This is a genomic window from Schaalia cardiffensis, assembly GCF_016405145.1.
Lineage (GTDB): Bacteria > Actinomycetota > Actinomycetes > Actinomycetales > Actinomycetaceae > Pauljensenia > Pauljensenia cardiffensis.
This window is the reverse complement of record NZ_JAEKIA010000012.1, coordinates 1-57,671: the sequence shown is the minus strand read 5'-3', so window position 1 is coordinate 57,671 and position 57,671 is coordinate 1. Positions and strand designations below refer to the sequence as shown.

The following is a 57,671-nucleotide window of genomic DNA, read 5'->3' as shown; positions in this document are numbered from 1 at the left end:
CGTGCGGAGATCGAGATGAAGATTCTTCGGGCACAGAAGAGCGTTTCTCCTGAGGTGGGTGGACAGGACCACTTGCTCGAGGGCTATACGTTACTCACCCCGATCGCGAACCGCTCAGATCTGGCGATTGAGGTCTGCTTGGTGCCAACTCCGCCGCAGGTACTCCGCTGGGAGTCCTGGACGACGGGGTTCGTTGTCGAATACTCCTTGCGTTGGTTGCAAGCCGGTTCGCTGCAGGCGCCAACTCGGCCTTCACGCACCGCTCGCCTTGAGCGGATCCGCTCCTGTCATGACATCGAAAGAGCTGCGAGCCTGATCGCGAGGGCTGTTTCTGGTTCCGTCATTGACGAGGACGGGTTCCTTGTTGCTCTCGATGATGCTCTGGCCGACTGAACCCCCATTGACGTTTTCACAGCCCTTTGGGGGAGCACATGAATTGGGTGCTGAGGGGGCTCCAGTGCGGAGGAATCGCAAGTCTTCGGCGCGAGACATTCAGGAGAGTCTCGGCGCGCGAGGTTCTGGAGATTTCAGGGGCGCGAGATTCAGGGCTTCCCCAACGCACTCAGGGGCATTGGATTTTCGAGACTTGCGGCGCGCGAGGTTCTGGAGACTCCAGGGGCGGGAGATTCAGGGGCTCCAGTGAAGGAGAAGCATTGGGCCCCAGGGGATCACAACAGCGCCTCGCCTCGAGGGAGCCTGCCTCTCCTCGTTCATGTAGAGGATCATGTTGAGGACGCAAAAGCCGGACAGTGCCTCGCTTCGAGGAGCCCAGGGACGGTATCGAAAGGCGAGCAGCCCTGGAGTCGAGGCTAAGGAAGCCCTCAGGATTATCTCAGAGGCACCCGCTGGGATAGGGGTGACATGAAGGAGAAGCGCATGAGCGAGCAGGACGCCGAGGAGCTGCGGGAAGTCGAGCTCATCTTCGAGGACGAGGCGCCGAGCGATGCAGAGGCGCCGAGCGGCGCAGGAACCCCCGAGGCCCATTCTTATGAGGATTCGAATGCCGAGGCGCAAGCGGAAACTGAAGGGAGCACGTCTTCCCTTCCGCGTTTCACCCAGTTCTCAACAGGGCACGACTACGAGTCTCGGCCCGCAGGAATACGCTCCTATACTCCTTTCGGTTCTGAAGGAGGATCCTCGCGTTCCTATTCGCCTCCCCGAGGGGCTGTCCCGTCCTCGTCTCATGGACTCTTTGACGAGGCTTCGTCTGATTCTTTTGAAGCGACTCAGTCCATTCATTCGCTCTGGACTGGGCCCCTTCCTACGGCGCTTCTTGCAGGCTGCGCCATGGCGATCGGTGTTTTCGGTGTTCTCGCGAAGAATGTCGGAGGCGCTTTCGCCTTTGCAGGGCTGAGCGTTCCTCTTACGGGTGCCGAGGACGCCTCTGTCTTTATTGCGAGGGGGATCGGGTATCTTTTCTCCTTCTTGGGAGCGTTTCTTCTGGTTTTTGTCGCCTGGGTTCTTCTTCGTCGTCGTGGTGAAAAAGCGGCGGCATCCGCTTTTCTCGTCAGCATGTGGACTGCTGGGCTTGTCTCGAGTGCCATGGCACTACTGGCTTTGGGGCCGGTGCCGTATATCGTCTCGGCGATCGCTTTCCCTGCAGCTCTTTCGACTGTGTCGCTCGTGCTTGTGAAGCAAAGGCCGAGTGGTGCTTTCCGTAAAGGTGGCGTGGTTTCGCTTTTCGTGCTTGTCGCGCTGACAACTGTGTTCATCGTCGCTGGTAGGGCGACTCTCGTGGGTTCTATCGCCTCGCTCCTCCTTGGCACTGTGGGGGCATTGCTTGGCGTGCGATTGTGGAATAGGTGGTGGGCACCGATCCTCGAAGCCCGTGAGTACTTCCGTTCGAGGAGACATAGGAGCTTCGATCGATAAGGGGCTGGGCTCTTCTCGCTGAGACACTCGAACTTGTTCGACAATGGTGCGGCGCTTCCTTTGGGTAAGGGAGCGCCCTTTTCGGGTGAAGCCTCCGATTAGCCCCTGTGAGGAGCGGAGGTTATCAAGCTCGGACCCTCCAGGCTGCTGCTCCTCTTCTTCAGGAAGGTCCTATCCTATCGTGTCAGTTCGTGCTATTTTCTTTTGAGTTGTCACATGAGTCTCAGGAGTATCAATGTTGTCCTCGGCGTCACTGATCGGCGCGGTCGTTTCCGCGGTCCTCGCCCTCGGCCCCGTGTCGGCGCCGACGAAGGGAACAGACAGAGCGGATGAACCCTCCCACCCGGTGATGAGGATCGCGCTCACGACATCAACGGGAAGCCCAACTGAGCTTGCCAGCGCGGGTCTCGACAAGCTGCCGCTCTCTTCCGGCCAAGCATCGGGCAGACCACTCAACCCCTTGAATCTGTGGCTCTCTGAGCAAAACGACGCGAAAAAAAGCAGCGCTGCAACACCAAGTGCAAAAGAAGGAAGGAAAGAAAACCTCAGCGCGAAAGAGAGGGCTACTCAATCCTTGAGTACAACACGAGGAGTGGGCGGAGAGTCTTCATCGCACTCGCCCCTCTCGTCCTCGCCAGACGCGCTGATCAAAGACACGAAAGTCTTAACCGAGCCGCTGGAAGTTTCAGACTTCTTCGTCGCAGGTTTCATTTGGGATGACACCGCTGCTTCAACTGATGAACGGACCTTCCTCATTCGCGTCCGAGAGGGTCAGACCTGGTCCGACTGGTACGAGATCGAACGCGATAGCGACACTCGCCCCGATGACGCACAAGAGGCGACCGGCACCGAGCCTTTCGTGACCGCAGGCGCAACAGGAGTGCAGATTCTCGTCGCCGGCGCGGAAGAGATGCCGAAGAATCTTGAACTGGTGCTCGTCCCGGATAATGCCGAGGGCGAGAAGATCCTTGAAAAATCTGAGATAGAGACGACAAACGCTTCGGGGACGCCCCTGAATGAGCCGCTCGACCAGTCGAAGAATGAAAAATTGACTGAAGCCCTGTCCGGCGCTTCTGACGCGTCCTCGTCCTCAGGGCAAACAGCCTTTCCCTTAGAGAATGCATCTGCTCAAGGAACAGGAACGGCCTCCGCTTCTGATCCTGCAACGCCCGTCCTCGAACCCTCATGGGGTGCGCCGAAACCCACGGGCAGGGGAATCGGAGCCAAGAGCTCTGCCTTCGTGCGAAGCCTTTTCCCTGCGACGACGACCGCGAATGGCCTTCCGATTCCCGTCGTGACGCGCAGCGAATGGGGTGGGAGCGCATCCGAACCTTACGACTGGGGGGCCGAATACTCGTATGCGCCTTTCGTGGTCGTCCACCACACGGCGGGGACGAACAATTACACATGTTCTCAGTCGCACTCGATCGTCCGGGGCATCTACCAGTACCACGCCTATTCGATGGATTGGGGGGACATCGGCTACAACTTCCTCGTCGACAAATGTGGTCAGGCCTTCGAGGGCCGCTGGGGGAGCTTGAACTCCTCGGGCGGCAACATGGTGGCCGCAGGTCATTCTCTGGGCTTCAACACCGGAACAATGGGCATTTCAATGCTCGGGAACTACACCTCGGTCGCTCCGAGTAATGAGACTCTTTCAAGCGTCGGCGCTCTCGCAGGCTGGCACCTTGATAAGGCGGGGGTGTCTCCCTCCTCATCGGGAGTGTACGTTTCACGGGGGAATGGGAAGTACCCCAAGGGCACGGCGGTAACACTTCCCCGCATCTCCGGTCACCGCGATAACGGCTACACCGCATGTCCGGGCGATGCCGCCTACCCGTTGCTGTGGAGGGTTCGTCAGGCCGCCTTGGAGGTTTCCTCGAGCGCTATCGAAGGTACTCCCGCCGCGCCCATCGCTGTGACGGGCCAGTGGGTTTCCGACGGCGGAACCTGGTATTTCCGCACGAGCTCTTCGAACTCTTACGTGTCGAATACCTGGGCCTTGATCGACAACGAGGTCTACTTCTTCGATTGGTCCGGCAGGATGCTCACCGGCTGGTATGCCTTCAGAGGGAACTGGTACTACCTTGACCCGTCTGGGGCGCTGCACAAAGGTGAGCTGTCCATTCAGTCCGGCACGTACATGCTCGACGAGAGTACGGGTGCCATGTTCACCGGCTGGAAACTGGAAGGAGCGGGCTGGCGCTACTATAAGCCCGACGGTGCACGCGCTTATGGTTGGGCCGCCGTGGGAAGCAATTGGTACTACCTCGACCCTGCGAGCGGGATCATGCAAACCGGGCGCCTAACAATCGCGGGCAAGACCTACCTGCTCTATTCGAGTGGCGAGATGGCGAGCGGATGGGTCAAGGACGAGTCCGGCTGGCGGTATTATGGGGCTGACGGTGCCCAAGTCGGAGGCTGGGCGAAAGTCGAGGGCGAGTGGTACTACCTCGATCCGCAGACCGGCGTGATGCAGAGCGGACGCCTGAGCATCAATGGGGTCACGTACTTCCTCGCTGCAAGCGGGCACGTTCAGTACGGTTGGTACGCGCACAACGGAAATTGGTTCTACCTGCATCCCAGCGACGGGGCAATGCTCACCACCTGGGTGGCCGTGAATGGAACCTGGTATTACATGGAGCCGGACAGCGGCCAGATGCGTACCGGCTGGCTGCAGCTCGGGGATGTCTGGTACTACTTGGACGGCTCGGGTGCGATGCGCACCGGTTGGTTGCAGCTTGGGAACAGGTGGTATTACCTGGATGCTTCGGGTGCGATGCGCACCGGGTGGCTGCTGCTTGGCAACACCTGGTATTACCTGGATTCTTCGGGTGCAATGGTGACCGGAACACAGAGCATCGACGGAGTGTCGTACTTTTTCACAGCTTCAGGGGCGCTTCGGTAGTTCGTAGGCCACGAGGCGGACGAGGTCGTGGGTGTCGACTGATTCGACGGAGGATCGACCGCCACATGGGACAGGCCCGGGGCTGTCGATCAACTCAAGGGAAGCGTGCACACTCCTGGCAGTGGCCGGGGCACTCACTCCCCTTCGACAGGGGGCTGCGCTTGTCCACGGCGCACGGATTCGAGCAGCATGATCGCAACATCCTTCACGAGCGGGATTCTCTGTGCGCCCGCGTCGGCACCCGTAGCTGCGCTCGCTCCCGCGCCCGCGCCTGCTGAGGCACCTGCGCTCGCGCTCGCATCCGCGTCCGTGCCGGGAGCCGCTCTCACTGAAGCTTCTACCCTGGCACCGCCAGACTCGCCTGTGCTCGCGTCAGGAGCAAGGCCAGCCGAATCTGAATCCCCCACGCCAGCGGAGGCAGAAGAAGCGGAAGGAAGCACGGGAAACAGCCCGGCGGATGCGCCAGAAGCAGAGCCGAGCATTTGAGAGCAGAAGGGGCACGCGGTCGCGACAACATCCGCGCCGGTGGACGCGGCCTCGGCGATCCGAGCATCCGCAATGCGGGTGCCGCGTGACTCCTCGAACCAGGCGTGGGCACCACCCGCGCCGCAGCACATGGCGCGATCTGCATGACGGGGCATCTCCACGAGTTCCACTCCGGGAAGGGAAGCAACGAGCTCGCGGGGAGGAGCGAAGATCTTATTGTGACGTCCGAGATAGCAAGCGTCATGGTAGGTGACGTGCAGGGGAGTTCTGAGCGTCTTGCCTTGCTCCCCGGGCTCGGCAGCGGCGGAGGGGGCTGCTGCGCCGGGCTCGGCAGCAACGGGCTTCGCGGCACCGGGGGTGCCAGCACTGCGCTTGGCTACGCCGGGGGCAGCGACAGGGGTGAGGCGTCCCTCCCGGACCAAGCGGTTGAGGAGCTGAGTGTGGTGAATGACCTCGAAATGGCCGCCGAGTTCGGGGAACTCGCCTGCGATCGTGTTGAAACAGTGCGCGCAGGAGACGACGATCTTCTGTGGCTTCGCTTCGTTGAGAGTCTCAATGGCTTGGGCGGCAAGCATCTGGAACAACACTTCGTTCCCGGCTCGGCGCGCAGGATCGCCCGTGCAGGATTCACCAGAACCGAGGACCGCGAAGGACACTCCCGCAGTGTGGAGGAGCTCGGCGATCGCGGCGCTCGTCTTCTTCGCCGAGTCGTCAAAGGCTCCCGCACACCCGACCCAGAACAGGTAATCGACTTCAGAGGCGTCCTCGAGGTCCTCGCCGACGACGGGAACATCGAAGTCAAGATCCTTCGCCCAGTCGAGGCGCTTGCGCGCGGGCTGATTGTAGGGATTCTGCTTGGACTCCATGCCGCGGAAAGCTCGGGAGAGTTCACGCGGGAAAGCGGACTCCATAAGGACCTGGTGGCGGCGCAGATCGAGGATATGGTCGATGTGCTCGATATCGACAGGGCACTGGTCGACGCAGGCGCCACACATAGTGCAGTCCCACAGGGCTTCCTCGGAAATAACCTCTGGAACGAGGGGAGCATCAACATCGGCGACCCCCATCGGGCCTGTCGCCCCCGAGGCGGCTAAGACCTTCAGCAGGTCAAGGGAGTGGGGACTCGGGTCAACCCCCTTATCGAGCATGATCTCACCCGATGCTGCGAGCTCTTCGGCGCTACGCTCCCCGGGCACTTGAGCGTCTGAAATCTGCTGAGAGACGATCTCCTTCTTCGATGCGGATTCCATGTGGTCGCGCATTGACATGATGAGGAGCTTGGGGGAGAGGGGCTTAGCGGTGTTCCACGCCGGGCACAGCTCCTGACAGCGGCCGCATTCAGTGCAGGCGTACAGGTCAAGACGCGCTTTCCAGGACAGCTCGGCCAGGCTCGCGGTTCCGAGCACTGCGTCCTCGTCCAGGTCATCGAAGACGTCTGGGGAGGTGACGGGCTCGCCCTTGATGAGCATGTGGTCGGCGGCACCCAGGGACTTGCTTCCGTCGGCTTTGCGGCGCGCATACACGTTGATGACGGCGAGGAAACGGTGCCAGGCGACGCCCATGGAGGTCTGAACGCCGACGACGATCATCCACAGCATTGAGGTAATGATCTTCAAAGTTGCGACGAGGACGACGCCGTTCGCGATGTCCGTCTGGTTTGCGCCCGCTCCGATCAGGAGAGTGCCAATCCACGAAGTGAGGGGGAAATGCCAGACCAGTCCTACTCCGAGGGCGGCCCCGGGCGTCACAGATTCGAGGGCGAACTCGAGGCCTCTCAGTGTGATGATGCAGGCGCAGACGATGAGCACGACCCACTCGACGAAAAGCGCCTGCCAGCGGGTTGAACCGAGGAAGCGGGAGGCCGTGCCCTTGGGGGAGCCGTCGCGCGGATGCGGGCGCGACAAATCTGAGGGGAGTTCGCCCTTGCGGGCGCCGAGGGATGCTGCGGCCTGATCGGGCTCGTCATTCGAAAGGGCCGCTTCTGCGGCGGAGCCTCGTCCTGATCTGGCGCGGATGATCATCAGGGCGATGATTCCGAAGAGCCCACCCCATGCGAAGAACTCCGTCAGCCACTCCCAGGGGATGAAATGGCCGATCAGGGGCAGTGTGAAGTGTTGATTGCGCAGCTGCCCGTAGCCCGTGATGAGCGTGAGGAACAGCAGCGGGAAGGAGATCATGACGAACCAGTGCGCGAGCCTCACCCAAGGGCGACCCTTGAATTCGCGGTGGCTAAGTGCAGTCGTGAGCAGCATCCACGTGCGTTTCCCGACGGGGCGCATGCGCCCGGGCTCGGGCGTGCCCTCGCGGACTCGTCGTACCAAGGAGATGACACCGCGCGTCAGAGCGAGAATACCGATCAGGGTCACGAGCAGTGAGAACGCCCAACTCACGACGCTGAGGACGGGCGAGGCCATGGGCTTCCTCCAAGGGGTTTTCGAGTCGGTTCGCGCGGGCGCGCGCCCCCTCAATTATGGCGCTTCGGACTGGTGGGGTGGGTGCCGGCCTGTGCATGAGGTCGAGTTCGCAAAGTTCGAAAGGTGGAGTTCGGCTCCTGGCGTTCTTTCCGTTGTCAACGCCGTCGCCCGCTCCGCGTGAGCGATGAAGTTCGCCATATGGGGCGATGGGCTCCGTCCCGTGCTGTGCCGTCACCTCACCCTCCGCCCCGACCTTGCCTTCGCCCTCGTCCTCGTCTGCCGATTTACTCGTGCATGTCGATTCAATCGCGCTTTTCTCCGCGATCGTGCGTTTCGCTTCACTCGCGCATCGCGGCCAGTCGTGCGTTTCGCTTCAGTCGTGTATCTCGCCTTCTTCCTCCGTGGGCGCCCGTAGCGTCATCTCGCCCTTGTGTGAGACAGTGGTCCCGTGCTCTCTGAATCCGTGAACATGGACCAGACACTGACCGACCGCGAGATCTTCGAGGACGACCGCCCACACGACCACTGCGGAGTGTTCGGCGTGTGGGCGCCGGGCGAGGACGTCTCGCGCCTTACCTACTTCTCCCTCTACGCCCTCCAACATCGTGGACAGCAGTCCGCGGGGATCGCGACCTCGAATGGGGAACAGATCCTCGTCTACAAGGACCAGGGCCTAGTGAATCAGGTGTTCACTGAACAAACCCTGCAGGGCTTGCAGGGGCATCTCGCCCTCGGACACGTGCGCTACGCGACAACGGGCGAGGACACGTGGAGGAACGCGCAGCCGACCCTCGGGCCGACACCGAGCGGCACTCTTGCGCTGTGCCACAACGGGAATCTGACGAATACCGCCGAGCTTCGAGACTTGGCCCGTTCAATCGCGGACGAGGGCGAGGACGTCGAAAGGGGCGCCTCCACCGACACTTCCGTTGTGACGGCCCTGCTCGGTCTTGCCGAACGGATTCCCGGCCCCGTCCCCTTCATCCCTCCTGCTGTCGCCCTCGCCGATCCGATCGGAGAGGGCGATGCGTCGTCTGCAACCCCTGGTGAGCAGCTGGTTTCAGTCAGTGTTGAAGCCGAACCGGCCGCCCTCGTCGCCCCTGCACTGAAAGTCCTGCCCCGTCTGAAGGGCGCTTTCTCCTTGGTTTTCATGGATGAGAACACGCTGTATGGGGCGCGCGACCCGCACGGGTATCGTCCGCTGGTACTCGGGCGCCTCTACTCGGGCTGGGTCCTCGCTTCCGAAACTGCGGCCCTGGACCTGTGTGGTGCGAGCTTCGTCCGTGAGATTGAACCCGGTGAGCTTGTCGCGATTGACTCTACTGGCGTTCATTCGCGTCACTTCGCGGTGAGGCGTTCGAACACGTGCGTTTTCGAGTACGTCTACCTCGCCCGCCCGGATACGGTGATCGGGGATCGCCAGATCGTTGCAGCCAGGCGAGAAATGGGGGCGATCCTCGCCCAGGAGTCGCCGGTCGATGCGGATCTTGTGATCCCAACCCCTGAATCGGGCACTCCCGCCGCCATCGGATACGCCGAAGCTTCAGGGATCCCATTCGCTCAGGGCCTGGTGAAGAACGCCTATGTGGGTCGCACTTTCATCCAGCCGACCCAATCCCTCAGACAGCTCGGCATCCGTCTCAAACTCAATCCTTTGCGTGAAGTGATCGCGGGCAAGCGTCTGATCGTCATTGACGATTCGATCGTTCGTGGGAACACGCAGCGGGCCCTGGTCCGTATGCTCCGCGAAGCCGGGGCCGCCGAGGTCCATGTGAAGATCTCCTCCCCGCCGGTCGCCTGGCCGTGTTTCTTCGGTATTGATTTTCCAACGAGGGCGGAGCTGATCGCCTCTTCAATGGATGTGGAGGGGGTGCGAGCCTCGATTGGCGCAGACTCCTTGTCGTATCTGTCAATGGAGGGGATGGTCCGCGCAACCCGTCAGGGTTCGAGCCTGTGCTTGGGCTGTTTCAACGGCGCATACCCGGAGCAGATCCCCAAAGGCACTCCGATCCCGGGCACGCCCGGCGCCTTCGCCTGTTGAGCCCGAGGCTGATGCCTTTCTGGTCATTGCGTCTTCTGTTCTCCTTATCCTGTCCTTCCGATCCTGCTGGCCGCCGGTTCTGCTGGCTTGACGTTCGCGCTCTTTTTCCTTCGACTCGCACGTGTCTTTCCGATCCTGCTGGCCCACCGGTCACGCTGCCCTTCCGCTCCGTCCCCTCTTGTCCGCTTCTCATTCGTCTTTCCAATCCCCCCTATTTGTCCACCGCAGCGCCCCTCGTCTTTCACCCCACACTTCGTCTTTCCTTTCCTCTTATCCTGAGAATCTCCCCGCCCAATCCGATCAAGGAGCCCCGATGAGCGACGACACCCCCCTCGATTACGCCTCCGCTGGAGTCGACACCTGCGCGGGTGACCGCGCGGTCGAACTCATGAAAGAGGCCGTGTCGCGCACGCATGACGCGAGCGTCCTCGGCGCGACGGGCGGATTCGCTGGATTGGTCGATGCTTCCGCACTGCTGGGAATGGAGCGTCCACTTCTGGCGACCTCGACGGATGGCGTCGGAACGAAGATCGCCATTGCGCAGCAGATGGACATCCATGACACGATCGGCCAGGACTTGGTCGGCATGGTCGTTGACGACATTGTCGTCATCGGTGCGCGTCCCGTCCTCATGACCGACTACATCGCCTGCGGCCACGTGATCCCTGAACGCATCGCGGCAATCGTGACCGGCATCGCCCGAGCCTGCGAAGCAACTGGCACTCCCCTCGTCGGAGGTGAAACCGCGGAGCACCCTGGTGTCATGGACCCTGACGACTACGACATCGCAGGTGCTGCGACCGGCGTCGTTGACGCTTCGAAGCTCCTCGGCCCTGACCGGGTTGCGAACGGCGACGTCCTCATCGCGATGGCCTCCTCGGGCCTGCATTCAAACGGCTACTCCTTGGTGCGCTCAGTGGTCGCGAGGACGGGCCTTCCCCTAGAAGCGAAGGTCGAGGAGTTCGGCCGTACCCTCGGTGAGGAGCTTCTTGAACCGACCCGTCTCTACACGAAGCTCTGTCTCGACATGGTGGACACCTTGGGCGCGGGCGAGGGGGCGAGCGGGATTCACGCCTTCTCGCATGTCACCGGTGGTGGCCTGGGAGCGAATCTTTCGCGAGTCCTGCCTCTTGGTGCCGTCGCCGATGTGGACCGCGCTTCGTGGATCGTCCCGCCGGTGTTCGACTGGGTCCGTCGTGGAGGTTCGGTGACCTGGACGGGCATGGAGGACTCCCTCAACCTCGGTGTCGGCATGGTCGGCGTCGTCGGTGCACAGTCCGCTGAGGAAGTTCTGCGCATTTCCCGTGCAGCGGGGGTCGATGCCTGGGTGCTCGGCGAAGTCTCCTTCCCTTCTGAGCTCCCGGTGGACTCAGGGGCTTTTGAGGGGCGCGTCGTTTCGGGTACGAAGGGAGTCACCGCTGGCGCGGTGCGTTTGAGGGGCGACTACCGGGTGGGCTGAACGCAGGGGTTCGCTGGGCGGCCAGGTTACCCGGGTGGGGGGTTCGCTGGGTGTGTGGAATCGACCGACTGGATGGTTGGCCCGTTTGAGTGCTGGCCGCCCGTACGCCCATCGCTTGTCGCGCGTGTGTCCGTTACTTGCCTCGCCTGCGCCACCATTTGCACCTGTATTCCAGGGTTCCCGTCTGATTCCTGTCGTATTGGCGGTGTTTGCGCAGGGAAACCTGGAATTGGGGTTCGGCTGAGTGGTCGGGTTGACCGAGTGGTCGGGACCCTGAGGTGTCGGGCGGGCTGGACGGTCGGGGTTGCCCGAGCGACGGTGGGGATCGTCTGAGCGCTCAGCGCCCCCGCGCGGCAACTGTCGGACTGTCTGAAGAACCCTGCGCATCGACTGAAGAGCCTTCCGGACTGCCTGAGGGGCGTTTCGGACTGCCTGAGGGGCCTGCCGAGAGTTCTATGCAGAAATACCATCAAGTTTAAATCCTTATCCTTGATGAAAGCTGGCGGGGTGACAAGCTTAAGGCGAATCCTTCACCTGCGGCTGCAGAGGAGTGGGAAGAGGAGGAGCATCTGAGAACTCTTCTATCGAGGGATGACGGGAACCGGAGCGGCAGGTGGACTGATTCTTGTGTCGAAGGCCGTACTCGCAAGCCTTCGCACGGATAGATCGACGAGTTCGAGAACCCGAGGAGCTGAGTAGAAGAACCTTCCTTGAATCTCGCGGCGCTCGAGAATCCCCGCTTCGGTGAGAAGAGTGAGGCCTTGCTGTGCCGCCTGCCGTGACACGGAATGAATGCGACTTGCCGAGGTGATTGTGAGCACGGGGGTTGCAGGCAGATCTGTGAGGATTCGTGCCGATGCAGAATCCGACCTCATTGCACGGGTGTGGCCGCTCGCATTCCAATAGCGAGCCAGTTCTTCGTCCCATTCATCCCGGACGCGCCCGAGCTCTGCCTCGATCGATTGAGCCTGTTCAGTAGCGGTTATGACAGATTGAGCGAAGAAAGAGATCCAGTTGGCGCGTCCTTCGTGGAAGGCCTCTCCTCCAACGGGGCCGCTGTAGCGGTATGCACCGAGGGCAAAGACATAGTCGTCTCTGGTTGTTGAAAGAACCTGGCTTACTGGAAGCACAGCCTTCTCAGTGAGTCCTCTCCTCATGAGGATCGTATGAATGAGGGCGCGCCCGACCCGTCCATTCCCATCCACAAAGGGGTGAATCGTCTCAAGCTGGGCATGAACGAGAGCGGCCTGGATGATGGGAGAGTGCGCTGCTCCGTTCGCGTAGTCAACGAGATCCGCAAGGAGTGCCTTGATGCGTTCTGGTGCTGGAGGAACAAAATCCGCATCGAGAGGCGTGTAGGAGTCCCCTCCGATCCAATTCTGCACTCTTCGAAGACCAGCGACTTCTGGCGTATCAGCGAGGAGGGACTCTTGAAGGTGCACAAGGTCTTCCGCGTCGATTCGAGGCTTAGTGACGAGTGTTCTGCGGGCTTGTTCGACGACCGTCATGTTGTGGACGACAAGACGCGCCTGGTCTGACGCTGTGAGCCTTCCCTCGGACTCTTCGAGCTCGGCGAAGGCGACCTGTCTGGACGAGGGGGCGTATCCCTCAATTCGTGACGAGGCGATTGCCTCGGAGCGAAGGAGGAAACGGGCGATTCCAGCAAGATCATCGCTTGTCGCGACCGCGCGAACTGCGCGTTCGGCGTCGGCGACAAGGGTATCGAGGGGTGGAGTGAGGACAAGAGGGGATCCGACGAGTAGGTCCGGGACATATGAACGGTAGGCGCCTGAGCGGCGTGCACGCCGGGGAAGCCCCGATTCGATTCGAGATTCCCAGAATTGCTCATCCCAGCCCGCCATTGTCCCCCCTCTCTTCATCAAGTTTAAACCTTAATCCTTGATGAAAGTCGCCGAGTCGACAAGCTTAAGGGAGATCCTCACTTGCCTCTTCATACCCGGACCAGCCTCTGCCTGACCCCGCGCAGAGATCTTGCGACTATCGGCGACCGTGTTCGCTTGAGAGCCGTGTCCTCGTAATGAGACAAGGGCTGGGCGCACGCGAGTGCGCCCAGCCCCAGTCAGTCTCAACAGAGCAGTGGCTCTGCGATCAGCGTGTAATCACTTCTTCGGGGAGATCCAGAATTCCTCGTCCAATTCGGGAGAGTCGTCTTCTGGTTCCTCCTGCGCGAAGTCCGCGTACTTCGAGTAGAGGTCTTCGTCCTCTTCGGGGTTCTCGACCTCGTCCTCGTACTCTTCGTACGAGTGAGATTCCGACGACGCGAGTTCTCGCTGCAGCGCATCGAGATCGGTGTCGGGACTGAAGTACTTCAGCTTCCGTGCGACTTTCGTCTGCTTGGCCTTTTGACGGCCGCGCCCCATGGCGTCGACCCCCTCCGCGTCGTTCGGGTCCGCGCGAGGCGGTGCCCTGGATGATTAGAAATGTGTCGTGAGAACATCATAGCCATACCTCGAGCGGCGCTACGTACCCGAAGAGCGTGATCTGCGTATGGCACGGGGTGATGAACCCAGCAAGATCGGCTAAATCCTGGCGATCTGCGAGGCGCAGTGAATGTGAACTCAGTGCCTCGAACGGACGATCTTCACTACGACGAGTCCCACGAATGCGGCAACACCGGCAGCGACGTATCCGACACGTTTGAGCGCTTCGGAGTCGCCGTCCTTCGCGTCATCAACGGTCTGTGCAGCGAAAGACTTGAGTTCGTCGAACTTCGCTCTCGCGTTGTCTTTCGCCTGACCGACGATGTAGTCGGGCTGGACTCGGCCGAAGAGTTCGTCAACGGTTTGGGTCATCTGCTCGCGCACCGCTTCGAGTTCGGCGCGGATCTGGTCTTCTGTGCGTTCGAGGTTGTCAGTGTTCACTTCCCCAGACCTTTCTTGAGAGCGTCAATGTCACGAGTGAGACCGTCCTTCGGATCGGGAACGTCCGCCTGACTCTTCCCCAGGAGGGACGCGCCGACGGCCGCGAGGACAGCCACGATGATGAGAAGCATGCCAGTGGTGATGAGCGAAGCCGCCCAAGCGGGGAGGGCAATGGCGATCGCGAGTTCGATTGTGTGGAACACCCAGGCGAGAAGATAGAGAGAGAAAACGAGTGCGACTGCGAGGAGTGCGCCGCCCGCACCGAATTTCTTCGCAAAGTTCTTCACCTTGAGCTTGTTGAGCTCGATCTCACCATTGACGAGGGTCGTCACCTGCGTCGATAAGGCGGAGAAGAGCTCTCCCATGCTCGCAGGGCGTTGAGGCTCGGCGCTCCAAGTCGCCGCGCGTTGAGCGCGCTGAGTCGTGGAGGGCGGTTCGATCGGTGTCGTCATCGGAGGCACTCGCTTCCTCTTTCGATGGTCGCGGGTGTTCCGCGCTTCGTCTCAGTTTCTCATGTCTCGCATGCATCTGCAGACGACCCGCGAATCACGAGGTCGGGGCGTGGAATCCACAAGTCGAGTGACGGACGAGTCAGCCTGGGGGCGCCGAGTGATGTTGGGGCGGCACTCAAGAGTTGATGCCTCGCAGGCCGTGCATCGCCACTGAATCGTGTTCAAGCTCGCCTGACCGTTCTTTACTATCTTCGTTCCACATACACCACGACACGGTGGATTCCTCCTCACGCTCAGCGAGCATGCTCTCAGAGGATGTTCATGCCGTCATTTCCGGCGGAATCTCGCCGAAAAACGTCAATCTTGTACGCACATTCCTGCCCCTAAGCTGCGAAAAGTTCCTTGGATCCTGAAAACCGCCGATGAGTCGAAGAGTAAAGGATGCTACCCAAATGCCCTCCTTTCGAGGGCTGAAGGTCGAGGCCTCTACGGGGAGTGCCCGTGCGCTCTGCAAACCCGCGCGTTCAGAGGCTGAGTCTTCGCCTTCTGGGTGATCCCGCAGGCTGGAGAGCTGAGTCTACTCCTCCGGCACGATTGGCCCCGGGAGATCTTTGAGGATTCTGCGAGCCTTATCGATGACCGCCGCAGTTTCGGGTGTTGGCGCAAGGGGGACAGGTGCGGATTGCGGAAGATGAGTGGTGCGCGCATCGTTCGCTCTGGGGCGGGCGTGTCGGGCAGAGACATCATCAAGCTCGAGGGTGCGAATCGCTCGCGTAATCGGATCTGATTCATCGTCGAGGACGGGGCATTGATCCGCTGAGGGGCGGTCATTGAGGGATGAGCTGGGCGGGGTGTCTTCCCTTGGCCCTCCAACGTCGTGGGGTGAGCGTGAGGAGGCAAAAGCTTCGTCGGTTTCAAATGGCTGAGCATCTGAGGGGACCGTGGTGGATTGAACGGGGACCTGTGATTCGGCTGGTGCCGTTTCGGATTGCGAGGGACTCTCGTTTTCAGATGTTGAGATGGCCGACTGCGCAGCGTCGGGTGTGACGCTTTCGGTGGGTGTTGCCTTCGGCTGTGCAGCGTCAAAGATCTTGGCACTGGCGTGCATTCCCTGGGGCTGGGAGATTGCGAGAACCTCAGATAGCGATAGGGAGACGAAGGGGGCACTGTCATCCAGCGCCGTGCTCGTATCGGCCGAGTCTTCGTGCGCGGTCTCCAACGCTTGCTCGGCGTCACTCGGGAGCGGTTCTTCCGCTTTCGCGTGAGGGGGCGTCTGCTCAGCAGCTGGAAGTGTTGCTGCGGTCAGTGGATGGAAATTCGGGCGTCGCCGCGGCGGGGTTGCAGAAGAAGGGGGAGTGGGAGGAAGCGCAGTGCTCTCCTCTTCTCGGGGTGGTTCTGTGTTCTGATTGGCGGCGTCGCCCGGTGTTGCGTCGTGAATCGCTGCCTCGCCGGGGGTTGTCTCTGCCTTGGATTCCTGCACCGTTTCCAGGGTTTCCAGGGTTTCCAGGGTTTCCAGGGTTTCCTGGGGCGTGGTTTCGCTCCGCTCAAGAGCTTTAGAGAACGCAAGGTCACGAGTGTGCGTCCCCTGGTCGACCTCGACAATTGAACTCTCGTCGTCGGCGGGGAAAAAAGAGGCGCTCGGTGCCGGAGTGGAGTCTTCGTTCTCGATACGCGCAAGAGCAAGAGGGATGGGGCCGAGCAGAGTTGTCGGATCCTCCACACCATCGCCGAGGGCTTGACGAAGATCCTCCTCCTTGGGGCGCACGAAGTCTGCGCTCAAGTGCCCATTCGTCAAGAGGATCGCGCGTCCTGCCTGAGCGGCAGCTGCAGGATCTGCGGTCGCGAGGACAACAGCCGAACCCTGCGAAGCGAGAATCGGCAGAAGATCAAGCGCCTGACGGCGATCTTGAGCGTTTCGCAGGTGTGTTGGATCCTCAATGAGGATCAGATTACCGCCGCCGACGATCGCACGGGCAATCGTGAGTCGGAAGCGGTCCAGTGCACACAATTCCGAGACCGGAATCGCGGCCTTGTCTTTCAGACTAGTGACGGCCAGAGCGGCGTGAAACTGGCTGTGACTTGCGAAGGTTCCCGTCTCTGCGAGGGGAAGAATGAGAGTCTGGTTGACAGTCATCGTCGGATCCAGTGGGGAATGCTCGTGGATCAGGGAGACGGAAGCGGTCCGACCAGGTTTGCGGGCCGAAGCCGGAAGCTTCACGGTGACGCGGCCAGAATCTGCAAGGGAAAGACCTGCGAGCAGAAGGAACAGTGCGCGCGAGCGCGCAAGGGTTGGGTCAAGGATTGCGCTGTAGGACTTTGTGCGAAATCCCAGCGTCACTGAATCGATGAGGTGGGCGCCCGCATCAGAAACTGAAGTCACTCGATCGCAATATGCGAGGACGACACCTCCGTCTCCTGCGGCAGAGTGCTCTCGACGACTTCTCCACCAGGGCTTTGGGCTGAGACTTCCGTTCGGACCAGACATGATCGCATTGTCTCAGCTCTGAGCGTCTGAGTGTCGAGGACGCGGCCGAGGGCGGGAGTGTTGGCGGATGCAGGGCGTGTTGTGGATACGTGTTCTGGCTGTGGAGATCGGACTGTTGCGCTGTTTCCGAATCGGCGATGTGGGCGGGGATGAGTGAAACGCAGTGGCACCTACCCTGATTATGTTTTCGGTGAGGGTCGACCCGGGCTAGGGGCGGTGAGATCACGTTTGGGGTTGTGTGGGTGGGTGGTGGTTGGTGTTTGTGTGCCCTGATTATGTTTTCGGTGAGGGTTGACCCGGGCTAGGGGCGGTGAGATCACGTTTGGGGTTATGTGGGTGGGTGGTGGTTGGTGTTTGTGTGCCCTGATGATGTTTTCGGTGGGGGTCGACCCGGGCTAGGGGTGGTGAGATTGTGTTTGGGGTTATGTGGGTGAGCGAGTGCCAGGTCGTCTCGAGCGCCACCGCGTCGCCGGGGTCGGGTGTGCCGCAGAAACCAAAAAACCCCCGAAGCTCTCGCTTCGAGGATTTCAGTGGTGGCTCCGACCGGCGTCGATCCGGTGACCTTTCGATTTTCAGTCGAACGCTCTACCAACTGAGCTACAGAGCCATGAACCGGACCGAGCGGTCTGGTCGGCGACCCCGACGGGACTTGAACCCGCGACCTCCGCCGTGACAGGGCGGCGCGCTAACCAACTGCGCTACGGGGCCTCACAACAGGTAAGACCTATTGAATTGTTTTCCACCGCGCGAAGGATTCGCGCTGAGGAGTACCCCCAACGGGATTCGAACCCGTGTCGCTGCCGTGAAAGGGCAGTGTCCTAGGCCGCTAGACGATGGGGGCCAATCTCGGCCACCGAGGTGGCGTCCGAAGACGAAGAGAAGCATATGCAATTCTGATGCCTCTTGGCAAAATGAGATTGGGTGACGCCTCTCACAGTCGAAAGAAGTGGCGGAATCCTGCGGGAAAGTCCTGTGAGAATCGCGTGGGGTCCACAGGAAAAGAGCAGAGTCGCCCTCTAGTCTGGTCGATATGAATCGGATGATGACCGCACTCGACTTTCGTGGGCTCTCCTCAGCCCCTCACTTCTTGAGCCAGGTCCCTCACGGAAGGGCTGGCTTGCTAACCTCCGTGCCGATAGAACCAGCCCTATCCGCCCAGGCAGGACACTTCGCCCCCGAAGATCATTTTTCCCTTGAGCCGCTGCGAGCAGCAGCCGATTCAACTGCGGATGAACTCCAATCTGGCGCGGATGCTGCTGTCGCGGTTGCCGTCGATTTTGTGTCTCCACTGCTGGGAATCGTGGTCGGCCTCGTGCTGGGATTCTTCGCAGCGGCACTAATGTCTTGGTTGCTGCGCCGCACGATGCGCAGATGGGCGGTTGGCGCTGTCCTCACGAAGCGGATCCGTACGCCGCTGTATGTCTCCGGGATGGTGTGGCTCGCCTGGATGGGCGTGCAGTGGCCATTCTTCAACTCGGATGGGGATTCGACGAACGCGACTGTGGTTGCGACCGCTGCGCACGCGCTCCTGATTCTTGCGATCGCCGCGATGACCTGGATCGCCTATTCGGCCGCGTGGGTGTTCGAGGACGCGGCCCGCTTGCGGCAGGGGGCGGACCAGGGGCGGGCGCGCCGTTTCGAGACTCAGGCGCAGGTCATTCGCCGCCTCATCCAGGTGATCGTCGTGATCGTTGGGATCGTGTCGGTTCTGGGCACTTTCGCGGCTGCGCGACAAGTGATGACGACCCTATTGGCGTCTGCGGGCCTGATTTCGGTGATTGCGGGTCTTGCCGCACAGCAGACCCTTGGGAATGTGTTCGCCGGTGTTCTCCTCGCTTTCACAGACGCGATCCGAGTGGGTGATGTGGTCGTCGCGAATCAGAAGGGTGAATCGGGTGCGATTGAGGAGATCACCCTTTCCTATGTGGTTGTGCGCTTGTGGGATGAGCGCCGCCTCATCGTTCCCTCGACCTACTTCACGTCGAACTCTTTCGAGAACTGGACTCGTCGCGCAGCCGCCCAGCTTGGCACGGTGGAACTCCAACTCGATTGGGCGGCGCCGATGGCTCTGCTGCGTCAGAAGGTCGAGGCGATCCTCGCCTCTACGGACCTGTGGGATGGGCGCACGTGGAATGTTCAAATGACCGCTTCGGACATGTCCACGGTCACGGTCCGAGTCCTTGTTTCTGCTCAGAACTCTGGGAATTTGTCGGATCTGCGCTGCTACATTCGCGAGCATCTCATCGATTGGATCGTCTCCGAAGAACCGTGGCTCCGGCCCGCTTCGCGTATTCAGCCTCAGGAGAGCATCACTGTCGAGGTCGATCCCACGCGCGCCAGAGTCGCGGCCCTCGCTTCCGAGCTCGCTTCGATCGCGGGCGACCCGACGCAGACCGCTTCGCACGAGGGCGCAGCTTCGGCTCTCGCCTCCGGTCCTGGACTTGCGGACCAGGATGAGGCGATCCATGCGGCGCGAATGGTCGCTGCACGCCGGAAGGCGAAGAGGGCCCGTAGGCGCGCGATGTCTGATCGGATGCGTGAACTGGCCGAGAAGGGCGACACGGATGTTACTGCGACTTCGCAGATGCCGTCCTCTGCGCGTACACAGGTCATGACCCAGGGGACTCTTGCGCGGATCCTTGCTACGCCGAAGAGTGCGGTGAGTGGAGGGGAACGCCTCTACTCGGGCTCGCCTGATGCTGAGGAGCGTTCGGGGATCTTCGCTGGCCCTGGCGAAGAGGCCCTTGCCGAACGTGAAGCGGTGGCCAAGCGCCGCGAGGCGGAGGCTCGAGGTAGAGAACACAGTTGAACCTCAGCCTAAGTGGCATCTGGCTTGAGTGCGCGTCCTTGCGGCGTCGTCAGCCCACTTGCTGAAGACGAAGCGTGCCATGAAGACCTGGGCCATGAAGCCCCTCTCTATGAAGACCATGCCATGAAGAGCCCTGGGAGTGGCCGAACGGCCAGGCCCTGCGGCCCTCGATTATGCCCTCACCACATTCGGCAGCCTGTGAGGACCCCGCGATGAGGTGGGGACCCCCGTCCTCGTCAATGTTCCCGATGTCCGCATCGAGGGAGATATCGCGAACGCTCAAAATGTGGAGGAAGATTGGGGCATGAGTGAGTTTCCGAGTCTTGACTTCAAGGAGCTGAGCGAGGCGCAGTGGCGCCGTATGCTCACGCCCATGCAATACCACGTCCTTCGCGAGGGCGGAACAGAGCGCCCCTTCACCGGGGAACTCCTGAACGAGGAGCGAGCAGGCTCTTACCACTGCGCCGCATGCGGAGCCGAGCTTTTCGATGCGACGACCAAATTCGAGTCGCACTGCGGATGGCCGTCCTTCTACGAGTCGAAGGGTTCGTCCACGACCGAACTTGAGGACACCTCTCATGGGATGATCCGCACCGAGGTCCGCTGTACACAGTGCGGTTCGCATCTCGGACACGTGTTCCCTGATGCGCCGGACCAGCCGAGTGGTCGACGCTACTGCATGAACTCTGCGGCACTGAGCTTCGTTCCTCGGAGCGAATGAGTTCTCGGGCGGCGGATGAACTGACTGTCAGGACGCTTTGGGACGCGCGATCAGGAAGAAGGATACCCAGGCGCCGAGTGTGCCGAGGATCATGACGAGGATCATCGGGACTGCCGAAGTACCCCCGCCCGAGGTCGCCAGCGGGGAGGCGGTCGCCATCGCCGTCGCCTGCACAAGCCCTTGAACGGCCGAGGCTGTGCCCGCGTGCTCGCGGCTCTCAGCCAGGGCGCGAGCCCCCGCATTGCCAAAGATGAATGCTGTCGCCGCCATGATGAGCGCGAATCCGATGAGCACAGGGATAGTCGTCACATTGAAGACGAAGACCGACAGGCTCAGGATCACGACGCCCAGGAGGGACAGAGCAAGACCGAAGGTAATGAGGGGCCGGGGCTCGAAACGCCCGATCAAACGAACGTTCACCAGGGCGAGCACAGTGGACAGCAGAGCGTTGGATGCGAAGACGATCGAGAAGCGTAACGGCGACATTCCGAGCATCTGCTGGAGGATGTAGGACGAATCCGCGATATAGGCGAACATGCAGAATCCGGAGAAGGCGGAGGTGAGCATGAAGCCGAGGAAGGCGCGGATCTTCAGAACCGAACCCATGTCGACCAGGAAACGCGAGAAGCCGCCGCCGTGTCGCCGCTCCTCGGGCAATGACTCGGGTGCCCACGCCCATGCCGCCAGGGTCATGAGGATCGTGAAGGCCGTGAGGAACCAGAACACCCAGCGCCACGGCATGTACGTGACGATCACGCCACCGAGCACCGGCGCGATCATGGGGGCCAGCCCGCCGATCGCCTGCAGAAGAGACATTGCCCTCGCGAGGATGTGCCCGTGCGCAAGGTCGACGAGAATGGCGCGTGCGACTGCTGCTGCGGCTCCACCTCCGAGCCCCTGGAGAACTCGTCCGAAAAAGAGGAAGAGGATCGAGGGCGAGAAAGCGCATGCGAGGGATCCGAGGATCGAGAGGAGACCGCCGATGATGAGGGGGCCGCGGCGTCCTCGCTGATCGGAAAGTGTTCCACCGCCGATTTGCCCGGCGCCGAAGCCGATGAAGAATGCGGTGAGGGTGAAGCCGACGGCGCTTGCGCTCGTCGAGAGATCAGTTGTGATCTCCGGGAAGGCGGGGGAGTACATGTCCGTTGCCAGGGGAGGGACCGCATTGTGCAGAGCGATCGTGATGAGGAGCGTCCCGGTGACTGCGCCGCCGAGGACGCTGCTGCTCTTCTCATTCTTGAGAGGATTCGGGCTGTTCATACTTCGATTGTCACGCCGCTCCAGCAGGTGTTTTCGCCGAGATTCGCTGTTTTTGAGGGGGAGATCATTCACTGTGTGGGATGTGCCACCTGTCGTGTACAGGCGTGTATGTGAGGGGAAAGCTGGGGTTGCGAGGAGTATCCGGGCGAGTGTGCCGGAGCGTGTGCGAGGCTGCCCGGGGCGGTGGTAGGCCCAGGGGGACTCGAACCCCCAACCCACGGATTAAAAGTCCGCTGCTCTACCATTGAGCTATAGGCCCGCGCGGCTCACCGCGCTCGCGGTTACCCGCGGGATCATGAGATCCGATTCTATTGTAAGAGGAGGAAGGCGAAATGGCCGAACTGAGACATCCTCGGCGTCCTGCGATCCTCTCTCCCGCCAGAGCCGAGGCGATCATCGGCGATGAGGATCCCGCTGCCGCCTCGGGGATTGCGCATTCGACGGCTTGGGCTCTCCTGGGGATCCCGGATGAGGACTTCGACTTGGAAGCGATCACCCGCCTCCGTTCTCTCGTATGCGCTCAAGGGCCCGATATTGTTGCGCAGCTGTGGTCGCGCAGCCCGGAGTTCACCCTGCCTGGTGTTTTGTGGCGCCTCCATCTGTTCATCGAATGGTGCGAGAGAGACCTCCCTCTCGTCAAGGACAGGTACGAGGTCGGGCGTCAGGCAGAGATCGTCCCCGGAATGGAAAATCTGAGTGAGGTTCCTCTGCTTGAATCCGTCATCGAGGACGCGAAGGCTCTGCTGCGCGGGGAACTGACGGATGATGACCTTGAGCGTGTTGCCGTGCAAGCAGCGATCGCGATGCGTGTGCTCGTTGCGGGTGAGGGCGGTGAGGGTTCATGGATCACGGATCCGGGTGATCCTTTGGCTCACATGGTGACGACCCGCGCTCGGGCTTTGTTGAAGACTGCTGAAGAGTTGGATCTCGCGGCGCGCGAAGCGGCGTTCGGGAACTTGGAGTAGTGCCTGGGAAGGTGGGAGCTTCTAAGTAGCTGCCTGTGGGGGCTTTCGCTTGCTTGCGAGGGGTCGTGGGGTGGTGACAGAGGTGCTTGCAAGCCTGGTGCTGGTTGGATCACGCGGGGGTTTTCAGGCTTGGTGTTTTCGGGTGGGGGTTGGGTTGTTGTCCTTTCGTGATTGTGGGGTTGAGGTCTGATTCTCCCGGGCCGCGTGTTTTGGGGTGTGGTGATTTTAGGATTGTGGGGTGTTGGGGGTGAGCTCGTGTTCCCAGTCGGGGATGTTGCGGGCTTGGCCGACTTTAGTGGTGCCGTCGGTGGGCCGACACCCTGAGAATGCCGCGAGGCTCGCGTCCCCGTCCTTAAGGAACGCGAGGGTGATGTATCCACCGTTGGCTTTGTCCATCCAGCGGATGTGGTCTTCGTCTTGGGTGAGCAGTTCATAGCCCAAGGGTGTGAAGGTGTGGGCGACGGCATTGATCATGTCGTCGTGATCGAAGGGCGGGGCGAAAGCGATCGCCGCCGTGTCAAGCTCGAAGCCCTCCTCGCCACAGGCTTCGAGGTCGGATGGGACGTAGACGCTGATGGGTCCGGTGTTGGCGGAGTAGGTGTAGGCGAACTCGCCGAGTGTGTTTTCGATGTGATCCTCGAACTCTTCAATGCTCCGACGCTGCTCGAAAGGCAAGGCCCCCTCCCACCACAGTTTCTTGTTCACGGTGTTTCCTCCTATAGAACACGCCGAAACCACCACAACAATCAGGGTGAGGGTCGAGGCGAGCAATAGACGCAGGTGTTTCATTCATGTCCTTTCCCCTTCTTCACTCCAACGGGGGAACGTGTACGAGAGGAGATACTTGCGAGGGTCGTGGGGTGGTGGCAGAGAGGAGTTTCTGGCCGGGTGCTTTCGAGATTGTGAGGTGAGTTCTGTTCCTATCGAGATTGTGGGGTTGAGGTCTGATTCTCCCGGGCCGCGTGTTTTGGGGTGTGGTGATTTTAGGATTGTGGGGTGTTGGGGGTGAGCTCGTGTTCCCAGTCGGGGATGTTGCGGGCTTGGCCGACTTTAGTGGTGCCGTCGGTGGGCCGACACCCCGAAGCAAGATAGAGGCCTGCTCTGCCGTCGTCGAGGAATAGGAGGGTGAGGTATCCGCCGTTGGCTTTGTCCATCCAGCGGATGTGGTCTTTGTCTTGTGTGAGCAGTTCATAGCCCAGGGGCGTGAAGGTGTGGGCGACGGCGTTGATCATGTCGTCGTGGTCGAAGGGCGGGGCGAAAGCGATCGCCGCAGTGAAGAGCTCGAAGCCCTCCTCGTCACAGGCTTCGAGGTTGGATGGGACGTAGACGCTGATGGGTCCGGTGTTGGCGGAGTAGGTGTAGGCGAACTCGCCGAGTGTGTTTTCGATGTGGTTTTCGAACTCTTCGATGCTCCGACGCTGCTCGAAGGGTAAGGACCCGTCCCACCACAGTTTCTTGTTCACGGTGTTTCCTCCTATAGAACACGCAGAAACCACCACAACAATCAGGGTGAGGGTCGAGGCGAGCAATAGACGCAGGTGTTTCATTCGTGTCCTTTCCCCTGATTCACTTCACCGTGGGGGCGTGCGAGAGGGGTTCTTGTAAGCCTGGTGCTGGTTGGATCACGCGGGGGTTTTCAGGCTTGGTGTTTTCGGGTGGGGGTTGGGTTGTTGTCCTTTCGTGATTGTGGGGTTGAGGTCTGATTCTCCCAGTCCGCGTGTTTTGGGGTGTGGTGATTTTAGGATTGTGGGGTGTTGGGGGTGAGCTCGTGTTCCCAGTCGGGGATGTTGCGAGCTTGGCCGACTTTGGTGGTGCCGTCGGTTGGTCGACACCCCGAAGCAAGATAGAGGCCTGCTCTGCCGTCGTCGAGGAATAGGAGGTTGAGGTATCCGCCGTTGGCTTTGTCCATCCATAGGATGTCTCGTTCGTCTTGTGTGAGCAGTTCGTAGCCCAGGGGCGTGAAGGTGTGGGCGACGGCGTTGATCATGTCGTTGTGGTCGAAGGGCGGGGCGAAAGCGATCGCCGCAGTGAAGAGCTCGAAGCCCTCCTCGTCACAGGCTTCGAGGTTGGATGGGACGTAGACGCTGATGGGTCCGGTGTTGGCGGAGTAGGTGTAGGCGAACTCGCCGAGTGTGTTTTCGATGTGGTTTTCGAACTCTTCAATGCTCCGACGCTGCTCGAAGGGTAAGGACCCCTCCCACCACAGTTTCTTGTTCACGGTGTTTCCTCCTATAGAACACGCCGAAACCACCACAACAATCAGGGTGAGGGTCGAGGCGAGCAATAGACGCAGGTGTTTCATTCGTATGTTCCTGTCACGACGCGAGCGAAGTCCTTGAGAGCCCCAGAGCCCTCTTCCAGATAGGAGCTGTGACGCCCGATGGGCGACCATTTATTCGGGTCGTTGGGGGCATCACTGGACAGATGGGTGATGCCCTTGAGGTCCGTGGGGTTGGTGCCGAAGGTGCGGTCGGGACCGACGCCCTGAACCCAGTCTTCAGAGTCGACGGCGGACACATAAGCTCTGCCCGAGTCGAGATTGTATTCGTGGATGTCGTGAACGCCGGAACCTGGAGAGCCGAACATCACCAGATCGTCGACCGCTCCGGGAGCAATGCGAGACACGGCTTTACCTGAGGTCATGGACCCATAGGAGTGACCCAGGATCGTCGTGTGCGGATCGGAGGCAGAGCCGGGGGCAGAGGAGGCGTGCATGGCGCGTGAGGCGTGCAGGCCCTCCTGGAAAGAAGAGAGAAGACGAGCTCCGGTTTCCGCCCTGCGGGTGGAGGCCACCTCGGTCCAGCCCGGATCTCCTAAGGCCGCAGGAGCGTCATAGCCCAGCCAGGCGACGGTCGCTATAGTCCCTGTACCGAAGCGCCTCGACTTCTCTTCGATATGGAGAGCCTGCTTCAGACACAGCTCCAAACTATCCGCCGGGTTGGTACTCATTCCCGGAACATAGGTGGCGACATGATCCGCCGTATCGACATTGCCGATCGCCATCGCAACGCGCAGATGGTCCGAGCCTGAGGCATCCAGGGTGAGCAGCTTGTAACTAGGGTGTTTATTCGCCTGCCGAATAGTCTCATCAATGTCAGCAAGCTTGGCCCAGGCAATGCGCAGTTGCTCCGCGTAGGGGTTGGGGCCGTCCGCCGAGCTGCGCGATTTGGCGGCCTCAGCGTATAAGGCACGAATCCTGTCGACCTCGGCTGCTAAGGAATCCCTCAAAGGAAGCAAACGTCGGCGGTTCGCCAGATCACGCGAACGAGCGTCGATCCCGTCAAGGTTTCCGATCAGCTCTGGATGATTCGTGATGATCTCGGCCCGCTCCTCGTCACTGAGACTGTTCCACCAGGAGGACACCGCGAAGACCGACCAGCTGGCCTGGGGTAGATCCGCCAGGCCTGGAGAATGACTCGATGACGTCTCCTCGCACCTATACGTCCCCGAGGCCACAGCATTCAAGCGCGCCCGATAATCCGCGTCGACCTGCTCAGCGTACTCGAGTGCGTCGTTCACCATCTCTTGCAGCTCGTGCCCGGCCTGAATCTTGGCGATATTGCGCGACTGGGCAGGGTCAACGGTGTACTGCGAGGCCGAAGGTGGGACGGATTCAAGTGAGTATGACACTTTCCCGGAAGCTTCCACGCTGATGTTGTTGAGCCCGGCGAACTGCTCGCACTCGAGAACCCTTCTTTGCACCTCCCACACGCCATCGGCGGCCTGGGCAGTCGCCATCAATAACTCCGACACGTCATTGATGAGACGATCAAGGTCGCCCTTTGATCCACTGAGCTGTGAACGCGCCGCTTCAAGGGTTTCACCCCGTGACTCTCCCAAGAGGAAAAGCCTGTGCGCCTGCTCTAAGGAATCTCCATTGCTTTCCGCAATTCGCCTCAACTCGCTCAGATCGGCAGTTGCTGCATTGAGCGGCCCTGGTTTCCATGCGCTCACATCACCCCACGAGAGCACTCTTAGCCCAACCTCTCGACAAGCCATGACATAGAACGGGAAGAGAAAGTGGCAGGAGGGACATCGGCTCTTTGAAATGCTCCGCTGAGATTCTCCTCGTTCGCCATGAAGGCGTTCCTCGCGGCGAGTACATCGTCACTGAAGGTACGCAAATCTTCCACGAGTCTGCGCTTTCGAGTGTCAACCTGAGTGCCCGCATCCTCCATCGAAGCTCGCGAGGTACTTCCCGGCATCGCTGAAGTCCCCTCCGAAAGAGCGTCAAGAATGCGGGAGCTAGACAGCGAATCAGCGACATCACAGGCCGTAGAAGAAACCGAAGTCAACTCATGTGGGATCACAAGGAGCTCATCCATGGGGGCCTTTCAGTTCCCGGGTGAATCGTTGAGTACATGCTAAAAGCGGAATCTGCGTGCTGCAATCCTCGGCTTCCGGGGGTGTTGAAAGGACTTAAGAAGAGACTTCGAGGAAGGAAACCTCTGAGAAACGCTCTGTGGTTCCCCTGCTGAGGATGAATACTCGTCATGTCGGAGGCGAATATGGGTCATTCCCGAGGCAGTGAGATCTGTCTTCCCGAGGTAGAGAGATCGCTGTAGGGCGAGACGAGGACCTCAGGGGGCTGCGAAGTCGCAGGTGAGATGACACCATGGGAGTGTGCTCCCGAGGGAGTGGGCGCAATGCGGCCCTTCCCGGGTCACTGCGAGCGAGGAAGGACGGCCAATGCCGGAGACATCGAAGAAGAGCTCAAACGACAACCGGTCAGCGAAGACTGCCTCCCCATCGAAGAAAGAGCGGGAACTTCGAGCGGATAGTCCCGTCTTCTCCGCCCCCGACTCCTCTTGGCCGGGCCCAGGCTCTGAAATCCCCGAGGAGGCCTTCGCCCCAGACACCCTCCCCGCATCCTCCTCCACGGCCCTCGTCGAGGGCGCTCGAGCGGAGGAGATGTTCGTTCCCGCCGACGATACTGGGCTGGTCGGCGTCGAGTATGAGGACGAGGAGTTCGAAGGGGAAAACGGAAAGGCTCGTCCCGCTCAACCGATCCTCACGAGCGAGGTTGACACCTCCGCTCCTCTCGGTGAGGACGAGCCCTTACCCAAGGGGCGTTTCGCCGATCGTGAGATTTCCTGGATGGCCTTCAATCAGCGCGTCCTCGAACAATCGGAGGACCTCGAGCTTCCCCTGCTTGAGCGCGCATGGTTTTCGGCCATCTTCTCTTCGAACCTTGACGAGTTCTACATGGTTCGCGTCGCAGGCCTCAAGCGTCGCATCGCTGCGGGAATCGCGAAGAAGACGGCTTCGGGTCTGGAACCACGCCAAGTCCTCGAGGGGATTCAGGCTCGTACTCGTGAGCTCAGTGCCCGCCAGGCCGAAGACTTTCAAACCCAGATCCGCCCGGCCTTGGATGCTGTGGGAATTCACCTGCGGCGCTGGGAGGAGCTGAGCGAAAAGCAGCATCGTGAACTCGCCCGCTACTTCCGTCGCCAGATCTTCCCGGTCCTTACCCCGCTCGCGGTCGACCCCTCGCATCCCTTCCCCTATATCTCGGGTTTGTCTTTGAATCTTGCGGTCGTGGTCCGCAATCCTTTGTCCGGTAAGCTGCATTTTGCGCGGGTGAAGGTCCCGCAGTCTTTGCCCCGCCTCATCAATGTGGACACCGCAGGGATGGATGGAGTCGCAGAGGACTTCGTCGAAAGTGAGGGCGGCGCGACTTTTGTGACGCTCGAGGACGTGGTCCGGGCTCATCTTGAGCATCTCTTCCCCGGAGTTGAGATCGTGGAGGCCCACGGTTTCCGCGTCACGCGCAATGAGGATCTCGAGGTCGAGGAGGATGACGCTGAAAACCTCTTGACCGCGATGGAGGAGGAACTTCTACGCCGTAAGTTCGGCCCGGTTGTGCGCCTCGAGGTCGAAGAGACGATCTCGAAGTTCGTCCTTGACTTCCTCGTCGAAAAGCTTGAGATCCAGATGACGGATGTCATTTCCCTGCCCGCGCCACTCGACTTGACTTTGTGCAATGAACTGCACGAGCTTGAACTGACGGACTTGAAGTACCCGAAGTATGTTCCCGTCACGGCGGCGGGGCTGGCGGAGTTCGAATCGGCGAGGGCGGGGGATATCTTCGCGAGGGTCCGCGACCATGATGTGCTCTTGCATCATCCTTATGATTCTTTCGCGACCTCGGTTCAGGCGTTCATCACCCAGGCGGCGCGCGACCCGAATGTCTTGGCAATGAAGCAGACCTTGTATCGGACTTCAGGTGATTCGCCGATCGTTTCCGCTCTGATTGAGGCCGCCCAGTCGGGCAAGCAGGTTGTTGCGATTGTTGAGATCAAGGCCCGTTTCGACGAGGAGGCGAATATCGGCTGGGCGCGCAAGCTTGAACGCGCCGGCGTCCATGTCGTCTACGGCATGGTGGGCTTGAAGACGCACTGCAAGCTTTCCCTCGTCGTCCGTCAAGAATCTGAGGGGCTGCGCCGCTACTGTCACATCGGCACCGGCAATTACCATCCGAAGACGGCGCGCGGATACGAGGATTTGGGCCTCTTGACCTGCGATCGTGAGGTCGCTCAGGACTTGACGCGCCTGTTCAACCAGCTTTCCGGCTACGCGCCGCGCTCGACCTTCCACAGGCTCCTCGTCGCGCCCCTGTCGATCAGGGACGGACTCATCGAGAGAATCCAGCGTCAGATTGCCCGTAAGAAGGCAGGCGAGGAGGCGTGGATCGGTATCAAGGTCAACTCCGTTGTTGACGAGGCCGTGATCGATGCCCTTTATCGGGCCTCTCAGGCGGGAGTCCCCGTTGATGTCCAAGTGAGGGGGATCTGCGCGATCCGTGCAGGCGTTCCCGGTCTTTCGGAGAACATTCGGGTCCGTTCGATTCTTGGCCGCTACCTTGAGCATTCACGAATCTACGCTTTTGGCCCGAAGGGCGAGGAAGAGGTGTGGATCGGTTCAGCGGATCTCATGCACCGCAATCTCGACCGGCGGGTTGAAGCTCTCGTGAGGATCGCTGATCCGAGGCAGGTTTCTTATCTTGCGGAGCTTGTGCGTCGCGGCGTTTCGCCGAAGACCTCCTCTTGGGCTTTGAAGAAGCGTGGGGAGTGGAAGCGCCAGCAGTATGCGAAGGATGGTTCTCTTCTCAGTGATGTGCAGGAAGAACTGATGGAGGAGGCCTCCTCCCGAGTTGTCGGAAGGTAGACCTCCTCCACCTTGCGTTGTGCGTTGAGAGTGCGGCGGTACTGTGCGGTCGGCGCAGCCCTGTCGGCTCGGCTCAGCGCAAGCCCGCTCAGTCCCTCAGCCTGGTCCTCGGCTCTGGTGCGGGTAGTGCGGCTCAGGCCGCTTGTGCTTCCGCCTTGTCCTCTTCGCTCGCCTTGGGTGCGCCTAGGAGTTTGGCGTTCAGGCGCGCCACGGTGCGGATCGTCAGAAGCTGGAGCGCGAAGATGAGGGTGAGCAAGGCCAGGTGGGGGATGGAGAACTTCTCCAGGACGCCGGTGGCAACGAGGCCGCGGCCGACGAAGAACTGGGAGAGGACTGCGAGAGCGACTCCCGGGCAGATGAGGCCGTATGCGGGGATGGAGCGTCCCGGCCCGGAGACGAAGTGCGAGAAGTAGCCCTGGCGGCGCATGACCGCCCAACCGAAGAGGCCGACGATGAGCTGCAAGGCGATCAGAGCCCCGAAGACAACGAGCCACACGATGTTCGGAATGTTGGCGTGGAGGATATTGTGGGCGATTCCGCTGCTGACGCGGATGCCTGCGATGCCGAAGAGAGTGAGGATCGGGATGGCGAGCCACAGGGTCGGGCCGGCCTCGCGTGCCATTCCGTGACGCAGCATGGCGCCGAAGCTGACGGGCATCTTCACGAATCCCCACAGGGCGGCTGCGGCGAGGAAGAGGGCGGTTCCTGCGGCACCGATGAGGGAGGTCACCAGGGTGTTGCTCATGGCGGCGGAGGAGGAGAAACCGACGCCGATCATTGCGAAGGCGAATGAGGGCAGCACTTGGCTGAAGTGGTTCGTGTCATCGACGTTGAAGGAGCCGTCGGAGAGGATCCGGGTGATGTAGCGGCCGAAGAGTCGCAGGGCGTAGGCGCCGATGGCGATATTCGCTGCGAGGGCGAAGGGGAAGAGCCATTCCTTGATATCCCAGAGTCCAGGGATCGCGAGTGCGCCGAGGACGAAGAGGACGCTGACGGTCATTGACAGGGTCAGTGGGATCGCCATGAGTTGGACTTCTCCGTTGGAGGAGATCAATGCCGTGTATTCGGGTGTACGGCTGAATCGGCGGTGGGCGCCGATGTTCGCGATGAGCAGTTGCACGTGGCGCACCGCGAAGTAGGCGATGGCGAGGAGGGCCACAACCATGAGGGTGTTGCTCAGCATGGTGCCCTTGGCGAATTGTGTGGCGAGCGCATCGAATGTGGGGATGGGGGTATCGGGGTGGGGGACGAGGAACATCAGGTACATGAAGAAGGAGATGCTCAGGCCGCCCATGCCGAGTGCGGCCAGGAAGTACAGCGGGCGGTAATTCTCGCTGAAGCGGGGGATCATATGTGGTCCAACCTCTCGAAAACGTGTGGTCACGAAAGGGTAGCTAATACCCCCGGGGGTATACAAATGGGGTGAGGAACGACATGAATAGTTTGAGTGTTCCGTGCTCAGCAGCGGCCTCGGCTGTGCGTACTGTGACAGCCGAGGCCGCTCAACTTCGTTCCTCGTCCTGCAAGAAGCTGCGCATTTTGAGAGTTCGGCCTAGTTCTTCTCGGAAGAGTCCGGGTCAGAAAGCGGCGCCCCGGCCTCGGTGTCAATCGGATCACTCGTGACGATGTCGGTCCGCTCAACCTCGACGGTGTACCTCGTCATCTTCGCGCCCACGGTCGCCGTCGCCCCGGCAAGGAGAGTCAGCACTGGATTCGTCACGAGGGCGAGAATGCCGACACCCGCACCAAGGTTCATGGGGATCGACACTCTCTCCTTACCGGTCTCATCACGAATCACGATCTTGCGAACAGAGCCGTCCTTCACGAGCTTCTTCACGGTGGCGAGAAGCTCGTTGGCGAAGACCTGGATCTTCTCGTTCGTGGAATTGGATGCGTTCACTATGGGGCTCCTCCCCTAAAGATCGAAAGCGTGTAGTCAAGCCTAGAAGGCCCCGGGAGGAGGGGCGATGGGGGAGGACCCCGAATGCTCCCGGACCCGCGTTCAGCAGATCCCCGCTACCCTTGAAGCGTGCCCCGAATGTCTCGCCCCGCCCCTGTCCCCTCGCGCCTCGTGCGAGCCGCAGGATCCTTGGTGTGGCGATTCACCGACCCGGAGAGGACCGCCATTCCCGGTGAAAGCCTGAAAGCCTCCGAGATTCAAGTGCTCATAGTTCATCGTCCGCGTTACCGAGATTGGTCGTGGCCGAAAGGCAAAGCCGAGGCGAATGAGCCGATCGTCGCCGCTGCGGTTCGCGAGGTTGAAGAAGAAACAGGTGTTGTCGCAGTCCTCCATGCCCCATTGACGACTCAGCGGTACCGCCTCGGATCCGGGCAGACGAAGGAAGTTCACTATTGGGTGGGTACTGTCGCTCCCGGAGAAGCAGTCTCCCCAGTGACTCGGTCGAGAACTCCGGTTCGCCCCGCTCCAAGCTCCGAAATCGACCAGACCCGCTGGGCCAGTCCCGCCAAGGCTGATCAGCTTCTCACCCGACGCGGCGATCGACGTCTCCTCTCCGAGCTTGTCGCCCGCGCCCAGGACGGGCGCCTTGTCACGACGACTATGGTGATGGCGCGTCATGCGAAAGCGATCTCGCGCCACTCCTGGCACGAGAGTGAAGCGACTCGCCCCCTGACGCGCGTTGGCGCGCGTCAGGCAATCGACCTCGTTGATCTTCTCTCGGCCTTCGGAATCGAAGAATGCGTGAGTTCACCCTGGACCCGCTGCATGCAGACCCTTTCCCCTTGGGCGGGGCTGAGTGGAGGGGAACTCAGTGTCCGCGGGGAGCTGACCGAGACGGCGGTTGAAGGGGACCCGAGTGCGGCAGGGGATATGACTGCAGCGCTCCTAAGAAAGATCGAGGTCCCCACGGCGCTATGCGTGCACCGCCCAACGATCCCGGTCCTCCTCAAGCCCCTGAAGGCCATCGCTCCTTCGTCTCTGGCGCGCTCCTTCCCGAATCACAGTCCCTGGCTTGCGACTGCAGAGATCCTCGTCGCGCACATCTCTCGCGCTGACACCGAGCCCCACCTGCTCTCACTTGAGCGCCACGCGACGCGAACGAAACTTCTTTTCGGAGTGTGACGCCCCGTTTTTCATGGCTTAAGGCTCTGTTTCTTCGGGTTCTTTCGGGGGCACTGCCCCTCGTGCTCCACTCCCAGGGTAGATTCCGCTTCGGGGCGAGCGCATTGTGGGTGCACTCCTCCTGAAGGTAAAGTCGTGGCTGAAAAGCTTCCTGTGCTTCACAGCAAAGGTGCTTGTCTCAGGCTCAGAGTTTCGAATCCTTGACGGAGGACATCAGAGGCTGAGCGTCCATCGCGTTCACGAGGCAGACGATCTGACGATCGCCCTCGCCCCAGGAAGTCTTTGTGGGCAGCAACCAGGTGACGTCCAAAGATGAGAGGACGTAGGGCGTGCCCACGTAGGATTCGAAGGATTCCACGCACGCGCTTTCTGCCTGAAGAGCCAATGCCTCCTCGCCCGGGAACGGCGCTGAGGCGTCCTTCGGGTCCGTGTCGACGAGGGTGGAAACCTCAGCTTCGTGAGACTCAGAGCAGGAGGTGTGCTCAATGGTGACAGCCTCATCCCCATGGGGAAGCATGACGCAGTCCCCGACTTTCAAGTCCAGAACGGATGAGCTTTGACATGCGCTGAGTCCGATTGCGCACAAGACGAAACCGCCCGCCCCGAAAAGACGGGCGACCCGAGTGAAACGCGAACTCCTCACCCTCATGCAAGAGCCACAAGGAAGTTCACGATGAAGAACATGATGGCCGCGACGAGGGCAGCCGCTGGAAGGGTGAGGAACCATCCTCCAACGATATTGCCGGCAACACCCCAACGGACTGCGGAAAAGCGTTTGGTCGCTCCGACACCGAGGATCGCCGAGGTGATCGTGTGTGTCGTCGAGATTGGTGCGTGGAACACGAAGGCCGACAAGTACAAGACGAGTGCGGACACGCCTTCGGCGACGAAACCGCGGGCCGGATCCAAGTCGATGATCTTCCTGCCGAGGGTGCGCATAATGCGCCAGCCGCCCGAGTAGGTTCCCAAGGAGATAGCACCGGCTGCTGCCAGCTTCACCCATAGGGGGATCGTCATGTCCCCAGTGACAGGGTCGAAGACATTGTGGGTATGTCCGTAGCCACCTGCGACGAGGGCCATCACAATGACGCCCATCGTTTTTTGTGCATCCTGCAGGCCGTGGCCCAAAGCCATGGCCGCAGCCGAGAGCGTTTGCAGCACGCGGAATCGGCGCATCGTCCGGTGGTAGGGCAGGCGCGTGAGGAGGCGCATCATGATCCACATGAGGATGTAGCCGAAGAAGAAACCGATGAAAGGCGAAGCGAACATCGGGATGATGACGTGCTCGACGATCCCCGACCAGTGCACTTCTGTTGCGGAGGCGAGGCCCGCTCCGACGAGGCCGCCGATGAGGGCGTGCGAGGATGAAGAGGGCAGACCGAACCACCAGGTGATGAGATTCCAGACGACCGCTCCGACGAGTGCGGACAAGACAATGACGAGGCCTTCGCGCTGCATCATGAGGTCGGTGGAAGAGGTGTAGTGAGAAATGTCGATGATGCCCTTGCCGATCGTCTTCGCGACTTCGGTGCCCATGAGGGCGCCAATGACATTCATGATCGCTGCCATGAGCAGAGCGGCTCGCGGAGTCAGGGCTCGCGTTGAGACCGATGTGGCAATCGCATTCGCGGCGTCGTGAAAACCGTTCGTGTAGTCGAAACCAAGAGCGATGATGATGACGAGCGAAACGAGGATCAGGTTGAGATCCACGGTCTCAAGACTCCTTCACCGCGATCGTCTCGATCCTGCTCGCCAGGTTCTCGAAGGCGTCGGTCGCCTCCTCAAGGACCTCGACGAGATCCTTGAGCTTGATGATCGTGATCGGATCGGCTCCAGAGTCGAAGGTTGCGGTCAAGGCGCGACGGTAGGTCAGGTCGCCCTCGTTCTCCAAACGATTGAGCTCAACCCAGAAGTCGCGCAGATCGAGGGGGGACTTCAATGCGGGAATGTTGTGCGCGGTCTGATCGGCGCAGCGGGCGATGATGTCGATCTGCTCGGCGACAAGCGAATGCACGGATGCGGGAATGTTTTCGATGCCGTACATGACGATGAGGTCGCCGGCCTCGTCAATGAAATCCATGCAATCGTCGAGGCAAGAGGCGACGGCGCCCAGGTCCTCACGATCGAAGGGCGTGACGAAGGTCTGGTTGACGAGCTGGGCGATGCGGTGGTTGATCTCGTCGCCCTGGTGCTCGATCTCGTGGAGGTGGTCGCGCAAGGCGACGCGTTCCTGAGTGGAGGCGTCGAGGATCGACGCGAGGAGAGCTGCGCCGGAAACGAGGTTCGCGGCCTGCTGCGAGAAGAGGTCGAAGAATGACGGCCCTTCAGAGCCCTTACGGAATCCCACGATTTTCCTCCTGTGGATGGGGTGTGCGGACGAGGCACATGCTCAGAGTAGGGCACACGAAGCAGTGCGAGAGTGCGGTAGCTCATGCGAATTGCTACGGACTGCATGTGTGTGAACTGTTGCACATTTGTTCACGGGACCATTCGCCCGTGCGCTCTGCCACACGATCAGGGATGATTGTTCGCGTACTAAAGGGGCGTGACCGCGCTCCTGAATACCGAGTGCCTCAGGAGGCAAAATGTCCGTGACTGAACAGGATGTGCGCGCAGCTGCGCCCGCCAACGCTCCCGAAGACGTCCTCGCATGGGTGGCTGAGATCGCAGCGCTGACGACGCCTGACGCCATTGAGTTCTGCGATGGCTCGCAGGAAGAGTGGGATCGTCTCACCGCTCTCATGGTTGAGACCGGCATGTTTACCAAGCTCAACGAGGAGAAGCGTCCGAACTCCTTCCTCGCTCGTTCCAAGCCGTCCGATGTCGCGCGCGTTGAGTCCCGCACCTTCATCTGCTCCGAGAAGGAAGAAGATGCAGGCCCGACGAACCACTGGGCTGATCCGAAGGAGATGAAGGCGATCCTCAAGGAGAAGTTCGCTGGCTCCATGGTTGGTCGCACCCTCTACGTGATCCCCTTCTCCATGGGCCCGCTCGGCGGCCCGATCTCCCAGCTCGGCGTTGAGATCACCGACTCCCCCTACGTCGTGTGCAACATGCGCATCATGACCCGTATGGGTACTGCTGCCATGGACCTCATCGCTGAGGGCAAGCCGTGGGTTCCCGCCGTCCACTCCGTCGGCGTTCCGCTCGCTGAGGGCGCCGTCGACGACAACTGGCCCTGCAACGACGAGAAGTACATCACCCACTTCCCCGAAACCAATGAGATCTGGTCCTTCGGTTCCGGCTACGGCGGCAACGCCCTCCTGGGTAAGAAGTGCTTCGCGTTGCGCATCGCCTCGACCATGGCCCGCCGTGATGGCTGGATGGCCGAGCACATGCTCATCCTGCGCCTGACCCGCCAGGAGACCGGCCAGCAGTTCCACGTGACAGCCGCCTTCCCCTCGGCCTGCGGTAAGACGAACCTCGCCATGCTCCAGCCGACGATCCCCGGCTACAACGTCGAGACCGTTGGCGACGACATCGCCTGGATGCGCCCGGGCCCCGATGGTCGCCTCTACGCGATCAACCCCGAGGCCGGCTTCTTCGGCGTCGCCCCCGGCACCTCCTACGACACCAACCCGATGGCCATGGACACCATGCGCGCCAACTCCATCTTCACCAACGTCGCCCTGACCGACGATGGTGACGTGTGGTGGGAAGGCATTGACGGCGAGGTCCCCGCGCACCTCATCGACTGGCTCGGCAAGGACTGGACCCCCGAGTCCGGCGAGAAGGCGGCTCACCCGAACTCCCGCTTCACCGTCCCCGCATCCCAGTGCCCGATCATCTGCCCCGATTGGGAGGCCCCCCAGGGCGTTCCGGTCGACGCGATTCTCTTCGGCGGACGCCGCGCCACGAACGTGCCGCTCGTCGCCGAGCAGTACGAGGCCGCTCACGGCGTGTTCATCGGCGCTTCGGTCGCCTCTGAGGTCACCGCCGCCGCGACCGACGTCAAGGCCGGTTCGCTGCGCCACGACCCCTTCGCCATGCTCCCCTTCTGCGGCTACCACATGGCCGACTACTGGGGCCACTGGCTTGAGATGCAGGCCGAAGTCGGCGACAAGTTCCCGAAGGTCTACCAGGTGAACTGGTTCCGCAAGGACGAGAACGGCAAGTTCATGTGGCCCGGCTACGGCGACAACTCGCGCGTCCTCGACTGGATCGTTCGCCGTGCGGCGGGCGAGGTTGAGGCCATTGATGGTGTCACCGGCCGCTACCCGAAGTTCGAGGACTTCAACCTCGACGGTCTCGACATTGACGAGGCTGTGTGGGCCAAGCTCTTCGAGATCGATCTCGACGCCTGGACCGCTGAGATGGATGGCACCGAGGAGTACTTCGCCCAGTTCGGCGACAAGCTCCCCGCAGCCATCACTGAGCAGCTCGCGAAGTTCCGCGCCCGCATCGAGGCCGCTCGCGCCTGATCCTTTTCAGGGCGCTTTCGACCAAGCGTCAACCGGTGGCCGGATCCCAAAAGGGATCCGGCCACCGGCCTATTCACAGTGCGTGCGCTCGAGTTTTTCATGAACCTCGCTAAGTGTTCTGATCCAAATCTGTGTGGACCCACAGTGAAAAAAGCTCGCTAATTCAGAAGTGGTGTCGGGCATTCATTAGTTGAATCGGCGATAAGTCCAATCCCGCCAAAAGTGCGAGTTTTTCACGATAAGATAAAAATCTGCGTGCTCAAAATGCTGAGTTGTTAATTCAAGTAAAAGTGGAGGCTGAAAAATGGTTGACGAGAATTCAAAAGATGGTCGAAATAGTGATCCGCGTGTCAATTACATGTATCGAAGCCTCTGGGTTCTGATTTGTTTCCATATTCTCTGTGTCGTTCTATTCCTTTTCATGTTTTCTTTTCTCAAAATGTCTGATGTGATCGAAGGGGGTGAAAGTGGTGGAACGGGAAAAGGTGATTTGTCTGCTCAACTTTCGCTGTTTGTGGCGGTGGGAGCGCTGGCTCTTGCGTTAGTAGTCATTGAAGCGCGCCCATGGTCGGACCTTCAGTCGAAAAATCCTACGCTCGACCTGGTCGAATTTGAGGAATATCGGGGCGAATATGTGTTCAATTCCCTGCTGGTGCTCGGTGTTGTGGCAGATCTGGTGATAAGTCTTTCGTTGGTTGAGCTGTTGCAGGAATTGTTGAACATGACGCCAACTGTGGTTGTGATACTTGTCGAATGGGTAGGGATTGTTCTTCTGCCAACAATTGTTCGGCCAGCTGGAATGACCGAACTGGTGAAGTACGTCTCGAATACGAAGAAAGCTGTCAAGATGCTCTCCAAGATTGAGAGTGCTAGGTTAAGGAAGAGTCGTCTTCGGAACCTGTGTGAAAGGTTGTGCAGCACCAAGAGTGGGGAGGTGCTTCTTGCCCGCGCGTCGGTGTCGAATCATTGCGAGGTGTGCAAAGGTGGAATGAATTCGGTAAGCTCGAATAGAACAGATCCGCTGATCACGTTTCTTGAAACTTGTCTCGAAGAGTCAGACAAATCTTCTAAAGTAAACCTATTTTGGTTGCGGTTTCGTGTCGGATTTGAGATGGTGTTGCGCGGTTTTGGGTGTTCATTAGTGCCGATTCTTCTCATTCTGCTTTGGGCCAAGGTACCCGGCGCAAGAATAACTCTGAATCTGTTCCTGCTATTCTTTATAATTTCGTTATTAGTATCAGCTGAACTCAGTCGGTGGACTGCGGTCTCGATGGCTTCTTTTGCCGCGATCTTCACTCTTTACCCCTACCTAATGGCAGCATTGTTCCTTCTCGTGTTTTGTTCAGATCTTTTGATAGGCCTCGTGAAACATTTAGTGGAATTATCTTGGGGGACTTGGAAGATTAGCTTATTCATACTCGATTTTGTCGCTATTTATTCGTTGCTTGTTGCCTTTGTCTATTTGCGCTTTATCGCCGCGAGAACGGTTTTATTTTCTGGTCACAAAGGTGGGCGGCGCCTGAGAGTGCGGGTAATCAAGGAGTGGATTTCAAAGGTGCAAGAAGATCGAGGGGGTGCGGAGTGTCTGTTAGAGGCCTCGGATGCTTTTGGTGGACGGACTGAGTCTGGCGATTCTGAAAGTGGGGGCTTTAGGATCCGAGCTTTGTGGAAAAATGTGCGAATTTTTAGCAAAACGGCATCTTTGCATTCTGAGAAGATAACCGAAGGAGAAAGACGTCTCGCAAGGTTCGACTCTGAGTTAAGTCAAGAGTTAAAAAATGATGACGAAAGGAAAATGTTTGAAGCGATTCAAAGTGTGATAAAGAGGGGCTGCTAGTTCATGCTGTTCGTAGATGGCAAAGTGTAGGATCGGAAGAGTAGTTGCAAATTTCCGCTCGTGCAGTGGACGCGGGAATAGGTGTGGGACTTATTGATAATTCCGCTTCCGAACCGATTGTTTCGTCGACCCTCAACAGATCCTTCGACTGTTCGGCGCTGCCAAAGACACCGAACGGGCAGCGCTGCCTCTCCCAGGTTAATTGGGGTCCTCGTGGCGCTTCAATATGGATGTCGGCTTTGTTGGGGCTTTCAAGCTGGCGTGACCGTTGCACTGCTTGGATGCGAAAGCCTGATTGAACGCGTGGGCGGCGTCACAGAATGGGGCTTCGAGGAAGCTCCCAGAACCGCTAGGCTGGGAGCGTGAAGGTTCTTCTCGTGGGGAACGGAGGGCGTGAACACGCCCTCGCCCGAGCACTTGTCCGCACCTCCAATGCCGAGCACCCCGTACAGCTCGCAGTACAAGCCGGAAACCCCGGCCTCGAAACCCTGGGCGACTCCTTCGCGTTTACTGCGACGGACCCCGGTGAAGTCCTCGCACTCGCGAAAGACCAAGGCGCAGAACTCGTTGTCGTCGGCCCAGAAGCTCCACTCGTCGCCGGAGTCGCCGACGTCCTAAAAGCTGCGGGCATCCCCTGCTTCGGCCCCACGTCGGACGCGGCCCGCCTCGAAGCTTCAAAATCTTTCGCGAAAGACGTCATGGCGGAAGCTGGAGTCGCAACCGCGCGTTCCTTCACCTGCCGAAACATGAGCGAAGTTGACGTGGCCCTCGAAGAACTCGGCGCCCCGCACGTCGTCAAAGACGATGCCCTCGCTGCAGGTAAGGGAGTCGTCGTCACTCACAACTTGCAAGAGGCTCGCGCCCACGCGAAAGCCTGCCTTGAACGCGAAGACGGCGCCGTCGTCATCGAAGACTATCTTGACGGCCCCGAAGTCTCACTTTTCTGCCTCTGCGACGGGACAAGCGTCATCCCACTCGTTCCCGCGCAAGACTTCAAACGCGCAGGCGACGCTAACTCAGGGCCGAACACGGGGGGCATGGGCGCCTACTCGCCGCTCCCATGGCTCGACGAGGGCGTTGTCGAAGAGGTCGTCCGCTCCGTCGCCCAACCCACCGTTGACGCCATGGCGAAACGCAACACTCCCTTCGTTGGCCTCCTCTACTGCGGCCTCGCAATGACCTCGAAGGGCATTCGGGTTGTCGAGTTCAATGTCCGCTTCGGCGATCCGGAAACCCAGGTCGTCCTCGAACGCCTCGACTCGCCCCTGGTTGAACTCCTCCACGCTGCCGCCACCGGCACCCTCGACCAGGTGCCCGCCCCCCAGTGGTCCACTGACGCGGCCGTCACCGTCGTCATGGCCTCTGGCGGCTATCCCGGAGCGAGCGACACCGGCCACGAGATCACCGGCATCGACAAGGCCGAAGCAATTCCCGGCATCCACGTCATCCAAGCCGGCACCTCGAAGAAAACTCTGCGCCCCGAAGACGGGCTCAACTCGTCCGAAAACGGCGCCGAGACGAAAGAAGTCCTCGTCAACTCGGGAGGCCGCGTCCTTAACGTCGTGGGGCGCGCCGCTACGGTGCAAGCCGCGCGCGCCCTCGCATACGAGGGCGTCGAACAGATCACCTTCGCCGGAGAGCACCACCGATCCGATATTGCGACCTGGCCCGCCGAACTGAACCTGCCTGCAGGGCCCAAGCTGAAGAACTGAACTGAAAAGAGACTCGGAGGAATCTGATGAGCGCACGCGAACTGCCCGGATGGGTCCACATGTCCTCCGGGAAGGTGCGCGACATCTACATCCCCGAAGGGACGAGACTCCCCACGGGCGCAAAGGTCCCCGAGGCCTCGGAGCTCACGAAAAGCCCGGGCCTTGCCCAGGGGGGCGACACCGCAGACGGCCAGGGCGCACCCGGACACCGGGCCGGGCTCGGAGGCCCGGCTGCACCCGAAAGCCAAAGCGCTGCCGACCGCCTCCTTCTCGTCACCTCGGACAGGATCAGCGCCTATGACTTCATCCTCCCCACCCCGATCCCGGACAAAGGCAAAATCCTCAACCAACTCGCGATCTGGTGGATGAAACGTCTCGACACCGTCATCGACAATCACCTGCTCTCCACATCATTCGACCCTGCCGACCCCCTGAGTGTCCCTGAAGCCGTCGAAGGGCGAGCCGTCGTCGCACGAGCGCTCGACATGATCCCAATCGAATGCGTCGTCCGCGGCTACCTCACGGGCTCCGGCCTCGTCGAATACCGAGAATCGCAGTCCGTCTGCTCCCTGCCTCTCCCCGCAGGACTCGAAGAAGCCTCCCGCCTGGAAGAAGCGATCTTCACGCCCGCCGCGAAAGCTGAACTCGGCGAACACGACGAGAACATTTCCTTCGAACGCGCCTGCACCATGGTCGGTGTTGAACTCGCCACCCGCCTTCGTGACACCTCCATCCGCCTCTACGAGCAGGCGCGCCTCATCGGCGCCGAACGCGGAGTCATCATTGCCGACACGAAGTTCGAATTCGGCCTCGACCGCGAAAGCGGCGCCCTCGTCCTCGCAGATGAGATCCTGACCCCCGACTCTTCGCGTTTCTGGCCAGCCGACGAATGGACCCCGGGCCGCGTCACCCCCAGCTTCGATAAGCAGTACATTCGCGATTGGCTCACCTCCGAAGAATCAGGGTGGGACAAAAACTCGGGCGAAGAGCCCCCCGCTCTTCCCGAGAAGGTCGTCGCCGCGACCCGCGAGCGCTACATCGAAGCTTTCCGTCGCCTCACCGGCGAGGAACCGCAACTGTAAAGCAGCACCCGATGGTGGGGCGAAAGGCCCCGCCCGACCAAGGAGGAACGCCGTGGGGCGAATCATCGTGGAAGTGATGCCGAAGCCGGAAATCCTGGACCCCCAGGGCAAAGCAGTCGGATCAGCGCTGCCCAGGCTCGGGATCACGAGCTTCACTTCGGTCCGTCAGGGCAAATGCTTCCACCTCAGCGTTGAAGGGCCAGTGACCGAAGAGCTCCTCGCTCAGGCTCGCACAGCCGCCGAAGAGGTCCTCTCGAACCCGATCATCGAGGACGTCGTGCGCGTTGAGGCCCTTCCCGAGGAGGAGGCGAAGTGACCCGCATTGGAGTCATCACCTTCCCCGGCACCCTCGACGACCAGGATGCGGCGCGCGCAGTGCGCCTCGCTGGCGGCGAGCCCATTGCCCTGTGGCACAAGGACAGCGAACTGCATGGCGTCGACGCGGTCATCATCCCCGGGGGCTTCTCCTACGGCGACTACCTGCGCTGTGGTGCAATCGCCGCGACAGCGCCCGTCATGAGGGAAATCATCGAACAAGCTGGGAAAGGCATGCCCGTCCTCGGCATCTGCAACGGCTTTCAGGTGCTCTGCGAAGCGCACCTCCTGCCCGGCGCGCTCATCCGCAACGACCACCAAAAGTTCTTGTGCCGCGACCAGGTTCTGCGCATCGAGAACAGCGACACCATGTGGACCAAGTCCTTCTCCCAAGGTGACCTCATCACCGTCCCCCTGAAGAACGGCGAAGGTAACTTCCAGGCCAGCCCCGAAGAACTCGAACGCCTCGAGGGCGAGGGCCGCGTGGTCTTCCGCTATATGGAGGGCAACCCCAATGGTTCGGCGAAAGACATCGCAGGAGTCGCGAACGATGCGGGCAATGTCGTTGGCCTCATGCCCCACCCCGAGCACGCCATCGAGTCCGGTTTCGGGCCGCTCAGCGTCGATGCTTCCGGCGCCCACCTCGGCCACGGAGGCACACAGGGCCTGGGGATCTTCCAGTCCGTCCTGGCTAGCCTCCTTCGCTGACCCGGCATCCGTCGATACCAGCGGGCACACCGCATAGACCCAAGGAACCCCGGGCGTTGAGCCCGGAAAGGAACGGAACGCAAATGACCGTCGAGCTCGTCCCCACCGCCCCCCGCGAACTACCCGACACGATCGAGGACGCCGCCGCAACACCTTCCAAAGAGATGCCGTGGAAGGAACTCGGCCTCAAAGCCGATGAATACGAGCGGATCGTTGAAATCCTCGATCGTCGCCCCACGAACGCTGAACTCGCCATGTACTCCGTCATGTGGTCGGAGCACTGCAGCTACAAGTCATCGAAGAAACACCTCGTCGAACAATTCGGCAAGCGCACCAGCGAAGAGATGAAACGCCACCTCCTCGTCGGCATGGGCCAGAACGCCGGAGTCGTCGACATCGGTGGCGGATGGGCCGTCACCTTCAAAGTTGAATCCCACAACCACCCCTCCTTCGTTGAGCCCTACCAGGGGGCTGCGACCGGAGTCGGCGGGATTGTCCGTGACATCATCTCCATGGGCGCACGCCCAGTCGCCGTCATGGATCAACTCCGTTTCGGCTCCGTCGACCACCCGGATACGGCTCGCGTCGTCCACGGCGTCGTCTCCGGCGTTGGCGGCTACGGCAACTGCCTCGGCCTGCCCAACATCGGCGGGGAAACCGAATTCGACTCTTCCTACCAGGGCAACCCCCTCGTCAACGCCCTGTGCGTTGGGACTTTGCGCCACGAGGACATTCACCTGGCCAACGCGACCGGTGAAGGCAATCTCGTCGTCCTCTTCGGCGCGCGCACCGGCGGCGACGGCATCGGCGGCGCCTCGATCCTCGCCTCGGAAACCTTCGAAGATGGGATGCCCGCTAAACGCCCGTCCGTCCAGGTCGGCGACCCCTTCATGGAGAAGGTCCTCATCGAATGCTGCCTCGACTTGTTCAAAGCCGGGGTCGTCCAGGGCATCCAGGACCTGGGAGCTGCGGGCATCTCCTGCGCGACCTCGGAGCTTGCTTCCAATGGTGATTCAGGGATGCACGTCGACCTCGAGAAGGTCCTTCTGCGCGACCCGAGCCTCACCGCCGGTGAGATCCTCATGTCCGAATCCCAGGAACGCATGATGGCGATCGTCACTCCCGAGGACGAGGAGCGTTTCTTCGAGATCATCGACAAGTGGGACGTTGAAGCCTCCATCATTGGCGAACTCACCGGCGATGGTCGCCTCACCATCGACCACTTCGGTCACCGCATCGTCGACGTGGACCCGAAGACCGTCGCCCATGAGGGCCCCGTCTACGACCGGCCCTACGCCCGTCCGCTGTGGCAAGACGAACTCCAGGCCAACACTTGCGCCGCGCTTGCCCGCCCCTCCTCCTCCGAAGAGCTCGTCGCGGACATTATGAGTGTCCTCACGGATGTCAACCAGGCGTCGAAAGCGTGGGTGACCGACCAGTACGACCGTTATGTGCAGGGCAACACCGCCCTCGCACAGCCCGACGATGCGGGCGTCGTACGTGTTGACGAGGAGAGCGGTCTTGGGGTTGCTCTGGCGACGGACGCGAACGGCTGGTACACGAAACTTGACCCGGCAATGGGCGCGAAGCAGGCGCTCGCCGAGTCCTACCGCAATGTGGCGATCGTCGGCGCGCAACCAGTTGCCATCACCGACTGCCTGAACTTCGGTAATCCTGAGGACACGGATGCGATGTGGCAGCTCGTTACCGCGATGACGGCCCTCGCTGATGGTTGCATCGAACTCGGCATTCCCGTCACCGGCGGTAATGTGTCGCTCTACAACTCCTCTGGAACGGAGAAGAACCTCCCGAACTCTTCGATCAACCCGACCCCCGTTGTCGGCATGCTTGGAATCATGGAAGATGTCAGCCGCGCGAACCCCTCGGGTTTCACGGAGGAGGGCCTCGCGGTCGTTCTCCTTGGTGACACTCGTGACGAGCTCGACGGCTCCGCGTGGGCGCGCATCCGTCACGGCCACCTCGGCGGCCTTCCCCCGAAGGTCGATCTGAGCGCCGAGGTCGCCCTCGGCAACGTGGTCCGCGCCCTCAGTGCCGCAGATGACCCTCAGGGCCGTCCGCTCATTCGCGCCGCGCACGACCTGTCGAATGGTGGTCTTGTGCAGTCCCTTGTTGACATGTGTCTGCGTTTTGGCGTCGGTGGGTCTTTCGACCTGAGTGAGGCGGCGGGCATATCGGGCCTGGGCGACTTCGAAATGCTCTTCTCTGAGTCCCAGGGGCGCGCTCTCATCGCCGTTCATGAAGCCGCACTTCCGGCCGTGTACGCGGCTGCCGAGGCCGAGGGCGTGCGGGCGACGAGGATCGGCACGAGCGGAGGCGAGCTGCTCGCTGTTCTCGGCACGGACCTGCTCGGAGAGGGAGAAAAGCCCTGGATCGCTGATCTGGGGGAGCTTCGAGCCGCCTCTGAAGCGGCACTGAGGGATCGTTTCTGATCGCCCTGCCTTTCTCGCCTCGACATCGCTCAGGAGTCCAGCCTGAGTCTGTTCAGGACGGGGGAGGGGTGGAGGGCGTGTTTCGAGCGCATCTGTTCGAGGGGTGTGCGCGCTGCTGTGCGGCGCGCACACCCGCGCACGGCAGATGCCCATTCGGGGGACGTCGCTTGTTGGGGGATAGTCGAGGGAGACCGCTTGTTGCGAGATAGGACCTGCGAGGCGGAGCCCACACGCTCCTTCCTTTGCGAGGCCGTGAAACCTACGGCCCGTGACTTGAGGGCTCGGACTCAAAGCTCGAGCCCTCTCAGGGGATTCCCTGATTCTCTTCGCCCACCAGCCTTAAGTCCTCGAGATTCTTGTTTTCTTAGCGCACACTAGAGCCCAGTTCGTCCAGACTCATCAGGAGACTCCTTCATGTCCACGCCTTGCGAAAACGCGGAGACAGCATCGCAACCCCAGGTTGAGCCCACCCTCAACCCTGCAGCGCCATCCGCATCGGAAAAAATTGCCGCTTGGGCTGTACACGCCTTCACCATGTCAGGTCTCGCCTGGGCGATGCTCGCGGCCATCGCCCTCGTGGAAGGAGAGATCAAATGGATGTGGTTCTGGCTCCTGATTTCCCTCATTGTGGATGGGGTCGATGGGACTCTGGCCCGTCACTTCCGCGTCAAAGAGGTCGTGCCCTGGTTCGACGGCGGTGTCCTCGACAATGTCGTCGACTACATCACCTGGACCTTCCTGCCGGGATTGTTCATGTACCTCTACTTGCCTTTCGGCTCAAAGACCATTGGGCTCATCGCCGCCGTTGTCGCCGTCGTATCCTCGGTGTTCTGCTACGCGAATGCAGGGGAGAAGTCGAATGATGCGTACTTCGTGGGCTTCCCCGCTGCGTGGAATGTCGTTGCCCTCGCGATGTACCTCCTCCACACTCCCGTGTGGTTCAACATTACGGCGACCATTATCTTGGCGGTCCTCACTCTGTTCCCCTGCACTACACGCATCCCATGCGGGTGAGGCGCTACCGGATGGTGAACCTCATTGCGACCGGAACCTGGATCGGGGCCGTCGCCGTCCTCGTGTGGATGCATCCTTTCGCTCCAGTGTGGGCGCTCGTCGTTTTCTGGGTCTCTGCAGCCTGGTTCCTCTTGAGCGGCATCTTCCGTACGATCCGCGGCCGCGACGACGAGTAATTCCCCGAGCCGTGGGGCTGTCTCGCGCGTGAACCTCTCTCCTCGGCCGCAGGCCTGCATTGTTTCGGGTGCGGGCCAGTATCGCCTTCGGAGAGCGCGCGGGCTTGGACTGACTGTTCCTGGATGCTCTGCCCCGGGTTGAATGGCAGAAAAGGGGCTCTGGGCACAAGATTCAGGGGATTACCCCCAAGTGTGTGAGTCCCCGAGCCCCGAATGATCGCGTCCGCTACACGCCAGACGCTCAGTGCCTCACAACTCAGGCACTCAACGCCCCTCGCGAAGCCCCCGTGCAACCAGGCGGTCCCGCAACCAGCGGATCCCCTCCAGAGCAATTGCGCCAATAATCATTGCGACCACAAAAGCCGTCACACCCGGCGGATAGTTCTTACCGTGCATCCAGAAATAGACATAGGGCGACACAAAGGTCACGATCGTCACAATGAGCCCGGCAAAGCGCGTGAAGAAGGTCCTCCCCGCGACAAGAGCAAGAAGACCCCAGGTATAGGGAATCGCCGTAATGATGTCGATCAGCCACAAAACCCAGACCCGTCCATGGAAACCCGGAACGAGGGCGACGGGCAGCGCCCTCAGCGATGAGTAGACGAACACGACGAAATAGGCGACGAATCGTGGATCAATGATGAGCCGGGCAAGACGAGAGCGCTCCCGGATACGGACCTGGGCGCGCCGCAGTGCTGCGATCGCTCGATGCGAGGCGCGCAAAGTATCCGCATTGCGCAGAACATGACGAAGGTAATGAGCCTTCTCAGGATTCTCAGACCAGGCGGTGACGAGCGCAACCGGGTTGAGGGCGACCGGGATCTTCTGATCGGCTCGCATCGGCCCGGCAATACGGATGAGCCCACCCCCAATGAAGTCTTCGAGAGTGTCGAGAGAATCAGCGGACACGAAAGATAGCCAGAGGGTACAGCGGTGTTCCAACGCTTCTTTCAGGCGGTGGCCGAATGCGATGCCCCAAGAGTTGGGTCGCAGAACATCCGGGCTCGCCTCCTGAGCGAACTCGTCGAGCGCTTCAATGTATGCGGTGTGCCTGACAGCGAGCGAACCGATGCGATCCACCCCGGAGACTTCCTTCAACACCTCCGAGTCCCAGTTGCCGTTTCGTGCTTCGGGGGTGTCGAGGACGGAACCGGAAACGAGGAAACGCTCCCACGGCCGAAGATCGCACTTCGTCTGTAGGTGGTCAGCCTTCTTCATGGCCCTCCTTGAGTCGGTGTCGCGTCCTCTCACCAGGAGAAAACACGGATGGATGAGAAGTCTGCTGAGCGGGGCGGCGAATGCAGGTCCTCGGCCTCTCCGGCGTTGTGCTTCACAAGAAGACGCTGAACGAGGCTGGTGGTGTTCCTCAGCTGGTTTCTCCTGGTAGTGGGACCTTTCTGAAGGAAGAACGCCGGGGGTGGCACCTCTGGGGAAGAGGCAGCACTGCCGTGCTTAAAGTCTGCCAGGTGAAAGCCCTCCTCGGCTATCCGGGACTCCCTGTATTCGTCCCCCATCTTCGGGTGCGTTTAGGATTTGCGTATGCCGAAACGCCGGATCAGCACCGAAGAAGGCCTATTAGCACTTCGCACATGGGCGCGCGAAGGAGAAGACACTGAGCGCGCACTCATGCTGACCGCTGTTCGCTTTTCATTGGAAGAACTCGGCGCTTTGCATCCTGGGCGAGCCGTCGAAGTCCGAGTCCCCCCGGCGGGTGCGGTCCAGATCCTCCCAGGAACGACTCACCGCCGGGGCACACCTCCCGCTGTTGTGGAAACCTCAATGCAGGTGTGGCTCTCCCTCGTCACGGGGTGCTTGAGCTGGGAGGAAGCCATTTCTGATGGGCGAATCCACGCTTCGGGGGAGCGAACGGATCTCGCGCCCTTTTTCCCGTACCTGTTGCTGTGAGCCCCTCCACGCCGCAGGGTCGGTTCCTACGGCGCGGAGTCGGTTCCTTAAGTGCGGGGTCCTTGCCGACGGGGAGAGCTCAAGTCCTCCTGGGATTGAAACCCCTCCCCCTTGCAGGACCCCTTGCCCTCATCCCCAGTTTCTCGACTCGCGCAGCCTCCGGCTGTTCATTTTCTTCGCAGCACGGAAGGCATAACGCTCTGCAACCGCGCCAATCGCAGCGGAGGCTGCGGCGAACACAATGAGGGAGATCAAAGCGGCCTCGTCATCGTCCTCGCGCGGAACATCCCTGCCGGTCGCGGCTTTCCACGCGACTTCGACGATCTTGCCGGCAGCGAGCGCCGAAACCGCCATCACGCCCGCGCTCGCGAGCTTCCAACCAAGATCCTCCATGATCTCCTCCTAGGCTGAGACAAGGGAAAGGGCCCGGACCAACGGGCACCACAGTTCATACCTGTTTCATCATGCCGCATGACAGGAAACTGCGCAGGTCCACCGACGCGTGCTTTCCGGCCTAAACTATCCACTGTTCGCCGCCACGCCAAAGGAGTTCTGATGGAATCGACTCGCCGACCGATCATGATCGGAGCTGGACTTGCCGCGTGCATCCTCCTTGCGGCCTGTACCCCGGCAGTCAGTCCCTCATACGAGTCTGTTGACCCCTTCGACAAACCGATCGAACCCAACGGGATGGGCGCGCAAGCATCGCAGCCCGCTTCCGAGGGGAGCCTGGGAGCACCAGAGCCCCTGAAAGGCTCAGGCAGCGTGAAGCTCGCCGTAATGGAGGGCCAAAGGCTTCCCGCCTCAGTTGAAGAAGCTTTCCACAGGTACACAGGATTCACCCTTGAACAGAAGGAAGTGGCCTCCGCTTCGCACATCTTGGGACTCGGAGTGGACGCGGTGATCGGTCTTGGGGCCAATGACCTCTTCGAGGCGGGCTCCGCCCTTGGCACAACACCCGCTCTCGACCTCGTCCCTGAAGGAACCGGGGTTGAGGGGGTGGCCTCCGAACTCGCCTATGGCAGGGACGACGTGTGCGTCCTGGCAGACCGGGGCTGGATGTCGGCGAATAGGCGCTCAATGCCAAGCGGAATCGAAATACTCGCGAGCGCGGATCATGCCCAATTGCTGGCGTTCCCGGACCCGGACCACTTTTCACCTTCCGCTCTCTTCATCGCGGGCGCGCGTGCGAAACTCGGTGAAGGCATGGGACAGTGGGCCTTCGACATGAGGGCCGGGGGAGCTCTCATCGCCTCGCAGGAGGAGGCGAACTCCTCGTGGACTGCTCTCGAACCGCCCCAGTCAGATGCGCAGCCGTCGCGTCCGCTCATGATCGCCTCGATGAGCGCGATCATGCGCTCCACCACGAACACGGGGGTCGAGGCCGCAGCCCAAGCCCTTGCTGCGAGCTGTGTGCAACGCTACCTTTATGCAGCCCCCGCAGCAGATGCTGCGAATGAGAAGGGTGCGACTTCGTTCATGACCTGGTTGCTCACCTGGTCGGGCCAGCATGCACTCGCCGAGGCGGGAGTCGCGTATCCCCTGGATCCTCAGGCCGTGGAGAACACTCCGGCGCACTGGTTCCTCACGCCCAAGTCTGATGCCCTCATCCTTGATGAGACGGCGATCAAGAATACTGGGGACGCGCTCGCCCAGTGGGATGCGGCGAGCAACGGCTGAGGGTGAGGCGAGCCCTGGGAAAATCCCAGACTCTTCAGTCTGAGAGCATCTCCGGGCTGACGCGGCACTCCTTGCCGATCTTCATCGGAGCGATCGTGCCGGCCTCACGCATTTCCAGAAGACGTGGAACGAGCTTGTCGACGACATTCCACGGGTCGATGGTGTTGAGGTAGATACGAGTCCCGCCCTCGAAACCCGCGAGCGTCGAAATGCGCCACTTGAGCAGGATCCTGAAGCGCATCGGAGTGCGCACCGAGGGAGGACGGTGGTACCACTCCTCGTTGCAGGGCACATCCACGCCAGTGGCAGCGTGCATTGCGTGCAGCAGGTCGGAGACGGAACGCATCTGTTCTTCGGAGAGCTCCCAGGGGTTCTTCGGAGAATACAGGGGCCAGATCGCGACCCCCGGGAAACGGTGGCCGAAACCGGCCATTGCAATGGCATGCTCGTTTTGCGCGATGATGAGCTTACGGGTCGCAGCGACTTTGAGGATCTCATCGTAGATTCCGGGTTGGGAGCGCAAGCGATTGAGCTCCGCCTCCGTTTGAACGGAGAAGTCGTCAATCGCGACGAGCTGCTTGTGCAAGTGGTCGAAGGAGGCTCCCGCGGGTTTCAACCAGTTCTGGAAGGTCGCGACGTAGCGGACGTGCTCATCGAGACCGTAGAGCTCATTCATTGTGCGCGCCGTGAAGGCCGTGTACTGGTAGTGCTCCTCGGGAGTGAGTGTGCCCGAACCTGCGAGCGCGGTCGTATCTATTGCACCATCGACATAGTGACGGCGAGCGACGATCAGATCATGGCCGCCGGAGAAGAAGCCATTGGCCTGCTGAAGCTTTTGAGAATCCCCCATCGCTTCGAACTCTTCGGCGGAAACACCCGAGGTGAGCATACGGGCCCTCACAACGCGCATGATGTGCTCGTAGCCCTCGGGAGAGGCCAGGTACTCCGCCATACGACGATGCTCGGATTCGGAGGGGATGTGCCCGTGATTGAGATGCCAATAGTTGTAGGAAACGATCTCAAACAGGTTCGGGATGCGCCTGAACTCCGCTACCTGTTCTGAAAGGCGTTCAGCCGGAAGCCCGGCGATTTCGCGCCAGGACCCGTCCTCGTCAATGACGAGACGTGACTTCTCCGGTGGGGTCTCAAGGTAGCGGGCATCGCAGAAGGCGCAGTGGTGGCCGTCGCGTGAATGGTCGATCGGCAAAGGATCGGAGTGTGGGACCGATAGAGGGCGGTTGCCTCGCCCTGGGACGGTCCACACCTCAGTTCCGGTGAGAAGGTTGTGCTGTTTGACCGTACCGTCTGCGAGTCGCATAATGGCGCGATCCGTCCGCGAGAGCTCCTTTGCCATGCCTCCATCCTACCTGTTGGGACACGAGTCGCGAGGGCGGCACCGACTCCCCTCGCTTGTGGGCAGGCCAATTCCGCCAACTCTGGTGGGGCAGAGGCGTGGCCAAGTCCCCTCGCGCGTGGGGAAAGCTTGTCTCCTGTGGGCGTGTGGGCGAGGGCGGTCGCCAAGTCCCCTCGCGTGTGGGGAAAGCAAAGCCTCGGTTCGGGGACGGGCAGGCGCTGAGTTGTGAGGCAGCCAGGCGCTTAGTTGTGGGGCAGCCAGCCGCGAGCGTTCTTCCCCAGCTCAATGAGCAGCTGAGCGGCCTCGGCGGCGCGATCCGCCTGAACGAAGAAATGATCGTGGCGGGCGCAGGCAATCGGGTTCGCGACAATGGAACGCGCTGAGAGGATCTGCGCGATAGTTGCGGTCACACCGATCGAGTCAAGGTCAGCCTGCAAACCGAGGGAGAGGTGCGCGTAGGTCTTGTCCACGGGCAGGCCCACGGCCTCGGCCTCGGACTTTTCGAGGACGACGGTGAGCATGTCATCATCGCGGATCACTGCGAAAGGATGTGTGCTATCAGGGACCTCATCGACGAGGGCGAAAACGTACTCCCCCTGGGGTGTGGGGGAGAGGGTGGCGAGCATCTGGTCAAGAGCCTGAGGATCGGACATGCGCGAAAGACTAGCGCGGAAAGGACCTCACTTCCCACCCCGTCCCACTGCTGGACAGGCACAGGCTCGTGCCAGCAGAAGGCAAGGTAAGGGTATTGCTCGTGACCTGCGCTGACGCTCAGAAGCGGTTCATTGTGTCGGGGTGGGAACCCGTGCGCCCGGCCTCGCCCTCGTCGAGGGAAGAGATCAGCGCGAACTCCTGTGCTGAAAGCTCAAGGCCCACGGCCTCACGGTTTTCCAACTGGCGCGCCGGGTTCAAGGACTTCGGGAAAACCGCATCCCCGCGCTGCAGCGCCCAAGCGAGTGCGATCTGGGCGGCGCTCTTGGCGTGGGCGGCGCCGATCTTGGTCAGGACTGGATCGCAGGTCGCACGCCCGCGTGCCAGTGGCGACCAGGCTTCAATCACCATGCCGATGCTGCGCGCATAGTCGCGAAGCGCGTTGTTCGGCAGGTAGGGGTGGGCTTCGATCTGCAGGACATGCGGAGAAACCGAAGCGACCTTGAGAACCTCGTTGATGTGCGATGCCTGGTAGTTCGACAAACCGATCGCTTGAGCCTGGCCCAGGTCGTAGAACTCCTCGAGCACCGGCCACGGCAGGGCGACATTCCCCTCGTAGAGTCCCGGCAGTGGCCAGTGAACGAGGAAGAGATCCACGTAATCGCTCTGCAAGTCTTCGAGGCTCTGCTTGAAGGAATCGCGCGCAGCCTGAGGCTCGTGATTACGGTTGTTGAGCTTCGAGGTGAGGAAGATCTGCTCGCGCGGGATCCCCGATTCTGCGATTGCGCGCCCGACTTCGAGCTCATTTCCATACATCTGCGCGGTGTCGATGTGCCGGTATCCGAGCTCCAAAGCTGAGGAGACCGCGTCGAAGGTGTCTTCGGGGCTGATCTTGAAGGTGCCGAATCCGAACTGGGGCATTTCCTTGCCGTTTGAAAGGACAAGGTTCGGGATCTGAGGAGACATGGTGGTCCTTGGGGTTAGAGGATCACAGCTGTGCTGCGCCCCCTCAGTCTCGCACTTCGATCCTCGAGGGCGTGGGTGAACAGAGAGAAGCGCCGACACACAGCGAGAAGTCGGGGCACGGGACGCCCTGGACCTTGCGGCTGGCCTCCCCGTGTCGCGCGAGAGGGGCTCTTCCAAGAGAACCCACCTCCGTGCGGGACGGCCTCCACTCTTGGAAGAAGGCTCCTGAGCTGCGAGGCGGCAGGGAAGACGAAAGTGAGGCTGCGACGCGATAGTCAAGCCACGGCTGGGGCGACCTCAGATCGTTGAAGCCTCAGCAGGGCCAGCGAACTGGGCGTTGTAGAGGCGCGCGTAGGCGCCGCCCGCAGCGAGGAGTTCCTCGTGCCGCCCCATCTCCACGACATCGCCCTGCTCCATGACGAGAATGACATCGGCATCGCGGATCGTCGAGAGGCGGTGGGCGATGACGAAGGCAGTGCGACCCTCGCGCAAACGATCCATGGCCTTTTGGACGAGGACCTCGGTGCGGGTGTCGACCGAAGAGGTCGCTTCGTCGAGGATGAGAATGTCAGGCCTGGACACGAAGGCTCTCGCGATCGTGAGGAGCTGCCTCTCGCCCTGGGAGATGACATCCGCCGAGTCGGAAACATGCGTCTCGTAGCCTTCGGGCAGGTGGCGAATCAAACGGTCCGCAGCGGTCTGCTTCGCAGCGTCAACGACCTTTTCAGAGCTGGCGTCATCGGAGCCGAAAGCGATGTTCTCCTCGATCGTGCCCTCGAAGAGCCAGGTGTCTTGCAAGACCATCCCCATATGAGCACGCAGCACATCCTTATCAAGAGTGGAGATGTCCACCCCATCAAGAGTGATCCGACCCGAATCGAGCTCGTAGAAGCGCATGAGCAGATTGACGAGTGTCGTCTTGCCTGCGCCGGTCGGGCCGATAATGGCAACCATCTGCCCGGGATCGACCTCGAGAGACAAGTCCTTAATGATCGGCGTGCCCTCGACGTAGGAGAAACGCACGTGCTCGAAGACGACACGGCCCGAAACATGCTCCTCTTCGCCAGCGCCTGAGTCGCCCTCGTCAAGGATGCTGCCAGTGCGAAGAGCCCTCCCCTTAGCGAGGCTCTCCCCCTCGGCGCGGAGGGTGCCTTGAGTGAGCTCAGCACTTTCCGTGCCTTCGGCATTGTTGACACCATCAGCGCGACCAGCACATTCACTGAGCTCGGTAGCGACAGCAACAGCGCCGGAGGCTTTGCGCGCTTCGGCCAAGGACTTCGCGCCCCTGTCAGGAGCCATCTCCTGCGCGTCGAGGAACTCAAAGACCCGTTCAGCGGAGGCGACGCCCGACTGGAGTGAGTTCATCATCTGCGCGAGCTGGCCGATCGGCTGGTTGAGTTGGCGCGAGTACTGGATGAATGCCTGCACATCGCCCAGAGACATGGAGCCCTTCGCGACCATGAGACCGCCACCGACCGCGACGATCACATAGGAAATGTTCGAGATCATGTTCATCAGCGGCATCACGAGGTTCGAAATGAATTGCGCGATGAAGCTTGAACGATACAAAGCAGAGTTCGACTTCTCGAAGGCGGTGGTGTAGCGCCCCTCGAGACCGTAGAGGGCGAGGACCTCATGTCCGGAGATCGTCTCCTCAACGAGATCTGAAACCTCTCCAGTGGACTTCCACTGCTGGCGGAACTGAGGCTGTGCCTTGCTCATGAGAACCCCGGTGAGTGCCCCGCCCAGCGGAATGACAATAAGAGCAAGAAGGGTGAGCTTCCACGAGAGGGTGAGCATCATTGCGAGAATACCGAGGACCATGAGGACCGCTTGGAACAACTGCGAGAGGGTCTGGTTCATGACCTGAGCGATATTGTCCACGTCGTTCGACACTCGTGACATGAGGTCGCCGCGCGAGTGCGAATCAAAGTAGGACAGGGGCAGTTTCTCGATCTTCCTTTGCACCTTGTCGCGCAAACGCCAGCCGAGGTTTTGCACCGCGATCCGAAGGACCCAGCCGCTGAGGAAAGAGATGAGGGCTGCGGCGAGGTAGATGCCGACCGTGATGAGAAGGACCCTGCCGAGGGCGTCGAAGTCGATGCCCGCCCCCGGAGTGATGTCCATGGAGTCGAGCATCCTCGCCAGATCCGTCTTTCCCTGGGCTTCGAGGGCGGCAACGGCCGCTTCCTTCGAGGGCGCCTGAGCGATCATCTTGGAGACGACACCGTTGAAGATAATGTCAGTGCCTTTGCCAAGGACCTTCGGTGCGGCCACGTTGAAAGCCACTGAGAACACGGCAGCGATGAGCGCGATGGACACGAACCAGTAGTCGGGGCGCAGTTCCCCGATCAGGCGTTTGAAGGAACCGGAGAAATCCTTCGATTTTTCGACGGGCCTGTTCATCGCCTCATGGGGGTTTCGAGGACGATGGGTGTGACGTGTTTCCCGCGAGCTCATGCTGCTTCCTCTTCCTTCATCTGAGAAGCGACAATCTCCTTGTAGGTCTCGCAGGACGAGAGTAGTTCGGCGTGGGTTCCGCGCCCGATGATGCGCCCACCTTCGAGGACGAGAATCTCGTCCGCGTGGCGGATCGAGGCGACCCTTTGCCCGACGATGAGGATGGCCGCACCATTGGTGTAGGTGTTGAGGCCGAGGCGCAGTTTCGCATCCGTTGCGTAGTCGAGGGCCGAGAAGGAGTCATCGAAGACGTACAGCTCGGCCGCCCGGTACAGGGCTCGTGCAATGGCCAGGCGCTGGCGCTGGCCCCCGGAGAAGTTCGCTCCACCGGGCTCGACCTCGTGATCGATCCCATCGGGGAGGGCGGAAACGAACTCTTTCGCCTGAGCCCCTTCGAGCGCGAGTTCCACTCTGGCGCGTTGCGCGGCGTCGGGGTTTTCCACGCCTGAGACGGTGGAGGCGATTGTGCCGGAGAACAAATACGCCTTCTGGGGGACCATCGCGATGCGCGAGCGCAGCTCCGGGAGGGGAAGGTCTTTGAGGTCCTGGCCGTTGACGGAGAGGCGACCGCCCGTCGGATCGATCATGCGCGGCAGTAGATTCACGAGGGTCGTCTTACCGGAGGCCGTCGCGCCGATGATGGCGGTCGTCGTGCCCGGGCGGAGCGTGAGGTTCAGGTCTTCGAGGACGGCCTCCTCGGCTCCGGGGTAACGGAAAGCGGCTCCTTCGAAGGTGAAGGTCCACGCTCCGCTCGGGAGTGCGGCCGGGGCATCTGCCTCCTTCACGGTGGCTTCGTGGTCGAGGACTTCGGTGATGCGTCGAGCCGCCACATTTGCGCGCGGAACCATGATGAAGATCATTGCTGCCATCATGACCGCGCCGGAGATCATGCCGACGTAGTTGATGTAGGCGATCATTGAACCGATTTGCAGTTCATTAGAGTCGATGAGGATTGAAGCGAGCCAGAGGACGCCGACGGTCGAGATTGAGATGACCACCATGACGGCGGGGAACAGGAAGGCGAACCAGGAACCGATGGAGAGGGCGACCTTGCGGAGCTGATCGTTCGCCTCGGTATAGCGTTCGCGGATGAGGTCCTGGCGGATGAAGGCGCGGATGACGCGGATCCCGGCCAGTTCTTCGCGCAGAGCCGTATTCATGTTGTCGATGCGGGTTTGCTGCACGTGGAAGAGTGGGCTGAGGCGCCTCATGACGAGGGCGATGATGATAGTGAGGAGGGGAACGAGGACGAGGAGGACCGCTGAGAGCTTGACGTCTTGGCGCAGCGCCATGATGACGCCGCCGACACCCATGATCGGAGCGCCGATCATGATGGAGAAGGTGAGCATCACCGTCGTTTGGATCTGCTGGATGTCATTCGTCGAGCGGGTGATGAGCGAGGAGGCGCCGAAGGAGTGATAGTCCTGGGTGGAGAATCCGTGGATCTTCGTGAAGATGTCGGAGCGCAGGTGTGCTCCGAGGGACATGGCGAGGCGGGCTCCCAGGTAGATCGCGAGCGCGGTGCACAGCATCTGCGCGAAGGCGATGGCGAGCATTTGCGCGCCGAAGTGCCAGATGAGCCCGGTGTTGCCTTGAGCGACGCCCTCGTCGATGATGCGGGCGTTGAGGTCTGGCAGTTCGAGGGAGGCGATTGTCGCTGCGGTTTGAAGGACGACGACTGCGAGGACTTCCCAGACTCGCGCTTTTAGATGTCGCGATGCAAGGCTGAAGAGCATGGGGACTTCTTCCAAAGAGCAATTTTCAGGTTGCTGAAAAGTGTAGCGCCGAGGTGACGGAGTGTCGTCTTCGAGGGGGGTGCCCCTATGTGGTGTGTCAAGCGACGGTTGGTAGTTGGTGGGTGGGTTGGGGGTTGTAGAGGGTGGCGTTTCGGATCATGGCGTGTAGGGTGAGGATGCGGCGGTGGGCTAGGGCGATGA

Annotated in this window: 42 protein-coding genes, 4 tRNA genes and 1 pseudogene (1 of these 47 running past the window's edge); 20 read left to right on the top strand and 27 right to left on the bottom strand. The window is 60.9% G+C overall.

Annotation, left to right across the window (positions count from 1 at the left end; genetic code table 11):
* The 3 genes from JFX23_RS07740 to JFX23_RS07730 all read left to right on the top strand — a co-directional run.
* Positions 1-393, top strand: partial view of a PRTRC system protein E gene (locus JFX23_RS07740; protein WP_233050687.1) — the 3' end only. 825 nt of this gene lie to the left of the window's left edge; only the last 393 of its 1,218 coding nucleotides appear in the window; its start codon lies off the left edge, out of view; the stop codon is at positions 391-393.
* A gap of 483 nt (positions 394-876) precedes the next feature.
* Positions 877-1,872, top strand: coding sequence for a hypothetical protein (locus JFX23_RS07735; RefSeq protein WP_198776413.1), 996 nt, complete (start codon positions 877-879; stop codon positions 1,870-1,872).
* Between the two features lie 235 nt (positions 1,873-2,107).
* Positions 2,108-4,780: an N-acetylmuramoyl-L-alanine amidase gene (locus tag JFX23_RS07730; RefSeq protein WP_198776412.1), complete on the top strand. Its 2,673-nt coding sequence runs from the start codon at positions 2,108-2,110 to the stop codon at positions 4,778-4,780.
* A 134-nt stretch (positions 4,781-4,914) separates the two neighbouring features.
* Here the strand turns inward: JFX23_RS07730 and JFX23_RS07725 are convergent, their stop codons facing one another.
* On the bottom strand, positions 4,915-7,680 hold the full coding sequence (locus JFX23_RS07725) for a (Fe-S)-binding protein (RefSeq protein WP_198776411.1): 2,766 nt from the start codon (positions 7,678-7,680) through the stop codon (positions 4,915-4,917).
* Positions 7,681-8,149: 469 nt separating this feature from the next.
* Between JFX23_RS07725 and purF the strand changes: the two genes are divergently transcribed.
* Positions 8,150-9,721 (top strand): amidophosphoribosyltransferase, encoded by a 1,572-nt coding sequence (gene purF / locus JFX23_RS07720; RefSeq protein WP_198776419.1) that lies wholly within the window; start codon positions 8,150-8,152, stop codon positions 9,719-9,721.
* A 313-nt stretch (positions 9,722-10,034) separates the two neighbouring features.
* Positions 10,035-11,180: a phosphoribosylformylglycinamidine cyclo-ligase gene (purM, locus tag JFX23_RS07715; protein WP_198776410.1), complete on the top strand. Its 1,146-nt coding sequence runs from the start codon at positions 10,035-10,037 to the stop codon at positions 11,178-11,180.
* Positions 11,181-11,761: 581 nt separating this feature from the next.
* Here purM and JFX23_RS07710 read toward each other — a convergent pair.
* The 8 genes from JFX23_RS07710 to JFX23_RS07675 all read right to left on the bottom strand — a co-directional run bounded on the left by JFX23_RS07710 (position 11,762) and on the right by JFX23_RS07675 (position 17,840).
* Complete coding sequence (locus JFX23_RS07710; protein WP_233050686.1) at positions 11,762-13,060, bottom strand: Fic family protein; 1,299 nt, start codon at positions 13,058-13,060, stop codon at positions 11,762-11,764.
* Positions 13,061-13,300: 240 nt separating this feature from the next.
* Positions 13,301-13,561, bottom strand: coding sequence for a DUF3073 domain-containing protein (locus tag JFX23_RS07705; protein ID WP_198776409.1), 261 nt, complete (start codon positions 13,559-13,561; stop codon positions 13,301-13,303).
* 198 nt (positions 13,562-13,759) lie between these two features.
* Positions 13,760-14,062 (bottom strand): DUF3618 domain-containing protein, encoded by a 303-nt coding sequence (locus tag JFX23_RS07700; RefSeq protein WP_198776408.1) that lies wholly within the window; start codon positions 14,060-14,062, stop codon positions 13,760-13,762.
* A complete protein-coding gene (locus JFX23_RS07695; RefSeq protein WP_233050685.1) occupies positions 14,059-14,514 on the bottom strand; it encodes a phage holin family protein in 456 nt (151 codons plus the stop codon). The genes JFX23_RS07700 and JFX23_RS07695 overlap by 4 nt, the downstream gene beginning before the upstream one ends.
* A gap of 577 nt (positions 14,515-15,091) precedes the next feature.
* On the bottom strand, positions 15,092-16,999 hold the full coding sequence (locus JFX23_RS07690) for a P-loop NTPase family protein (RefSeq protein WP_198776406.1): 1,908 nt from the start codon (positions 16,997-16,999) through the stop codon (positions 15,092-15,094).
* Positions 17,000-17,530: 531 nt separating this feature from the next.
* Positions 17,531-17,606: transfer RNA gene (locus JFX23_RS07685), tRNA-Phe, on the bottom strand.
* A 27-nt stretch (positions 17,607-17,633) separates the two neighbouring features.
* A tRNA-Asp gene (locus tag JFX23_RS07680) sits at positions 17,634-17,707 on the bottom strand.
* Positions 17,708-17,767: 60 nt separating this feature from the next.
* Positions 17,768-17,840 (bottom strand) — tRNA-Glu (locus tag JFX23_RS07675).
* A gap of 189 nt (positions 17,841-18,029) precedes the next feature.
* Here JFX23_RS07675 and JFX23_RS07670 point away from each other — a divergent pair.
* A complete protein-coding gene (locus tag JFX23_RS07670; protein WP_198776405.1) occupies positions 18,030-19,808 on the top strand; it encodes a mechanosensitive ion channel family protein in 1,779 nt (592 codons plus the stop codon).
* A 304-nt stretch (positions 19,809-20,112) separates the two neighbouring features.
* A complete protein-coding gene (gene msrB, locus JFX23_RS07665; protein ID WP_005962464.1) occupies positions 20,113-20,529 on the top strand; it encodes a peptide-methionine (R)-S-oxide reductase MsrB in 417 nt (138 codons plus the stop codon).
* A gap of 27 nt (positions 20,530-20,556) precedes the next feature.
* Here msrB and JFX23_RS07660 read toward each other — a convergent pair whose 3' ends face one another.
* The gene (locus tag JFX23_RS07660; RefSeq protein WP_198776404.1) at positions 20,557-21,789 is read right to left on the bottom strand and encodes a multidrug effflux MFS transporter; all 1,233 of its coding nucleotides are present in this window, start codon (positions 21,787-21,789) and stop codon (positions 20,557-20,559) included.
* Positions 21,790-21,973: 184 nt separating this feature from the next.
* Positions 21,974-22,048, bottom strand: a tRNA-Lys gene (locus tag JFX23_RS07655).
* A 73-nt stretch (positions 22,049-22,121) separates the two neighbouring features.
* Between JFX23_RS07655 and JFX23_RS07650 the strand changes: the two genes are divergently transcribed.
* On the top strand, positions 22,122-22,754 hold the full coding sequence (locus tag JFX23_RS07650; protein WP_198776403.1) for a hypothetical protein: 633 nt from the start codon (positions 22,122-22,124) through the stop codon (positions 22,752-22,754).
* A 225-nt stretch (positions 22,755-22,979) separates the two neighbouring features.
* Here the strand turns inward: JFX23_RS07650 and JFX23_RS07645 are convergent, their stop codons facing one another.
* The 4 genes from JFX23_RS07645 to JFX23_RS07630 form a co-directional block, all read right to left on the bottom strand.
* Positions 22,980-23,543, bottom strand: coding sequence for a DUF4853 domain-containing protein (locus JFX23_RS07645; protein WP_198776402.1), 564 nt, complete (start codon positions 23,541-23,543; stop codon positions 22,980-22,982).
* A 194-nt stretch (positions 23,544-23,737) separates the two neighbouring features.
* Positions 23,738-24,301 (bottom strand): DUF4853 domain-containing protein, encoded by a 564-nt coding sequence (locus tag JFX23_RS07640; protein WP_198776401.1) that lies wholly within the window; start codon positions 24,299-24,301, stop codon positions 23,738-23,740.
* A 191-nt stretch (positions 24,302-24,492) separates the two neighbouring features.
* Positions 24,493-25,056 (bottom strand): DUF4853 domain-containing protein, encoded by a 564-nt coding sequence (locus JFX23_RS07635; protein ID WP_198776400.1) that lies wholly within the window; start codon positions 25,054-25,056, stop codon positions 24,493-24,495.
* A complete protein-coding gene (locus JFX23_RS07630; RefSeq protein ID WP_198776399.1) occupies positions 25,053-26,594 on the bottom strand; it encodes an alpha/beta hydrolase in 1,542 nt (513 codons plus the stop codon). The genes JFX23_RS07635 and JFX23_RS07630 overlap by 4 nt, the downstream gene beginning before the upstream one ends.
* Before the next feature lie 849 nt (positions 26,595-27,443).
* Between JFX23_RS07630 and JFX23_RS07625 the strand changes: the two genes are divergently transcribed.
* Positions 27,444-29,921, top strand: coding sequence for an RNA degradosome polyphosphate kinase (locus JFX23_RS07625; RefSeq protein ID WP_198776398.1), 2,478 nt, complete (start codon positions 27,444-27,446; stop codon positions 29,919-29,921).
* Positions 29,922-30,054: 133 nt separating this feature from the next.
* Here JFX23_RS07625 and JFX23_RS07620 read toward each other — a convergent pair whose 3' ends face one another.
* A complete protein-coding gene (locus tag JFX23_RS07620) occupies positions 30,055-31,272 on the bottom strand; it encodes a TsoY family (seleno)protein (RefSeq protein WP_198776397.1) in 1,218 nt (405 codons plus the stop codon).
* Between the two features lie 201 nt (positions 31,273-31,473).
* On the bottom strand, positions 31,474-31,821 hold the full coding sequence (locus tag JFX23_RS07615; RefSeq protein WP_005962453.1) for a DUF4342 domain-containing protein: 348 nt from the start codon (positions 31,819-31,821) through the stop codon (positions 31,474-31,476).
* Positions 31,822-31,959: 138 nt separating this feature from the next.
* Here JFX23_RS07615 and JFX23_RS07610 point away from each other — a divergent pair, with 138 nt between their 5' ends.
* Positions 31,960-33,003, top strand: coding sequence for an NUDIX hydrolase (locus tag JFX23_RS07610; protein ID WP_198776417.1), 1,044 nt, complete (start codon positions 31,960-31,962; stop codon positions 33,001-33,003).
* Positions 33,004-33,187: 184 nt separating this feature from the next.
* Here JFX23_RS07610 and JFX23_RS07605 read toward each other — a convergent pair whose 3' ends face one another.
* From JFX23_RS07605 to JFX23_RS07595, 3 genes are read right to left on the bottom strand one after another with little or no spacing between them, the layout of a single operon-like run.
* Positions 33,188-33,652: a septum formation family protein gene (locus JFX23_RS07605; protein ID WP_198776396.1), complete on the bottom strand. Its 465-nt coding sequence runs from the start codon at positions 33,650-33,652 to the stop codon at positions 33,188-33,190.
* Positions 33,649-34,713 (bottom strand): inorganic phosphate transporter, encoded by a 1,065-nt coding sequence (locus tag JFX23_RS07600; protein ID WP_198776395.1) that lies wholly within the window; start codon positions 34,711-34,713, stop codon positions 33,649-33,651. Before JFX23_RS07600 ends, JFX23_RS07605 begins: the two co-directional genes overlap by 4 nt.
* Positions 34,714-34,717: 4 nt before the next feature.
* Positions 34,718-35,350, bottom strand: a complete 633-nt coding sequence (locus JFX23_RS07595; protein ID WP_198776394.1) for a DUF47 domain-containing protein — start codon at positions 35,348-35,350, stop codon at positions 34,718-34,720.
* A 238-nt stretch (positions 35,351-35,588) separates the two neighbouring features.
* Between JFX23_RS07595 and JFX23_RS07590 the strand changes: the two genes are divergently transcribed.
* The 8 genes and pseudogenes from JFX23_RS07590 (at position 35,589) to JFX23_RS07555 (ending at position 46,718) form a co-directional block, all read left to right on the top strand.
* A complete protein-coding gene (locus JFX23_RS07590) occupies positions 35,589-37,424 on the top strand; it encodes a phosphoenolpyruvate carboxykinase (GTP) (RefSeq protein WP_198776393.1) in 1,836 nt (611 codons plus the stop codon).
* Positions 37,425-37,728: 304 nt separating this feature from the next.
* Positions 37,729-39,261, top strand: coding sequence for a hypothetical protein (locus JFX23_RS07585; protein ID WP_198776392.1), 1,533 nt, complete (start codon positions 37,729-37,731; stop codon positions 39,259-39,261).
* A gap of 362 nt (positions 39,262-39,623) precedes the next feature.
* A complete protein-coding gene (purD, locus tag JFX23_RS07580) occupies positions 39,624-40,973 on the top strand; it encodes a phosphoribosylamine--glycine ligase (protein ID WP_198776391.1) in 1,350 nt (449 codons plus the stop codon).
* Positions 40,974-40,999: 26 nt separating this feature from the next.
* Positions 41,000-42,055 carry a phosphoribosylaminoimidazolesuccinocarboxamide synthase gene (locus tag JFX23_RS07575; protein ID WP_198776390.1) on the top strand — a complete coding sequence of 352 codons (1,056 nt, stop codon included), beginning with the start codon at positions 41,000-41,002 and terminating at the stop codon, positions 42,053-42,055.
* A gap of 52 nt (positions 42,056-42,107) precedes the next feature.
* Positions 42,108-42,371, top strand: a complete 264-nt coding sequence (gene purS, locus JFX23_RS07570; protein WP_005962442.1) for a phosphoribosylformylglycinamidine synthase subunit PurS — start codon at positions 42,108-42,110, stop codon at positions 42,369-42,371.
* Positions 42,368-43,078, top strand: a complete 711-nt coding sequence (gene purQ, locus JFX23_RS07565; RefSeq protein ID WP_198776389.1) for a phosphoribosylformylglycinamidine synthase subunit PurQ — start codon at positions 42,368-42,370, stop codon at positions 43,076-43,078. Before purS ends, purQ begins: the two co-directional genes overlap by 4 nt.
* An 83-nt stretch (positions 43,079-43,161) precedes the next feature.
* Positions 43,162-45,528, top strand: coding sequence for a phosphoribosylformylglycinamidine synthase subunit PurL (gene purL, locus JFX23_RS07560; RefSeq protein WP_198776388.1), 2,367 nt, complete (start codon positions 43,162-43,164; stop codon positions 45,526-45,528).
* A 414-nt stretch (positions 45,529-45,942) separates the two neighbouring features.
* A pseudogene (locus tag JFX23_RS07555) lies at positions 45,943-46,718 on the top strand (CDP-alcohol phosphatidyltransferase family protein).
* A 264-nt stretch (positions 46,719-46,982) separates the two neighbouring features.
* Here JFX23_RS07555 and JFX23_RS07550 read toward each other — a convergent pair.
* Positions 46,983-47,936 (bottom strand): hypothetical protein, encoded by a 954-nt coding sequence (locus JFX23_RS07550; protein WP_198776387.1) that lies wholly within the window; start codon positions 47,934-47,936, stop codon positions 46,983-46,985.
* 321 nt (positions 47,937-48,257) lie between these two features.
* Here JFX23_RS07550 and JFX23_RS07545 point away from each other — a divergent pair, with 321 nt between their 5' ends.
* Positions 48,258-48,623, top strand: a complete 366-nt coding sequence (locus JFX23_RS07545; protein WP_198776386.1) for a sterol carrier family protein — start codon at positions 48,258-48,260, stop codon at positions 48,621-48,623.
* A 129-nt stretch (positions 48,624-48,752) separates the two neighbouring features.
* On the opposite strand, the gene JFX23_RS07540 is transcribed toward JFX23_RS07545, so the two are convergent.
* Positions 48,753-49,016: a DUF4235 domain-containing protein gene (locus JFX23_RS07540; protein WP_005962435.1), complete on the bottom strand. Its 264-nt coding sequence runs from the start codon at positions 49,014-49,016 to the stop codon at positions 48,753-48,755.
* 162 nt (positions 49,017-49,178) lie between these two features.
* Between JFX23_RS07540 and JFX23_RS07535 the strand changes: the two genes are divergently transcribed.
* Positions 49,179-50,303: a hypothetical protein gene (locus JFX23_RS07535; protein WP_198776385.1), complete on the top strand. Its 1,125-nt coding sequence runs from the start codon at positions 49,179-49,181 to the stop codon at positions 50,301-50,303.
* Between the two features lie 34 nt (positions 50,304-50,337).
* Here JFX23_RS07535 and JFX23_RS07530 read toward each other — a convergent pair whose 3' ends face one another.
* The 5 genes from JFX23_RS07530 to JFX23_RS07510 all read right to left on the bottom strand — a co-directional run bounded on the left by JFX23_RS07530 (position 50,338) and on the right by JFX23_RS07510 (position 57,470).
* Positions 50,338-51,657, bottom strand: coding sequence for a DUF4921 family protein (locus JFX23_RS07530; RefSeq protein WP_198776384.1), 1,320 nt, complete (start codon positions 51,655-51,657; stop codon positions 50,338-50,340).
* A 242-nt stretch (positions 51,658-51,899) separates the two neighbouring features.
* Complete coding sequence (locus tag JFX23_RS07525; RefSeq protein WP_198776383.1) at positions 51,900-52,310, bottom strand: ACT domain-containing protein; 411 nt, start codon at positions 52,308-52,310, stop codon at positions 51,900-51,902.
* 118 nt (positions 52,311-52,428) lie between these two features.
* Positions 52,429-53,274: an aldo/keto reductase gene (locus JFX23_RS07520; protein WP_198776382.1), complete on the bottom strand. Its 846-nt coding sequence runs from the start codon at positions 53,272-53,274 to the stop codon at positions 52,429-52,431.
* A 297-nt stretch (positions 53,275-53,571) separates the two neighbouring features.
* Entirely contained in the window at positions 53,572-55,680 is a 2,109-nt protein-coding gene (locus JFX23_RS09540; RefSeq protein ID WP_269815703.1) for an ABC transporter ATP-binding protein, read from the bottom strand.
* Positions 55,681-55,730: 50 nt separating this feature from the next.
* Positions 55,731-57,470, bottom strand: coding sequence for an ABC transporter ATP-binding protein (locus JFX23_RS07510; protein ID WP_198776380.1), 1,740 nt, complete (start codon positions 57,468-57,470; stop codon positions 55,731-55,733).
* Positions 57,471-57,671: the final 201 nt, after the last annotated feature.

Coding starts and splice junctions, on each gene's coding strand:
- JFX23_RS07735 (WP_198776413.1), top strand. CDS start 877: ATGAGCGAGCAGGACGCCGAGGAGCTGCGGGAAGTCGAGCTCATCTTC.
- JFX23_RS07730 (WP_198776412.1), top strand. CDS start 2,108: ATGTTGTCCTCGGCGTCACTGATCGGCGCGGTCGTTTCCGCGGTCCTC.
- JFX23_RS07725 (WP_198776411.1), bottom strand. CDS start 7,680: ATGGCCTCGCCCGTCCTCAGCGTCGTGAGTTGGGCGTTCTCACTGCTC.
- purF (WP_198776419.1), top strand. CDS start 8,150: ATGGACCAGACACTGACCGACCGCGAGATCTTCGAGGACGACCGCCCA.
- purM (WP_198776410.1), top strand. CDS start 10,035: ATGAGCGACGACACCCCCCTCGATTACGCCTCCGCTGGAGTCGACACC.
- JFX23_RS07710 (WP_233050686.1), bottom strand. CDS start 13,060: ATGAAGAGAGGGGGGACAATGGCGGGCTGGGATGAGCAATTCTGGGAA.
- JFX23_RS07705 (WP_198776409.1), bottom strand. CDS start 13,561: ATGGGGCGCGGCCGTCAAAAGGCCAAGCAGACGAAAGTCGCACGGAAG.
- JFX23_RS07695 (WP_233050685.1), bottom strand. CDS start 14,514: ATGACGACACCGATCGAACCGCCCTCCACGACTCAGCGCGCTCAACGC.
- JFX23_RS07690 (WP_198776406.1), bottom strand. CDS start 16,999: ATGTCTGGTCCGAACGGAAGTCTCAGCCCAAAGCCCTGGTGGAGAAGT.
- JFX23_RS07670 (WP_198776405.1), top strand. CDS start 18,030: ATGAATCGGATGATGACCGCACTCGACTTTCGTGGGCTCTCCTCAGCC.
- msrB (WP_005962464.1), top strand. CDS start 20,113: ATGAGTGAGTTTCCGAGTCTTGACTTCAAGGAGCTGAGCGAGGCGCAG.
- JFX23_RS07660 (WP_198776404.1), bottom strand. CDS start 21,789: ATGAACAGCCCGAATCCTCTCAAGAATGAGAAGAGCAGCAGCGTCCTC.
- JFX23_RS07650 (WP_198776403.1), top strand. CDS start 22,122: ATGGCCGAACTGAGACATCCTCGGCGTCCTGCGATCCTCTCTCCCGCC.
- JFX23_RS07645 (WP_198776402.1), bottom strand. CDS start 23,543: ATGAAACACCTGCGTCTATTGCTCGCCTCGACCCTCACCCTGATTGTT.
- JFX23_RS07640 (WP_198776401.1), bottom strand. CDS start 24,301: ATGAAACACCTGCGTCTATTGCTCGCCTCGACCCTCACCCTGATTGTT.
- JFX23_RS07635 (WP_198776400.1), bottom strand. CDS start 25,056: ATGAAACACCTGCGTCTATTGCTCGCCTCGACCCTCACCCTGATTGTT.
- JFX23_RS07625 (WP_198776398.1), top strand. CDS start 27,444: ATGCCGGAGACATCGAAGAAGAGCTCAAACGACAACCGGTCAGCGAAG.
- JFX23_RS07620 (WP_198776397.1), bottom strand. CDS start 31,272: ATGATCCCCCGCTTCAGCGAGAATTACCGCCCGCTGTACTTCCTGGCC.
- JFX23_RS07610 (WP_198776417.1), top strand. CDS start 31,960: ATGTCTCGCCCCGCCCCTGTCCCCTCGCGCCTCGTGCGAGCCGCAGGA.
- JFX23_RS07605 (WP_198776396.1), bottom strand. CDS start 33,652: ATGAGGGTGAGGAGTTCGCGTTTCACTCGGGTCGCCCGTCTTTTCGGG.
- JFX23_RS07590 (WP_198776393.1), top strand. CDS start 35,589: ATGTCCGTGACTGAACAGGATGTGCGCGCAGCTGCGCCCGCCAACGCT.
- JFX23_RS07585 (WP_198776392.1), top strand. CDS start 37,729: ATGGTTGACGAGAATTCAAAAGATGGTCGAAATAGTGATCCGCGTGTC.
- JFX23_RS07575 (WP_198776390.1), top strand. CDS start 41,000: ATGAGCGCACGCGAACTGCCCGGATGGGTCCACATGTCCTCCGGGAAG.
- purL (WP_198776388.1), top strand. CDS start 43,162: ATGACCGTCGAGCTCGTCCCCACCGCCCCCCGCGAACTACCCGACACG.
- JFX23_RS07550 (WP_198776387.1), bottom strand. CDS start 47,936: ATGAAGAAGGCTGACCACCTACAGACGAAGTGCGATCTTCGGCCGTGG.
- JFX23_RS07545 (WP_198776386.1), top strand. CDS start 48,258: ATGCCGAAACGCCGGATCAGCACCGAAGAAGGCCTATTAGCACTTCGC.
- JFX23_RS07540 (WP_005962435.1), bottom strand. CDS start 49,016: ATGGAGGATCTTGGTTGGAAGCTCGCGAGCGCGGGCGTGATGGCGGTT.
- JFX23_RS07535 (WP_198776385.1), top strand. CDS start 49,179: ATGGAATCGACTCGCCGACCGATCATGATCGGAGCTGGACTTGCCGCG.
- JFX23_RS07530 (WP_198776384.1), bottom strand. CDS start 51,657: ATGGCAAAGGAGCTCTCGCGGACGGATCGCGCCATTATGCGACTCGCA.
- JFX23_RS07525 (WP_198776383.1), bottom strand. CDS start 52,310: ATGTCCGATCCTCAGGCTCTTGACCAGATGCTCGCCACCCTCTCCCCC.
- JFX23_RS07520 (WP_198776382.1), bottom strand. CDS start 53,274: ATGTCTCCTCAGATCCCGAACCTTGTCCTTTCAAACGGCAAGGAAATG.
- JFX23_RS09540 (WP_269815703.1), bottom strand. CDS start 55,680: ATGAACAGGCCCGTCGAAAAATCGAAGGATTTCTCCGGTTCCTTCAAA.
- JFX23_RS07510 (WP_198776380.1), bottom strand. CDS start 57,470: ATGCTCTTCAGCCTTGCATCGCGACATCTAAAAGCGCGAGTCTGGGAA.